Raw genomic sequence first — 57536 nt, 5'->3', positions numbered from 1 at the left:
CGGCCTGTGGCTGCAGATCGGCCCCTTCATGCGGGTGGTGTTCGGGCGAGTGGGGTCCGACAACCTGGTCGCCGACCATCACGCCGAGGCCGTGGCCGCCCTCAAGGCGCGGGACGCCGAGGCCGCCCGCCGCGCCATCGCCGCTGACCTGTCCGAAGGCATGGAGAAGATGCGCGCCGCCGTCGAGGCCCGCCCGTGATGCGGAAGCTTGACAGACGGCCGGCGGCGCAAAACTGTGATCACAATCTAAGGACCCAGCCCGCGTGACCCTGTCGGCCCAGCCTCTGGCGGATCCCCAGTCCAAGACCCTGGCGGGCCTGTGGGCGGCCGAGGTCGCGCGGTTTGCGGCGACTCATCCGCGCTCTGTCGCCCTGGCCGGCCAGGCGGCGGCGGTCTGGCGCGGCGGCGCGCCGATGCACTGGATGGGCGACTGGGCGAGCCCGGTCCCGATCTTCGCCGCCCAGGGCCATGGCGCGCAGGTCACCGACGTCGACGCCGGCCTCTATGACGACTTCTGCCTGGGCGACACGCCCTCGATGTTCGGCCACGCCCAGCCCGAGGTCGCCGCCGCGGTGGCCGACCAGCTCAAGCGCGGGGCGGGCTTCATGCTGCCGACCGCCGAGGCGGTGGTCGTGGGCCGCCTGCTCGCCGAGCGCTTCGGCCTGCCGCTTTGGCAGACGGCGACCACCGCCAGCGACGCCAACCGCGCGGCGATCCGCTGGGCCCGCGCGGTCACCGAGCGGCCGGTGATCCTGATCTTCGACGGCTGCTATCACGGCATGGTCGAGGACGCCTTCGTGGTCTTGAAGGACGGGGTTCCGGTCATGAAGCCGGGCCTGCTGGGCCAGGTGAGCGACATGACCATCACGACCCGGGTGGTCCCGTTTAACGACCTCGCTGCCATGGAGGCGGCCCTGGCCCCCGGCGACGTGGCCGCGGTGCTGGCCGAACCGGTGATGACCAATTGCGGCATGATCCTGCCGGAGCCGGGCTTCCGTCAGCGACTGCGCGATCTCACCCGCGACGCCGGAACCCTGCTGATCCTCGACGAGACCCATACGCTGTCCGCCGGACCCGGCGGCTATGGCGTCCTCCACGGCCTCGAGCCGGACATGCTGGTGATCGGCAAGGCCATCGCCGGCGGGGTTCCCGCCGCGGTGTGGGGCGTGACGGCCGAGCTGTCGGCGCGGATGGACGCGGCCCAGGCGCGGATCGGGCCCGGCCAGTCGGGGATCGGCACGACCCTGTCCGGCAACGCGCTCGCCATGGCCGCCATGCGGGCCATGCTGACCCATGTGATGACGCCCGCGGCCTACGGCCGGATGCTGGCTGGATCGGAACGCCTGGTGCAGGGCCTTCGGCAGGTGATCGCCGACCACGACCTGCCTTGGTCGGCCGTTCAGGCGGGGGCGCGGGTGGAGCTGGTCTTCGCCGATCCGCCGCCGAAAAACGCCGCCGAGATGCGCAAGGCCCTGGACCCCGACCTGATGTCCGCCTTTCATCTGTGGCTGATCAACCGGGGGGTGCTGATCGCGCCCTTCCACAACATGATGTTGGTGTCGCCGGTCACGGAAGACGCCGCGATCGACCGGCTTGTCGCCGCGGTCGCGGGCTTCGCCGACGCGCTCAAGGACCTTGCCGCATGACGTCCCCCATGGTCGCCGATCCCCAGGAATGCCGCGATTTCCTCGCCGCCCATCCGGAGGTGAAGTTCGTCGAGGTGTTCTTCACCTCCATGACGGGGGTGCCGCGCGGCAAGCGCCTGCGGATCCACGAGCTGCAGGCCATCTATGACTATGGCCGCTTCCTGCCCGGCTCGGTGCTGGTGGTCGACACCCAGGGCGCGGACTGCGAGGACACGGGGCTGGTCTGGGAGGACGGCGACGCCGACCGTCGCGCCCGGCCCGTGCCCGGGACCCTGAAGCTGGCCCCCTGGCTCGGCCCCGACATGGCCCAGGTGATGCTGTCGCTCTATGAGCTGGACGGGACGCCCAACGATCTCGATCCGCGCCATGTCCTGCGCCGGGTGCTCGACCGGTTCGCCGCCGACGGCCTGACCCCGGTCGTGGCCTGCGAGCTGGAATACTACCTCGTCGACCTGGAGCGGACCGCCAGCGGCGACCTGCAGCCGCCGAAGTCGCCCCTGACCGGCCACCGCCCCGACGGCATCCAGGTCTACGGCCTGCCGGAACTGGAGGCCATCGCCCCGTTCCTGCGCGAGCTGTGGGCGACGGCCGACGTGCTGGACGTGCCGCTGGAAGGCGCGATCTCGGAATTCGCCCCCAGCCAGGTCGAGCTGACCCTCAAGCACAAGCCCGACGCCCTGGCCGCCGCCGACGACGCCCTGATCTACAAGCGCGCCGCCAAGGGCGTGGCCCTGCGTCACGGCTGCGAGGCCACCTTCATGGCCAAGCCCTGGTCGGACCGCGCCGGCAACGGCTTCCACGTCCATGTCAGCGTCAATGACGCGGCGGGCAATAATCTCTGCGCCAGCGAGGAGCTGGAGGGCTCGGACCTGCTGAAGCACGCCATCGGCGGCATGAAGGCCCTGATGGGCGACTGCATGGCGATCCTGGCGCCCAACGCCAACAGCTATCGCCGGTTCAAGGCCAATTCCTATGCGCCGGTGGCGCCGACCTGGGGCGTCAACAACCGCACGGTCTCGCTGCGCGTGCCGGCCGGGCCGCCGCCGACCCGGCATGTGGAGCACCGCGTCGCGGGCGCCGACGGCAATCCGTACCTGGTGCTGGCCGCTCTTCTGGCCTGCGCCCACTACGGCATCACGAACAAGATCGATCCCGGCCCTGCCGTGGTCGGCGACGGCTATGCGGCGGCGGCCAAGGAGAACGTGCGGCTCCCCTCCAACTGGTTCGCCGCCGTCGACCTGTTCGAGGCCAGCGAGGTGCTGGCCGACTATCTGGGCGAGCGCTTCGTGGAGATGTTCGTGAAGGTGAAACGCACCGAGCAGGCGCGGTTCTTCGAGGTGGTCACCGCGCTCGATTTTGACTGGTATCTGCGCAACGCCTGAGGGCGCCGCGCGGGATGAGAGGCTTGGGTTGAACTGAACGGCGGGCCGTGTCCGCCATGCTGTCGGACGACATAGCGAGGGAGCTTCGAAGGGCCATGAGCCAGACCAATTCGCATCGCGGCGGGGCGTCCCGGCGCTCGATCCTGACGGCGCTGGGCGCCGCGGCCGTCGGCTTCAGCCTGACGGACTGCAGTCCCAAGGCGGCCACCAAGGGTGGGGGCGAGGAGCCCAAGCTCAACTTCTACAACTGGGACACCTATATCGGCGCCACGACGCTCGCCGACTTCAAGAAGGCCTCGGGCGTCGAAGTGAGCATGAGCCTGTTCGCCACCAATGACGAACTGTTCGCCAAGCTGAAGGCGGGCAATCCGGGCTTCGACGTGATCGTGCCGTCGAACGAGTTCGTCACCCGCATGAGCCAGGCCGGCATGCTGGAGGCGCTGGATCATTCCAAGATCCCCAACATGAAGAACATCGATCCGGCGTTCCTGAACCCGGACTATGACCCGGGGCGTAAGTTCTCCATGCCCTACACCTGGCTGGTGCTCGGCATCGGCTATCGCAAGAGCAAGGTGAAGGGGGTTCCCGACAGCTGGAAGTACCTGTTCGACAGCGACCAGTACAAAGGCAAGATCGCGCTCCTGTCCGAGAGCGCCGACCTGATCCGGCTGGCGGCCAAGTACAAGGGCCATTCGGTCAACAACATCCCGCCCGAGCTCGTCGCCGAGATCGAGAAGATGCTGATCAAGCAGAAGCCCTTCGTGAAGGCGTTCCACGATGACAATGGCCAGGACATGCTGGCCGCCGGCGATGTGGACCTGGTGTTGGAATACAACGGCGACATCGCCCAGGTGATGCGCGAGGACCCGGACCTCGACTTCGTGGTGCCGAAGGAGGGCAGCCTGCTCAACTCCGACACCCTGTGCATCCCCAAGGGGGCGCCGCGGCCGAACAATGCGCACGCCTTCATCAACTACATCCTGGACGGGACGGCTGGCGCGGAGATCACCAAGACCATCCTCTACCCGACGCCCAATGCGGCGGCGAAGGCCCTGATGCCGGACAGCTACAAGAACAATCCGGTCATCTTCCCGCCCGCCGACATCATGGCCAAGTGCGAGTACGGCGCTTCGAAAGCGCCGAGAAGGCCAGCCTCTACGAAGAGGTCATCACCCGGGTCCGGGCGGCCTAGGCGATGAGCTCAGCCATTGGTTCTCCCTCTCCCCTTGCGGGAGAGGGTGGCCCTGCGAAGCAGGGTCGGGTGAGGGGTCTCGCTCCCCTCGCCGCGCTTCTGGCTGGGCCGATCGCGGACAGATCTGAGAGACCCCTCATCCGTCGGCTGCGCCGACACCTTCTCCCGCAAGGGGAGAAGGGGGCGTGATGCCGCCGCCGAACTTCAGGAGACCCTGATGGAGGTCAGTTGGACCAAGGCCAAGGCGGTGTTCGCCGCCGCGCTGGGCCCGCCGCTGTTCTGGCTGGTGCTGTTCTTCCTCGTGCCGCTCGGCATCGTCTGGGCCTACAGCTTCGGCCGCAATGTCGGCCTGACCGAGATCTCGTTCACCGGCACCTTCGCCAACTACGCGCGGGCGATCGAACCCCTCTATCTGAAGATCTTCATCAAGTCGGCCTGGGTGGCGGGCCTCACCACCGGCCTCTGTCTGGTGGTGGGCTTCCCCGTCGCGCTGGCCATCACCTTCGCGTCCGAGAAGGCCAAGGCCTGGCTGCTGCTGCTGATCATGCTGCCGTTCTGGACCAACCTCCTGATCCGCACCTACGCCCTGATCGCGGTCTTGAGGACCGAGGGCTACATCAACATGTCGCTGGGCTGGCTGTGGCATGGGGGCGGAATGGTCGCGGCCCTGCTGGGCCTCAAGCCCATCGGCGACTTCCAGCCGCTGGAGCTGCTGCACAACAATTTCGCGGTGATCCTGGGCCTGGTCTATGTCCACCTGCCCTTCATGGTGCTGCCGCTCTATTCAGCGCTGGACCGGCTGGACCGTTCGCTGCTGGAGGCCAGCCTCGACCTGGGCGCGGGCCAGATGCGCACCCTGTTCCGGATTGTCGTGCCGCTCGCCCTGCCGGGCATTGCATCGGGCGTGCTGATCACCTTCATCCCGGCGCTCGGCGCCTATCTGACCCCGGACCTGCTGGGCGGGCCCGACAGCCAGATGATCGCCAATGTCATCGAGCGCCAGTTCAAGCGCGCCAATGACTGGCCGTTCGGGGCGGCCCTGTCCTTCGTGCTGATGTACCTGACCTTCATCGCCATAGCGATCCAGGCCCTGATGTCGCGCAAGTCGCCGGAGGCCCGCTGATGGCCAAGGCGCGGAAATATCCCGTCGGCCCGCTGGAATATCTGCGGCGCTGGCAGATGCAGGCCTGGCTCGCCGCCGTCGGCCTGTTCCTCTATGTGCCGCTGATCGCTCTGATGGCGTTCAGCTTCAACGACAGCCGCCGCAACATCGTGTGGAAGGGCTTCACCCTCAAATATTACGACAAGGCCTTCCACGACGCCTCGCTGATCGAGGCCTTCGGCAATTCGCTGACCATCGCGGCGGTCTCGACCGTGGTCAGCCTGGCGCTGGGGGCCATGGTCGCCCTGGTGCTGTGGCGGTTCCGCTTTCCCGGCAAGACCGTTCTGGACGGAGCGCTCGCCCTGCCGATCGTGGTGCCGGAGATCTGCATGGGCGTGGCCATGCTGGTGTTCTTCGCCCGCGTGATGCCCTGGCCCCAGGGCCTGATCTGGCCGCTGAACCTGGGCGCCATCATCATCGCCCACATCTCGTTCTCCTTCCCCTTCGTGGCGGTGGTGGTCCGGGCCCGGATGGCCAGCTTCAATCGCGAGATGGAGGAGGCGGCCCGGGATCTCGGGGCCGGTGAGTGGCGGACCATCGTCGACGTGATCCTGCCGCACATGGCGCCCTCGCTGGTGGCCGGGGCGCTCCTGGCCTTTACGCTCAGCCTGGACGACTTCGTCATCACCTTCTTCACGGCGGGCCCCGACACCGTGACCTTCCCGGTGAAGGTCTATTCCATGGTCCGCTTCTCGGTGACGCCCGAGGTCAATGCGGCCTCGACCATCCTCATCGTGCTGACCGTGATCCTGACGGCGGTGGCCCTGCGGCTGCAGGGCGATCCGGCCGTGACCGCCGGCCACGCGCCCGCCGACAAGTCCTGAGAACGCCCATGTCCGACAAGCCGCCCATCATCACCTTCGAGAACATCACCAAGCGCTTCGGCAAGATGGTCGCCGTCGACAATGTCTCGCTGTCCGTCCAGGAGGGCGAGTTCTTCTCGCTGCTGGGTCCCTCGGGCTGCGGCAAGACCACCCTGCTGCGCATGCTGGCCGGGTTCGAGACCCCGACAGAGGGGCGCATCCTGATCGACGGGCAGGACATCTCCGCCGTCCCGCCGAACAAGCGGCCGGTGAACATGGTCTTCCAGTCCTACGCCGTGTTCCCGCACATGACCGTCGCCGACAATGTGGCCTATGGGCTGAAGGTCGACCGCGTGCCCGCGGCCGAGCGCAAGCGCCGGGTCGAGGAGGCGCTGGAGCTGGTGCAGCTGGGCGGGCTGGGCGCGCGCAAGCCGGACCAGCTGTCGGGCGGTCAGCGCCAGCGCGTGGCGCTCGCCCGCGCCCTGGTCAAGCGGCCGCGGGTTCTGCTGCTCGACGAACCCCTGTCGGCGCTCGACGCCAAGCTGCGCGAGCAGATGCGCACGGAACTCTCGACCCTGCAGGAGAAGGTCGGCATCACCTTCATCATGGTCACCCACGACCAGGACGAGGCGCTGGCGCTTGCCTCGCGCTGCGCGGTGATGAACCGCGGCCTGCTGCAGCAGGTGGCCAGCCCCAACGACCTCTATGAGTTCCCCAACAGCCGGTTCGTGGCGGATTTCATCGGCACCGTGAACCTGTTCGAGGGCGTGCTGGCGGTGGACGAGCCGGACCATGCGGTCATCAAATCGCCGGACGTAGCGACCGACATCTTCCTCGATCACGGGGTCACGGGCGCCAGCGGCGGGGTGATCTGGGCGGCGCTGCGGCCGGAGAAGATCGAACTGCGCAAGCGGCCCGACGGGTCGGTCGCCCCCAACCTGGGCGACGCGCCGCAGGGCGCCAACGCCCTGGCCGGCGTGATCCGCCACGAGGCCTATCTGGGTGGCGAGAGCATCTATGAGGTCGAGATCGAGGGCGGTCGCCGCATCAAGGTCAAGCGCACCAACCTGACCCGCTGGGACCAGGAGGACTTCGCGCTGGGCGAAGCGGTCTGGCTCTGTTGGCACGCCTGTTCGCCGGCCGTGCTGTTATCATGACCCGGCCGGTCGCAGGCGTCATCTGCTGCACCCGGACGGTCGGGATCGAACCGGCCCAGGCGGTGATGAACCGCTATGTGGCCCACGCCATGCGCTATGCCGACGCCGCGGCCCTGCTGGTCCCGTCCATGCCCGAGCTGATGAAGGCCTCGGAGGTCGCGCCGCGCCTGGACGGGCTGCTGCTCACCGGCAGCCCCTCGAACCTCGATCCGGCCGCCTATGGCCAGGCGATGGATGATGCGCCCGGGCCCTTCGACGCTGCCCGCGACGCCATGACCCGCGACCTGATCGCCGCCATGCTCGACCTGGGCCGGCCGGTGTTCGGCATCTGCCGCGGGTTCCAGGAGATCAATGTCGCCTTCGGCGGCTCCCTGCGCCGCGACATGGCCGAGGCCGAGGAGCTGATCGCCCACCACGCCCCGGACGAGGCGGGGTTCAACGAGATGTTCGACCACCTCCACCCGGTCGAGCTGACCCCCGGCGGGGTGCTGGCGCGGGCCTTCGGGTGCGATCGCACAACCGTCAACTCCGTCCACTATCAAGGCGTCGATCGCCTGGGTGCTGGGCTCAGTGTCGAGGCTCGTGCGCCGGACGGAGTGGTGGAGGCTGTGTCGGCCCAGATCAATGGCGCGCCCCTGCTTGCCGTCCAGTGGCATCCGGAGTGGCGCACCGACGCCCACCCCCAGAGCCAGACCTTCTTCCAAGTTTTCGGACGCGCCCTGAGAGGCGCGCCGCTCGTCGACGAAACGCCAGGAGTCCCCCAGTGACCGTTCCCATCCGCAACCACGACATCGCTGAACTGAAGCGCCTGGACCTCGCCCACCACCTGCCGGCCCAGGCCGATCACAAGGTCATCGCCGAGCTGGGCGGCAGCCGCATCATTACCCGCGCCGACGGCTGCTACATCCATGACGGGGACGGGCACACCCTGCTCGACGGCATGGCCGGCCTGTGGTGCGTGAACGTGGGCTATGGCCGCGAAGAGCTCGCCAAGGCCGCCTATGAGCAGATGCTGGAGCTGCCCTACTACAACACCTTCTTCAAGACGGCGACGCCGCCGGCGGTGCGGCTGGCCGCCAAGATCGCCGAGAAGATGGGCGGGAACCTGACCCACGTCTTCTACAATTCGTCGGGATCGGAGGCCAATGACACGGTGTTCCGCCTGGCGCGCCACTACTGGAAACTGAAGGGCGAACCGCAGCGCAAGATCTTCATCAGCCGCTGGAACGCCTATCACGGCTCGACCGTCGCCGGGGTGTCGCTGGGCGGCATGAAGCACATGCACGAGCAGGGCGACCTGCCGATCCCGGGCGTCGAGCACGTCATGCAGCCCTACCATTTCGGCGAGGGCTTCGGCGAGGATCCCGAGGCCTTCGCGGCCCGGGCGGCCCAGGCGATCGAGGACAAGATCCTGGAGGTCGGCCCGCAGAACGTCGCCGCCTTCATCGGCGAGCCGGTTCAGGGCGCGGGCGGGGTGATCATCCCGCCGGACAGCTACTGGCCCAAGGTCGAGGCCATCTGCCGCAAGTACGGCATCCTGCTGGTCTGCGACGAGGTGATCTGCGGCTTCGGGCGGCTGGGCCACTGGTTCGGCCACCATCACTACGGGATCAAGCCGGACATGATCGCCATGGCCAAGGGGCTGTCCTCCGGCTACCTGCCGATTAGCGCCGTCGGCGTGGCCGACCACATCGTCGCCGAGCTGAAGGAGAAGGGCGGGGACTTCATCCACGGCTTCACCTATTCCGGCCATCCGACCGCCTGCGCCGTCGCCATCGCCAATCTCGAGATCATGGAGCGCGAGAACCTGATCGAGCGCACCCGCCTCGACACCGGACCCTATCTGGCCAAGGCGCTCGCCACTCTGAACGACCACCCGCTGGTCGGCGAGACCCGCTCTCTCGGCCTGATCGGCGCGGTGGAGATCGTGCGCGAGAAGGGGACCAATCACCGCTTCCTCGACAAGGAAGGCGAGGCGGGCCCGATCGTCCGTGACCGCTGCATCGCCAATGGCCTGATGGTGCGGGGCATCCGCGACACTATCGTCTGCTGCCCGCCCCTGATCATCACCCACGCCCAGATCGACGACCTGGTCGCCATCATCCGCAAGTCGCTGGACGAGGCCGAGCCCCTGCTCCGCGCCTTGAAACCGGAGGCCGCCGCATGAAGGCGCCCAAGTCCAAGAAGTCCAAGAAGCGGGAAGGGGTCACCCGCGGCGTCGCCAATATCGAGGAGGCCGCCGCCTGGTTCGCGCGCCAGAACATCGAGGAGATCGAGTGCATGGCGCCCGATCTGGCCGGGGTGGCGCGCGGCAAGATCATGCCGGTGCGCAAGTTCCTGGGCGCGCCCCAGATGAACCTGCCGCTGGCGGTGTTCTACCAGACCATCACCGGCGACTTTCCAGAGTTCGAGGGGGTGGTGACCTCGGTGCAGTCGGACACCGACATCTTCCTGGCCCCGGACTTCGCGACCCTGGCCGTGGTGCCCTGGGCGCATGATCCGACCGCCCAGGTGATCCACGACGCCTTCCATCCGGACGGCCGGCCGGTGGAGGAGAGCCCGCGCCAGGTGCTGCGCCGGGTGCTGGCCCTCTATCGCGAGCGCGGCTGGTCGCCAGTGGTCGCGCCGGAGATGGAGTTCTATCTGGTCGAGAAGAACACCGACCCGGACTATCCGCTTCGCCCGCCCATCGGCCGGTCCGGCCGGCCCGAGACCGGGCGCCAGGGCTATTCGATCAGCGCGGTCAACGAGTTCGATGCGCTGTTCGAGGACATGTACGAGTATTCCGAGGCGCAAGGGCTCGAGATCGACACCCTGATCCACGAAAGCGGCGTGGCCCAGATGGAGATCAACCTGCGCCACGGCGATCCGCTGGAACTCGCCGACCAGGTGTTCATGTTCAAGCGCACCATCCGCGAGGCGGCGCTGGAGCACGAGATCTACGCCACCTTCATGGCCAAGCCGATGGCCGCCGAGCCCGGCTCGGCCATGCACATTCACCAGTCGATCGTCAGCCCGGAGGACGGATCGAACCTGTTCTCCGATCCCAAGACCGGGGAGGCGACGCCGCTGTTCTACGCCTTCATCGCCGGCCAGCAGAAATACCTGCCGGCGATCATGGCCATCCTGGCGCCCTATGTGAATTCCTACCGCCGCATCGCCCGCGGCAGCGGGGCGCCGGTCAACACCCAGTGGGGCTATGACAACCGCACCTGCGGCCTGCGCGTGCCGCCCTCCGATCCGGAGAACCGGCGGCTGGAGAACCGCATCCCGTCCTCGGACGCCAATCCCTATCTGGCGATCGCCGCGACCCTGGCGGCCGGCTATCTGGGCATGGTCCACAATCTGTCGCCCACGGCGCCGGTGGACACCGACGCCAGCGCGCGAGGCATCGAGCTGCCGCGCAGCTTGACGGAATCCCTGCGGCTGTTCGCCGAGGCCAAGCCCCTGGTCGAGATCCTGGGGGAGACCTTCTGCCAGGCCTATGACCGGGTGAAGCAGGCCGAGTACGAGGTGTTCATGCAGACCATCAGCCCCTGGGAGCGGGAGTTCCTGCTGCTGAACGTCTGATGCGTAACACCGGCCATCCGCCGGGGTCCTGGTACGCCGACACCGCTGCGCCCTTCGCGCCCCTGCCGCCGCTGGCGGGGGCGGCGCGGGCCGATGTCTGCGTGGTGGGGGCGGGCTATACGGGCCTGGGCGCGGCCCTCGAACTGGCGCAGCGCGGCGCTCGGGTCCTGGTGCTGGAGGCGGCAGAGGTCGGGTCCGGCGCCTCCGGGCGCAACGGCGGCCAGGTCCATACCGGCCAGCGCCGGGACCAGGCCTGGCTGGAAAAGGCCGTCGGCCGCGACGACGCCTTGGCCCTGTGGCGGCTGGCGGGGCAGGCGCGGTCCCACCTGATGGCCCTGATCGCCGACCACGCCATCGCCTGTGACTGGCGGCCGGGCATGATCCATGCGCGGCACCGGCCGGGCGGGGCTGACGAGGACGCCCGCCACATCGACTTCATGGCCACCCGTTATGGCGACGACCAGCTGGCCCTGATCGGCAAGGCGGAGCTGGCGGCCGAGCTGGGGACCGAGGTCTATTTCGGCGGCATGATCGACCGCTCCGGCGGCCACCTGCATCCGCTGAACCTGGCGCTGGGCCTGGCTCAAGCGGCGATCGGCGCCGGGGCGGTGATCCATGAACGCAGCGCCGCGCGGGCCGGGCGGCGCGAGGGCGGCAAGATCCTGGTCGAGACCGGCGGCGGGCGGGTGGTCTGCGACCAGCTGATCCTGACGGGCGACGGCTATCTGGACGACTTGGCGGGGCCGGCGGCCAACGCCCGGGTCATGCCGATCAACAATTTCATCCTGGCGACCGAGCCCCTGGGCGCGCGTGCGGAGACGATCCTCCGCTCGGACGCCGCGGTCGCCGACACCCGCTTCGTGGTCAACTACTACCGCAAGAGCCCAGACGGCCGGCTGCTGTTCGGCGGGGGCGAGAACTATTCGCCGGGCTTCCCGCGCGACCTGGCCGGCTTCGTGCGGCGGCACATGCTGAAGGTCTATCCGCAGCTGGCCGATGTGAAGATCACCCACGCCTGGGGCGGGACGCTGGGCATCACCACTCACCGCGTTCCCTATGTGCGGACGCTCGCGCCCGGCGTGACGATCGCCGCCGGCTATTCGGGCCAGGGGGTGATGCTGGCGCCCTATTTCGGCAAGCTGCTGGCCGACGCGACGCTGGGCGAGACCGCCGGGGTGGAGCTCCTGGCGCGCCTGCCGGTCCCGCCGTTCCCGGGCGGGCGCTGGCTGCGCTGGCCGCTCACCGTGGCGGGCCTGAGCTGGTACGCCCTGCGCGACCGGCTCTAGACCTCCAGGCGGTCATCCGGTCGGGCGACCAGCATGTAGAGCGCCGGCATCAGGAAGATGCTGATCAGGAGGCGCGAGAACAGGCCGCTGACGATCACCAGGGCGAAGGGTCGCTGGGAGTCCGTGCCCACCCCTGTGGCGAGGGCCGCGGGCAACAGGCCGAGCGCTGCGACCAGGGCGGTCATCATGATCGGCCTAAGCCGCAGGATCGCGCCCTCCCGCACCGCCTGGTCGAGCGGCATGCCGTCCCGGCGCAGCTCGTTGACATAGGAGATGAACACCACCGCGGTCTGCACCGACACCCCGAACAGGGCCAGGAAGCCCACGCCCGACGAGACCGAGAACGGCGTGCCGGTCAGCCACAGGGCGATCAGTCCGCCCACCGGCGCCGACAGCAAGACCCCCGCCACCGTGATGAAGGGGAACTTGAAGTTGGCGTAGAGCATGAACAGCAGGAAGAAGATGATGAAGATCGTCAGCGGCAGGATCACGCCCAGCTGCGCCCGAGAGGCGGTGTATTCGGAATATTCCCCGCCCCAGTCGAGCCGGTAGCCGCGGGGCATATCGACCTTGGCGTTCACCTGCTTGATCGCCTCGCCGACGGCGCTGGCCAGGTCGCGGCCCTCGACCGAGAACTGGACGCCGATGTATCGGGAATTGTCCTGGCGGTAGACGAAGGCCGCGCCATCGACGACGCCGATGTCGGCGAAGGTCTTCAAGGGCAGCTGCTGGCCATCCGGCGTGGCGACCAGGATGTTCCCGATCTCCTCGGGATTGTCGCGATACTTCTGATCGAGCCGGACGATCAGGTCGAACTCCTTCTCCTGCTGCACCACCTGGGTGGCGACATCGCCGCCGATGGCGGTCTGGATCAGGCCGTTGATGTCGGAGACGTTCAGGCCATAACGGGCGATGGCGTCGCGGTTGATCTTGATGGCCAGGCTGGGCTGGCCCAGCTCCTGGACCAGGGTCACGTTGCGGATGCCGGGCACACGCTGCAGCACCTGCTTGATCGCCTTGCCCTTGGTCTCAAGCGTCTTGAGGTCCGAGCCGAAAACCTTCACGGCCAAGGCGCTCTTCAGGCCGGTCTCGGCCTCGTCGACCGCGTCCTCGGCGGGTTGGGTGTAGTTGAAGGTCACGCCCGGGAAGGCGGTCAGCTTGTCGTTGATCGCCTTGATCAGGCCGGCCTTGGTCCGATAGGCGCCCGTCCATTGGGAATAGGGCTTCAGCCCGACAAAGAACTCGACATTGAAGAAGCCGGTGGCGTCGGTGCCGTCGTCCGGCCGGCCGAGCTCGGAGGAGACCAGGGTCACTTCCGGGAAGCTGCGCAGGATCTCGCGGATCTTGGGCGCGAGCTTGGCCGATTCATCGAAGGAGATGGTGTAGGGCATGGTCGCCCGGACCCACAAAGTGCCTTCGTCCAGCTGCGGCATGAACTCGCCGCCGATGAAGGGCAGCAGCAAGAGGGAGGCGGCCAGCACCGCCCCGGTGATCCCGGTGGTCCGCCAGGGATGGGCGAGGCAGGCGTCGAGGCCCTTGGCGTAGGCGTCCTTGATGGCCTCGAAGATGCGGTTGCGGCGCTCCTTCACGCCCTGGCGCATGAACCAGGCGCAGAGCACCGGCAGCAGGGCCAGGGTGATGACCAGGGAGCCGACCAGGGCGAAGACCATGGTGTCGGCCATCGGCTTGAACAGGATCCCCGAGGGCCCCGACAGCACATAGATCGGCAGGAAACTGACCACGATCACGGCGACGGCGAAGAACAGCGGCCGGTCAACCTCGGCGGCGGCGTCGCGGACCACGCCGCGGATATCCAGCGGCGCGCCCTCACGCAGCGCGATCTGGCGGAAGATGTTCTCGACCATCACCACCGCGCCGTCGACCAGTATGCCGAAGTCGACGGCGCCGATGGAGAGCAGGTTCGCCGAGGCGCCCTGCACGTCCAGGCAGACGAAGGCGAACAGCAGGGCCAGCGGGATGGTGGTGGCGACGATGATCCCGGCGCGGACGTCGTAGAGGAAAAAGATCAGCACCACGACGACCAGCAGCATGCCGCGCACCAGGTTCTCCATGACGATGTGGGTCGTCAGGTGGATCAGGTCGGTGCGGTCGTAGAAGGGGACGATCTTCACGTCCTTGGGCAGGACCAGATCATTCAGCTCCTGGGTCTTGGCCTGCACGGCCCTGAGCACGTCCTGGGTCTTCTCGCCGGTGCGCAGCATGATCACGCCCTCGACGGCGTCATCCTGCTTTTCGTAGCCGAACTGGCCGAGCCGGGGGGCGATGCCGATCTGGACCTTGGCGACGTCCTTGAGCAGCACCGGCACGCCGCCATGGACGGCCAGCACGACCTTGCCGATGTCCTCGACGGTGGTGAGGCGGCCCTCGCCGCGCACGTAATAGAACTGGCCGCCTTGCGAATAGAAGCCGCCGCCGGCGTTGCCGTTGTTGGCGGCGAGCGCCGATTCCACCTGCTGGGCCGACAGGCCGACGCCCGCCAGCTTCGCCTGGTCCAGCACCACCTGGTACTGCATGGTCCCGCCGCCGAAGCCGGAATCGTCGGCCACCCCGGGCACCGCGCGGAAGGCCGGCTCGACCGTCCATTCCTCCAGGGTCTTGAGCTCCATGGGGGAGCGATCCGGGCTCTGCAGCACGTAGCGATAGATCAGGCCGGAGGGCGAGGTCAGGGGCGAGACCGAGGGCGCGACCCCGTCGGGCAGTTCCAGGTCGCCCATCCGGTTGAAGACTTCCTGGCGGGCGAAGTTGTTGTCCGTCCCGTCCTTGAAGTTCAGCACCACGTCGCTGAGGCCATAGAGCGAGACCGAGCGCGTCGTGGTCGTCTTGGGCACGCCGTTCATACCGCGCTCGATCGGCACGGTGATCAGGCGCTCGACCTCCTCGGCCGCGTGGCCCGGCCACTGGGTGATCAGCTCGACGCTGGGCGGGGAGAGGTCGGGATAGGCGTCGACCGGCAGGCGGGTGAGGGAGCGCACGCCGACCCCCACCAGCATCAGGGTGATCACCAGGATCAACAGCGGCTGGGCGAGCGCAAAGCCCACGATGCGGTTCATGACCGACGCCGGACGCGGCGCGGGCTCGCTCCCCGACGACGGCTCGCTCATTGGCTTTCCATGAACTGGAGGAACAGCGCCCCGTCGACCACCACCTGGTCGCCGGCCTTGAGGCCCTCGGCGATGGCGTACTGGTCACCTGTGCGGTCGCCGAGCGTCACGTGGCGGCGCGCGAAGCTGCCGTCGGGCAGGGCGACATAGACGAAGGAGAGGTTCTCATCGTCCCGCAGCATTGCGGAGGTGGGGGCGAGCAGGCCGGTGGTCGGGCGGGCCGAATGGATGCGGACCCGGACATACATCTGCTTCTTCAGGAGGTCGCCCGGATTGGAGACCACGACCCGGGCCACCACCGAACGGGTGTCGGGGTTCACCAGCGCCGAGACATTGTCGACCACGCCGGTGAAGTCGCGGGCGGTGGCGCTGGACAGCACCTCCGCGGCGTCGCCCACATGCACGGCCTCGAGGTCCGCATCAGAGACCTGGGCCATGACCCAGACCCGGGAGAGATCTGCGACGGTGAAGGCGGGCGTCGTCCCCGCCTGGAGCAGTTGGCCGGGGGTGATCAGCTTTTCGGCCACGGTGCCGGCGATGGGGGCGCGGATGACGCCGGCGATGCGCGGGACCGGCCGGCCCTGCTGGATGTCGCGCACGGTCTGGGGATCGACGTCGAGGGAGACCAGGGCTTGCAGCGCCGCATCACGGTCGGCGGCGGCGTTGGCGGCGTCGGTCTCGGCCTGCAGGGCCTCCCGCTGGGAGATGCCGTTGTGGGCGGCGATGTCCTTGTCGGCGTCGGCGATGCGGCGGGTCGTGGCCGCGGTGGCGAGCGCCTTCTGATAGGCGGTGACGGCGGCGGCGAAGTCGGGCGAGGCGACCAGGGCGAGCTGCTGGCCCTTGGCGACATGCTGGCCGGGCTGGACCAGGACCTGGGACACCGGGCCGGAGAAGGGGGCGAGCACGCTGGTGGCCTGGTCGTTGTCGAAGTCGACCACGCCGGTCGCCTCGACGGCCCTGCTGAAGGCGCCCGCCGCGACGGTGTAGAGGCGGATGTGCTGGCGCTGGGCGGCGGTCAGGGTGACGTTCTTCGCCACGGGCGGCGGGGGCGGCGGTTTGGGCGAGCACCCGGCCAGCAGCGCGCCGGCCGCGGTCGCCACCACCAGGGCGCGCCAGGCGCCGCGCCGCGCGCGATTGGGCGGATCAGTGAGCATCTTTGTCCCCGGAATAGTCCGCCCGTCGCCACCAGCCGCCGCCGAGGGCCAGATAGAGGGCTGTGGTGTCGGCGAAGCGGCTGGCCTCAGCCTGGATCAGGCTGATCCGCGCCTGCTGATAGGTCTGCTGCGCGCCGAGCAGGGCGAGATAGCTGGCATAGCCGTCGCGCCACTGGCGCTCCGACAGGTCCAGGCTGACCTTGGCCGCCTCGGCGGCGGCGGACGCGGCCTTCAGGCCGTCGGCGTCATGCTGCAAGGCCGACAGGGTGTCGGCCACATTCTCGAAGGCGGTCAGCACGGTTCCGCGATACTGCTCGGCGGCCTGGACATAGGCCGCCTTGGCCGCGCGCTCCTGGTGCATCAGGGCGCCGCCCTGGAAGACCGGCGCGGTCACCGCCGCGCCCAGGTTCCAGAACCCGCCTCCGGACCCGAAGGCGCGCGCGAACGCCAGGCTGGAGCGGCCGGCGTCGGCGGTGAGGTCGAGATTGGGCAGGCGGTTGGCGATGGCGATCCCGATCCCGGCGCTGGCCGCGTGCATATTGGCCTCGGCCGCCAGCACGTCGGGACGGCGGCGGATGATGTCGGCGGGCAGGCTCAGCGGCAGGTCTGGCGGCAGGGTCAGGCCGGCGAGATCCACCGCCTGATCCGGCGCCTGGTTGGGGAAGCGGCCGGTCAGGGCGGCCAGCAGATTGCGCTGCTGGTCCAGCTGGGTGAGCAGGGGCGGCAGGCCGGCCTGGGCCTGGGCCAAGAGGGCGCGCTGGGCGGCCACCTCGGCCTGACTCGCATAGCCCTTGTCGGCCTGGTAGCTGACCGTCTCCAGGATCTTGGCGTTGATGGCGATGACCTCGCGGGTCGCCTCGACCTGCGCCCTGAGCGAGGCCTCCTGGATCGCGGCGTTGGCGACGTTGGAGGTGAGCGTCAGATAGGTCGCCAGCATCTGGTCGCGGGCGGCCTCTTCCTGGGCCTTGAGGGACTCGTGGGTGCGACGGTTCAGGCCGAAGACGTCGGGCGCGTAGCCGACGCTGACCTGGGGCGTGAACAGGTTGGCGGTGGCGGCGCTGTCCGCCGAGGCCGGCGCCGGGTCGGAGGTGCGGGCGCGGTTGGCCGTATAGCTGGCGCTGACGCTGGGCAGGAAGGCGCCGCGCTGGGCGCGGGTGTTCTCACGCGCCACCTTCAGGGCGGCCTGAGCGGCCTTGAGGTCGGGGCTGGCCTTCAGCGACTGGTCGATCAGGGCGTTGAGGGCCGTGGAGTGGAACAGGGTCCACCAGTCGCCGCTGAGCTCGCCGCCCGGCGTGAAGGTCTGGGAGGTCCCGCCCAGGACCCCTGGCGCGTCCGCCGTGGCCTGAGCCGGCACGGTCGCATAGCCGGCCCCTGGCGGAAGCGTCGGGCGCTTGAAGTCGGGACCGACCGCGCAGCCGGCCACCGCCGCACAGGCCAGGATCGCAAGCCAGGATCCCTTGGGCGATGGGGTCGTGAACGGCAACAGGGCGGCTCGCTTTGCTCAACAGGAGCCGCGCGGCCGCCTTCGTCCAAACTCATACTGTATAACATAGCAGTCCGCGGCCGTCGGAAAGCCCGGCGTCGCGAAAACCTCGCTGAAGGTCGAAAGCGCCGCCCTTGTGGCGAAAGCGTGGCCGTCCGGACGGGCGGGAACTTCGCTCAGCGCGTTGTCGTGCGCGAGGCGCCCGACGCCCTGAGTGCGGCCGCGCCGGCCCTCCCATAGCCGCAGGGCATAGGGCGCCGACACCTGCGTGCGTCGCCAGGCCGCCCGGTCTTGGCTAGCCCTGCGGCCCGACACTTGGGCAACGGACGGATAGCGCATGGACGGCGGCGAGGAGGGGGTTTGCGACATTATCGTCGCCGGGGCCGGCGTGGTGGGGGTGGCGACGGCCTACGCCCTGGCGCGGCGGGGACTGTCCGTGGTCCTGGTCGACCGCAACGCCGGGCCGGCCCAGGGCGCGTCCTTCGCCAACGGGGCGCAGCTCAGCTACGCCTATACGGATGCGCTCGGCAGCCCTTCGCTGGTCGCGCGGCTGCCGAGCCTGCTGCTGGGCGCCGATCCCCTGTTCAAGGTCACGGCCAACTTCGATCCCGCCCTGATCGCCTGGGGCTTGAGGTTCCTCGCGGCCTCCACCGAGGCGGGCTTTCGGACCAACACCCTGGCGACCCTCAAGCTGGCCCTGGAGTCCCAGGCTGCGCTTCACGCCCTCCTGCAGCGCCACCCGATCGCGTTCGGCCACGCTGCGCCGGGCAAGATGCATATGTATTTCGACGCCCAATCCCTCGCGGCCGCCGAACAGATGGTCCGGCTCAAGGCCGACCACGGCGCCGTGCAGCAGGTGCTCAGCCCTGGCGAGGCGCGCGCCCTTGAGCCCGCGCTCGCGGGCGCTCGCGGCCTGTACGGCGTGGTCCATTCGCCGGGGGATGAGGTGGGCGATCCGCGTCGCTTCTGCGAAGGACTGCTCGACCACCTCAAGCGGACCTATGGCGTGCGCACAGTCTTCGGGCTGGACATCGCCAAGGCGCGACTGTCCGGCGACCGCGCGGTTGTGACGGGCCGGTGCGGCCGCCGGGTGTCGGGTCGCACCCTGGTGGTCGCCACAGGCGTCGGGACCGGGCCGTTGCTCGCTAGCCTGGGCGTCAGGGCGCCGATCCTTCCGATGCGCGGCTACTCCTTCACGGCGCCCCGCGGTCCCGCGCCGCCCCGGGTCAGCGTCACCGACGCCAAGCGCAAGATCGTGTTCTGCGCCCTGTCCGGACAGATCCGGGTCGCCGGCGGCGCCGAGCTGGGCGCGCACCGCGCCGAGGCGCCGCAACGCCGGATGGCCGCCCTGACGGCCGCCGCCCGCGCATCGCTTCCGGACGCCGCCGCCTATGATCAGGCGGGCGCCGGCTGGGGCGGCCTGCGACCCATGACGCCCACCTCCACCCCGATCATCGCCAAGGCGCGCGAGCGGCTGGTGCTGAACATCGGCCATGGCGCCCTGGGCTGGACCCTGGCCATGGGCTCGGCCGAGCGCGCCGCCGCTTTGGTCGTCGGCGACCCGCCGAACTGACCGTCAGAAGGACCTCTCCATGCCCACCGCCCCATCCGCCCCGCCGCTCAGCCGCTTCCGCCGGGCGGGCGATCTGATCTTCGTCTCCGGTCAGCTGCCGCGCGACGCCGCCGGGGCGCTGATCGGGGGCGATAGCGTCGCCCAGTCGCGCCAGGCCCTCGCCAACCTGGTCGCGGTCCTTGCGGAGGCCGGCGCCCGGCCCGCCGATGTGGTCAAGGTCACCGCCTGGCTCACCGAGCCCGGTCATGCGGCGGGCTTCAATCTGGCCTACCAGGAGATATTTCAGGCCCCCTATCCAGCGCGGTCCGTGGTGATCAGCGGTTTGGTGGCCGACGCCGCCGTTGAGGTCGAGGCGGTCGCCTTTGCGCCCTTGGCGAGCCAGCCTTAGCTCGTCATCCGCCGACCGACGGAGCCGCCGCCTTGCCGATGAGCCTGCGGCATATCGAGGTGTTTCACGCGGTCTATACGGCCGGATCGGTCATTGGGGCGGCCCAGAGCCTCCACGTCTCCCAGCCGTCGGTCAGCAAGGTGCTGCGGCATGCCGAGAGCCGCCTGGGCTACGCCCTGTTCCGGCGGGTGAAGGGCCGCCTTGCGCCGACCGACGAGGCCCACGCCCTGTTCCGCGAGGTGGACGAGCTCTATGGCCGCATCGGCTCGCTGCAGATCACGGCCCGGAACCTGAAGCGCGGCGGGGAAGGCCATATCCGGCTCGCGGTGGTTCCGTCGCTGGGGCTGGGGATCGCGCCGCAGGCCATCGCGCGGTTCCGCCGGAGATACCCCCAGGTCAGTTTCGACGTTCGGACCGTCCATCACTCGGAGATCCTCAAGGTCCTCTATGAGCGGGAAAGCGATATCGTCGTGGCCTTCGAGGCGCCGCCCCATCCGAGGCTGACCCTGGTCGACATGGCTATTGGTCGGGTGGGCCTGCTCTATCGGGAGGCCGATTTGCCCGAGGCGCCCGAGGCGCTCGATCTCGCCGTCCTTGAGGGGCGGGACGTGATCGGCATTGTCGGGAGCGGCCCGGTCGGGGCGCTCGTCTCCGCCGAGATGGAAACCCACGGCCTCGGGCTCGCCGAGGTGATCTCGGTGCACACCTACTATGTCGCCGCGGCGCTGGTGCGGCATGGCGCGGGCATGGCGGTGGTCGATGAGTATACGGCCCGCTCGGCGATCGATGATCAGATCCGATTTCGGCCGCTGGCGCCGGCCGTCCGCTTCAGGGTCCAATGCGTCCATCTGGACGACCGAGCGCCGTCCGGGGCGACCGCGGCGTTCGTCGAGACCCTTGTCCAGGTCTTCGCCGAGCAGGGTCAGGCCTGACCGGTCTCGCTGATCCCGGCGACGTCCTCCGGACCCGGCGCGCCGCGCTCCCATTTGGCCACAACGGACGCGGCGATGGCGTTGCCCATGGTGTTGGTCGCCGTGCGGCCCATGTCCAGGAAGTGATCGACGGCCAGAATAAGGGCCACGCCGGCCTCGGGCAGATGCACGAGGGGCAGGGTGGCGGCCACGACCACCAGGGAGCCGCGGGGCACGCTGGCTATGCCCTTACCGGTGATGAACAGGAGCAGCAGGAGCTGGACGATCTCGGCGGGCGAAAGCCGCACCCCATAGGCCTGGGCGATGAACATGGACGCGAAGACCGCGTAGCACATGGCCCCGTCGAGATTGAACGAATAGCCGAGGGGCAGGACGAAGCTGGCGATACGGTTCGGCACGCCCTGACCCTCCAGCCGCGCCAGCAGGCTCGGAAAGGCGGCTTCGGAACTGGTGGTCGAGAAGGCGATGAGCATGGGTTCGCGAATGGCCTTCAGCAGCCGCCATTGCGACCTCGCCCCCAGGACCACGGCGCCTGCGCCCAGCAAGAGCGACCACAGCAGGGCCAGGGCGACATAGTAGCCGCCGACATAGGCCGCATAGGTCCCGACAATGGCGATCCCGTGCACGGTGAGGCTTTGGGCCAGGGCCGCGAAGACCGCGACGGGGGCGAGCGCCATCACATAGCGGGTCATCCGCAGCATCAGGGCGCTGACCGCCTCGGCGATGCGCAGCAGCTCCGCGCCGGCCTGGCCCAGATGGGCCAGCGCCACCCCGGCGACGAGGGCGAAGACCACGATCTGCAACACCGCGTTATTGGCCATGGCGTCGATGATCGAGCTCGGCGCCATGTGGATGATGAGATTGGCGACGCTCATGGGCGGCGCCTTCAAGCCGGCCGCCCCGGCGGCGGCGGCCAGATCCAGCCCGGCGCCTGGCTTGAGCGTCTGGACCACCGCCAGGCCGACGCCCATGGAGGCCACGGAGGCGAGGATGAACCAAAGCATCGCCTTGGCGGCGATCCGTCCGATGGCGGCGCCATCGCCCATCTTGGCCACCCCGACCAGCAGGGTCGACAACACCAGAGGGGCGATCAGCATCTTGATGCCGCGCATGAACAGGGTCGTGACGACCGCAAAGCCGCCGGCGATCGCCTCGCGGCCCTCGGGGGCGCCGACGGCGTGATGACAGGCCAGGCCCACCGCCACGCCTAGCACCATGCCGAGGAGCACCCAGTTGGTCAGTCCTGGCCTCATGCGCGCCGCCCCTTTTGATACGCCCCGTGCGTCGGGGGAGACCTCATCCACGACGCGTCAGGCGCCGCCGTCCCCACCATAGACTTAATCCCAGAGCCGCCATCCCCAGCACCCAGGCGCCGAACGCCGCCGACAGAAGACGCCCGACCGGCCCGAGGGCCTCGGCCGTGTGGATCGGATAAAAGGCGTCGAACAGGGCGCGCGGCTGCGGCGCGCGGAGGCCGTCATAATTGGCGAGGACCTTTCCGGTGCGGGCGTCCACGAACAGCTCGGTGGCGCCATAGAAATGTTGCAGCTCCCCGGCCTGTCTGAGGCGCATGCGGTACCAGGCGCGGTCCGGGTTCGGCAGGTTGATCACGGATATGCGGGCCCCGGGATAGATCGCCTGTGCGGTCCTGATCGCCTGGGGCAGCGTCTCCACAGGCGCCTCGCGGGCCGGCGGCGTCTGAGGCCGGGGGCGGCCGGCTCCCAACTGGTCCGACAAGGGGTCTCCCAGGGCCATGGCGACGCCGGCGAGGGCGAGGATCAGAGCGGGGGCGGCGAACCAGAGGCCCAGGGCCCGGTGGCGCGCGAAGGTCCGCGCCGGGCCGCCGCCGCCGGCCTTGGGGAGGAGGGCGCGCCTCAGCCCGCCCAGGCCTGGCCAGGCCATGGTCAGGCCCAGGACGATATTGCTGACCAGCAGAATTCCGCTCAACCCGATCAGGGCGGTTCCCGCGTCGCCGAGCCAGAGGGACTCGTGCAGGCTCTTCAGCGCGTCGAGCCGCGCGGCGGCGCGCAGACCGGGTTCCAGGGCCAGGACCTCGCCGCGGCCGGTCAGGCGGGCGATGCGTCGATCCTCGGCGTCGAAGGCGTCGAACCGGCCCCCGGACCGGTCGGCCACCGTCAAGGAGTCCACGGGATGGGGAAGCGTCTTCGACAGGCCGACTATGGCCTGGTCCAGGGCCACAGGGTCCAGCCTGGCCGTGGCGCCGGGGGTGAGGGCGTTATCGATCTCTACACGGAACACCAGGACGAGGCCGGTGAGCGCCTGCAAGACCCAAAGCGCCGCGACGATCAGGCTGACCAGCCGGTGAGCCCGCAAGAGAGGGCGCGCCGTCACGACCTGGGATCCTGCGCCCGCGCGGCGTCACGGCCTGCGGGCCCGCCTCCCGCCATGGCGTCCTCCGCCCCAGAACCCGCGCCGATCATGCTCGCCTCGTCCACCGCCAGAGGATTGAGCCTAGACCTTTGGAGGCATGAGGCCCGCGGCCTGACGGGCCAAGTTGCTCGCGGGTCGGGTCAGGGTGCGGCGTCCGGGGGCGCGAGGACCAGGACCTGGAACGTGCCTGGCCGGGGAACGGGGTCGTCGCCTTCCCGCGCCGGCGGGTCGAAGTCGGCGCTCGGCAGGTAGACCCGTCCGGTGCCGGGGTCGAGGGCGGCGGTCGCGGACCCCACCCGGGTCGGCACGGCGGCGACGCGGGCCAGGCCCTGTGGGCCGCCCGGCCGAAGCACTTCAAGCACGCCGGCCTCGCCGGACGGAATCAGCACGAGCCCGCGGGCCGCGTCGTACAGGGCGCCGTCGGCGTCGCCGCCGATCGTGACCCGGCCCAGCTCGCGACCGTCGCGCGCCGACAGGGCGATCGCCAGACCGTTGCGACAGACCGACACCAGGGAGTCGTTCCGCGAGACATAGGTCAGGCCCGAGGCGCTTCGGCATCCGGTCAGCGGGTATCGGGCCGTGACCTTGCGCGATCGGGTGTCGATCACCAGGACCGCATGGACCTCGCCCGAGCCGGTGTTGACGAAGAGCCGTCCGTGTCCGTCCGCGACGGGGGACTCCGGGTGCGGGCCGACCTGGGCGATCCGGTCCGTCGCGCGGCCGGTCCGCGCGTCCAGCACGGTCATGTCGCCGCCCAGATAGTCGGCGACCCAGGCGGAGCCGGTGGCCGGATCATAGGCCGCCGCGTCCGGGTGATCGCCGGTCGCGGCCCGCGCCAGGACCGCGCCGGTCGCGCCGTCGAAGAGCACCGCTTCATCGGCGCCGCCCAGGGTGCTGAGCACGCGGCCGCCGGGCAGGACCAGGCTGGCGTGGACAGTGTCCCCCGCCAGGAGGCGGTCGACAGAGCGCCTTGGCGCCAGGTCGATGGCGCTGACCCTGTCGTCGCGGCCGATGAACAGGCGGCCCCTCGCCGCGTCGAGACTGATGTAGTCGAAACTCCCGTCGCCGGCGGGGATGCGGTCCACGAGGCGGTAGTCGCCGGCCGAAGGCGCGGCGCCCGCCAGGCTCACGCCCGCGGCCGAGGCCCAGAGCCCCGCGGCGAGGAGCGTTGCGCGGGCGGCGGCGCGAAGCCGGCTCATGGGCGCCGTCCGGGATTGTGGTCGACCATCCAGGTGTGGATGGGGTGGCCCTCCAAGGCCGTCAGGCTTTGGCGGAAGACGTCGTCGCGATCGCTCTGGCCCAGTTTCATGCGGGCGTCCGTGGTCGTGGGGTGGGCCTCGAAGGCGATCACAGCCTGCGCCAGGCTTTGGAAGCGCGGCCCCATCGCCGCTTCCGACCAGGGCTGGAGGCCGGACGCCTCGTACCGACGGATCTGATCCCGCAGCACGGCCTCTGTCTCCGCGGCGTCCGTCAGCAGGCGCACGGTGGCGTCGATCTTCAAGGCGGCATAGTTCCAGGTCGGCGCCTGGGTGAGGTCCTCCAGCCAGGACGGCGAGACATAGGCGTTGGGGCCAAGCGCCAGGATCGTCGCCTCGGGCTGGCGCGCCAGGATCTCCACATGGGGATGGCGGCGCGGCAGGTGCCCCCGCAGGACGTATCCCGACGGCGTGCTCTCGGCGACGACGGGGGTCAGGGTCGCCTGCGGGGCGGCCCCGGGCGACACGAGCCAGACCAGGGGATAGTCGGCCAGCAGGTTCAGCGGACCGAGGCTCATTGGGCCCCCGCCGCGGAACGGTCGAAGCGAATGCCGCGCAGCCCGAAGACCTGGAGCGTCACCTGGTCGGCCGGTCCCTCGGCGGGGACGTCCACAGCGCCGCGACCATAGATGAATTCTCCGGGCCGCCCGGGCGACAGCGGAACGGAGCGGCCGGCGATCTGGCTCACCAGGACGCCGTCGCGCAGTTCGATCTTGAGATGAGCCTGGGCCTCATTGCTCCAATAGGTCCCGACGAAGCGGGACAGATCCCCCGGCGCCCAGTCGGGAACGTGGTCGAAACGGTCGAGCTCGCCCCCATAGGCCATGTTCAGGCTGTCCGCCTTGAAGCCGATATAGATCTGGAATCCGGGGAAGGCCGCGAGCTCGTCCGCGCGATAGACGCCGGGCGCCGCCTCCTGGAGCTTGCGTGTCTCGCCCCGGTAGCTGAGTACCCCGCCGGGCAGGATCCGGAGGTATTCGCCATAGCGCCGGTCGCGATAGAAGCCGGTGGGCGCCTGGGCGACCGCCACATTGTCCGGCGCGCGCAGCTCCTGGATCTCGGTGGTCAGCGCCTTCGGCGTCCGGGCCGCGGCGCCGAGATAGACGTCCGAGACGGCGTCGATCCTGGGCGTGGTCGCCGCGTCCGCGCGATTGCAAAGCACCACGGCGGCGAAACGCTGCGCCGGATAGACCGCCATCTTGTGCCGGAACCCATCCACGGAACCGCCGTGCTCCAGTCGGGCCAGGCCGCGATAGTCGGCCGCGGTGAGGCCGGCGGCGTAGTCGCTCGGCTCGCCGTTCGACAGGGCCGGGACGGTCGCCATTTCCGCCATCAGGTCTTTGCCGCCCGCCCGGCCGGTCCAGAAGTTCTCCATCCAGAGGGCGAAGTCGTGGGCGGTGGTCCTGACCCCGCCCGCGCCGATCCACAGCGGGGTGGTGAAGGCGATGGGGTCGAACCCGGTCTTGGTCTTGCGATAGCTGATGGCGGCCCGATCCCGCGCGGACGCGGGCGGCTCGCCGATCGCCGTCGAGGTCATGCCGAGCGGTTCGAACACGGCTTCCGACAGGATCGATTGCAGGGAACGGCCGCTCGCCCGCTGGATCGCAATGGCCAGCAGCCGGTAACCGGAGTTGCTGTACATCTGCTCCGACCCGGGCGGCGTCTCGCCGCCCTGCTGGCGGGCCAGGAGGGCGATCATCTCGTCGTCCGTGAGATTCAGTCCATGGCCGCCCTGCCGCTCCGAGATGAGGGCGATGGACATCGCGTCCCTCAATCCGCTGGTGTGGTGGATCAGGTCGCCGATCGTGACCTTCTGGGCGTAGGGGCCCAACTCCGGCACATATTTGCGGACCGAATCCTTGCGGGAGATCTGGCCCTTCTTCTCGAGCCACAGGGCGGCGAAGGCGGTGAACTGCTTCGACAGCGAGGCCGCGTCGAAGACGGTGTCCGCGTCAATCGGCTTGCCCTGCTTGAGGTCCGCCAGGCCGTAGCCGCCGGAGAAATCGATCCGCCCGTGGCGCACCGTGGCGACGGCGCAGCCGGGCTCGCGCGCGCCGATATCGGAGAAGACCGCCTTCATCCCGTCGCGGGGCGCAGCCAGGGCCGGCCCTGCCGCCAGGCTCAATACAAGCGCCGATGTCGCCAGTCGTCGTCCCACCCCATGCCCTTTCCGATCTGTTGCGCCCGTCCTTCTTAAAGCGTCCCGCCGCAAGGCGTGGTCGAGATCGGGCCAGAATGGTTAGCCGGTGGGCGCCTGCTTTGGCCCGGTCACCAAGAATCTTGACCCGCGACAGGTCGGTGACGTTTCAAGCCTTGGCGTAATGTCCTCCGCGTCGGGATGAATGCCGGGCGTCCCCGGGGACCGACAAGGGGGTGATGACCATGCGACAAACTTCGATGCGACAAATCCTTTTGGCGGGCGCCGCCTTGGCGCCGGCGATCCTCGGCTGGACCGCGGCCCAAGCTCAGACCCAGGAGGCGGTGAAGCTTGAGGAGGTCGTGGTCACGGGCAACAGGACCCCGACCCCCATCACCGAGGTGCCGCAGACGGTCTCGGTCGTCACCCGCGCCGAGATGGACCTGCGCGGGGTGCAGGACCTGAACCAGGCGCTCAGCTACAGCGCCGGCATCCGGTTCCGTGACTATCCCGGGCAGCAAGGCATGCAGGAGTTCTTCATGCGGGGCTTCCGCGTGAACAACACCGCCGGCAGCGTCTTCCGCGACGGCCTCCGCGCCCAGTTCAACGGGCTCGACGGCGATATCGAGACCTTCGGCGTCGAGCGGGTCGAGCTGCTCAAGGGTCCGGCCTCGGTGCTCTACGGCCAGGCCGCCCCGGGCGGTCTCGTCAACGTCTTCACGAAGCGTCCGACCTCGGACTTCACCGGCGAGCTCCAGGCCCAGCTCGGGTCGTTCGATCGTCGCCAGGTGGCGGCCGATGTCGGAGGGCCGATCGACGGCGACGGCAAGTATCTCTATCGCCTGACGGGCCTCTACCGGGATTCCGGCACCCAGTTCGACCACGTCGATGACGACCGCGAATACCTGGCCCCGGCCTTCACCTGGCGGCCGACCGACTCCACGGATCTGACCCTCCTGGCGCAGTATCAGATCTCGCGCGGCAGCGGCTCGGACCAGAGCTTCCCCACCTCCGGCACGATCTACGCCAACCCGAACGGCCAGATCTCCTCGAGCCGGTTCCTGGGCGACCCGGCCGCCAATCGCTATCGGGTCGAGACCCACAACATCGGCTACGAGCTCAAGCAGGACCTGAGCCATGGGCTGACCTTCGGCCAGACCCTGCGCTACACCGAATCCGACCTCAGCTATCTGGGGGTGAACGTCGCCTCGAGCGCCGCCCTGGTGGCCAACCGCTCGGTGAACCGACTGGCGCTGGATCGGAAGGCCAAGTCGCAAAGCTGGCTGACCGACGCGCACATGGCCTGGAAGACCGAAATCGGCGACGCCGAAACCACCCTGCTGGCGGGCGTGGACTATAGCTGGTGGCGCCGCGGCAATGTTCAGCGCAACGGCTCGATCGGGACGCTCGACGTCTTCGCCCCCGTCTATGGCCAGAAGATCACCTGGGCGGCGACCCTGGCCAGCAACCTCTATCAGGGGCTGGAACAGACCGGGGTCTATATGCAGGACCAGCTGAAGTGGCGGGGGCTCTCGGTGACCGGGGGGCTGCGGCAGGACTGGGTCGAGACCCAGACCCTCAACCGGCTGAACAATGCGAGCGCGCCGCTCAAGGTGGCCAAGGTGACCGGCCGCCTCGGGGCGATCTATGAGTTCGACAACGGCCTGGCGCCCTATGCCAGCTATTCGACCTCGTTCCAGCCCCTGGCCGGATCGACCTTCGCGGGCACGCCGTTCAAGCCGACCCAGGGCCGCCAATATGAGGCGGGGGTCAAGTATGCGCCCAAACCTGGCGTCCTGGTCAGCATGTCGGTCTATGACATCGTCCAGCAGAACATCAACACGCCCGACCCGGCCCATGCGGGCTTCTTCGTCCAGCAGGGCGAGGTCGAATCGAAGGGGCTGGAGCTCCAGGGCGACGCCACGGTCCTGGGGACCAATGTGAACCTGGCCTATGCCTATACCGACGCCAAGGTGACCAAGGCGAACCCCAACGCGGCGGGCGTGACCCAGCTCGGCCTGAAGCAGCTCGCCGTGCCGGCCAACACCGTGTCCCTGTTCCTGAACCGGGAATTCCCGGTTGGGCCTGGAACGCTCAATGTCGGCGGCGGCGCGCGAAACGTGGCGGGCAGCTTCAACTCGGACAACTCGGTCAAGACCTCGGGCTATACGTTGGTTGACGGCCTTCTTGAGTATAAGATCGCGAAATGGGACGTAGCGCTGAACGTCAACAACCTGTTCGACAAGAAGTACTTCACGCCCGGCTTCTACGCCCAGAGCGTCTTCTTCGGCTATCGGCGCAATGTGATGGCCACCCTGCGGTACCGGTGGTGACGCGCGCGAACTCCGGGCGGGGCCGGGTCTGGTTGGGGGTCGCCCTATGGGCGGCCCTCGGCGCGGCCCAGGCCGCGGCCGCGGAAGATCCGACGGCCAAGGCGGTGGACGCCATACTGGCGACCTATGATCGCAAGGACGCGCCGGCCGTTTCCGTCAGCGTCTATCGCGACGGGGCCATGATCTATTCCCGCGCCCTGGGCATGGCGAACCTCGAATACGGCCAGCCGGCGACGGCCCAGACCGTGTTCGACGTGGCCAGCGTGTCGAAGGAGTTCACGGCCTATGCGATCGCCTTGCTGGAACGTGACGGCAAGGTGGATGCGGGGGCGGACATCCACCGCTACCTGCCGGAACTGCCGGACTATGGCCACCCGCTCACCGTGGCCGACCTGATCCACCACACCGGCGGACTGCGCGACACCAACATCCTGCTGGACCTGGCCCAGCGCGACAGCTCGGCGCGACTGACCCAGGCCCAGATGGTGCGCCTCATCGCGCGCCAGACCAGCCTGCGCTATGTTCCCGGCGCGGAGTTCTCCTACAGCAACACCGACTATATCCTGCTCGCCGAGATCGTGCGCCGCGTCAGCGGCCAGTCCCTGCGCGCCTTCACCGAGGCGCGGATCTTCCGCCCCCTCGGGATGACCCACACCTATTTCCGCGATGACGTCACGGCGGTCGTTCCCGGCGCGGCCAGTCCCTATGCGCCGACGATCGGCGCGGGGTGGCGCAGGTGGATCTACAATGTCGAGTATCTGGGCTCGACCGGGCTCGAGACCACCTCGGAAGATCTGCTGAAATGGATCGGCTATCTGGACCGTCCGCCGCAGGGCGATGAGAGCCTGGTGGCCAAGATCACCGCGCCGGCGAAGCTGAGCACCGGCGCGCCGGTCAATTACGGCTATGGCCTTTGGCGACAACGCTATGCGGGGCGCGACGCGATCAGCCACACGGGCGCGATCGCCGGATATCGGGCCCTGATCGTGTGGCTGCCGAAGGAGCATTTCGGTCTGGCCGTGACCAGCAACATGCCGATTGATGTCGGCACCCCGGCCGAGCGGATCATCGACGCCTATCTGGGCAAGCCGCCGGCCGACCCGGCCGATGCGGCGGCCAAGCACAAGGAAGACGCCGCCCCGATCACGCCTGACGCCGAGGTCCTGAAAGGCCTGGCGGGTCGCTATGTGCCGGAGGGGATCTGGTCGGTCGATCTCGTGGCCGCCGATGGCAAGCTCTATTGGGCCTCGTCCACCCAGCCGAAGACGCCGGTCACCCTGCGGGAGCGCGACTTGTTCACGCGCGGACAGGGCGACGGGATGCGCTGGTTCCGGTTCGTGCGCGACCCCAAGGGCGCGGTGATCGGCTTCGAGGCCCTGACCGATGTTGGGGGGCAATCCCTCGGCGGGCTGTTTCGGCGGGCCCCGGTCTATGCCGCGCCCCCGCAGGCGCTCACGGAACTGGAAGGTGACTACTATTCGCGCGAGGTGGATGCGACCTACACCTTCACGGTCAAGGACGGCCGGCTCGTCGCGCGGTCCCTGTGGTCGAACAACGAGGCCCACCTCTATCCGGTGATGCGTGACCGCTTCGACACCGACGTGATCGGGCTGGGCGTGTTGCAGGTCGAGCGCGACAGGGCCCACCGGGTGATCGGCCTCCGCATCGTGGGCGGCGGCCTTTCCGGGATGAGACTGGTCCGGACCGCGGGGGCGGGGCGCTAGGGGCCGGCCTCAGGGCGCGGCCTTGCGGGCGGTGTTCTTCACCACGCGGCCGGGCGTCGCGCCCGTGTGCTGGCCGTCCGCCAGGACCTGCACCCCGTTCACGAAGACGTCGCGCACCCCCACCGCATATTGGCGCGGACTTTCATAGGTGGCCGTGTCGGCCACGGTGCGGGGATCGAACACCACGACATCGGCGAAATAGCCGACCTTGAGCAGGCCCCGGTCCGTCAGGCCGAGATTGGCCGCCGGCAGCCCGCTCATCCGGCGCACCGCCTCGGCCAGGGGCAGGACCTTTTCGTCGCGGACATAATGACCCAGGACCCTGGCGAAGGTTCCGAATTCGCGGGGATGGGCCGCCGGTCCCGTCGGGCCGTCCACGGTCACGGATCCGCCGTCCGAGCCGAAGCTGACCCAGGGCAGGGTGAGCGCGCGGCGCACGCCGGCCTCCGGGATCATGAAATAGGCGACCTGGAGCCGGCTGGCGTCCTGCAGGACGAGGTCGATGATGGTGTCTTCCGGCGACGTGCCCCGCTCGCGCGCGATCTGGCCCAGGGTCTTGCCGACAATCGGCTTCAGGGCGTCGGTCTTCACGGCCAGGATGAGGATGTTGTCGGGCGATCCGACCGCAGCCAGCCGGCTGCTGGTCCCGGCGGGCGGGTGGCGCATCTCCTCAACGACCCGCGCCCGGATCGCCGGATCACGCAACCGGTCGAACCAGGCCTGCTGACCGCCGGCTTGAACCCAGAGCGGCATGGCGACGTCCAGTCCCGTGGCCGAGGCCGTATAGGGATACATGTCCGCGCCCACCCGGACGCCGGCCTTGCGGGCCGCTCGAGGGCGGCGATCGCCTGATTGAGCTTGGGAAGACCTGAGAGGCCGGCGACCTTGAAGTGATAGATCTCGCCCTTGACCTTGGCGTCCCGGGCGATGGCGATCAGCTCGTCCACGGAGTCCGTCAGGTGCTCGCCCTCGTCGCGCAGGTGCGAGATGTAGAGGCCGTTCCAGGGCGCCGAGGCCGCCGCCAGGGCCGTCAGCTCGGCCTTGTCCGCGAAGGCGGCCGGGGCATAGCCCAGGGCGGAGCTCACCCCGAACGCGCCGTCGGCCATCGCCTGGCGGACCAGATCCTGCATCTTGGCGAGCTCGTCGGGCGTCGCCTTCCGATTGTCCGCGCCGACGACATAGAGCCGGGCGTTGGTGGCTCCGACGAAGGCCGCGACGTTGGGCGAAACCCCCCGGCGCTGCAGCAGGTCCAGGTATTCGGCCTCGGTGGACCAGTCCGCGTCACGAACCCCCAGCCTCGCCAGGCGCCCCTTGAACAGCATCTTCATGGCCGGGTTCAGCGGCCCGGCCGTCAGGCCCTCGCCGATCATCTCCAGCGTCACGCCCTGGCGGATGTCGGACTGGCTGCGGCCATCGACCAGCAGATCGTCGCCCGCCTGGCTGAGCATGTTGATGAACCCCGGCGCCACCGCGAGCCCCGTCGCGTCGATGCGGGTCGTCGCCGTCCGACCGCGCAGGCGGCCGATGGCGGTGATGCGGTCGCCGCGAATGCCGATGTCCGCCGCCCGCCCGGGGCGCCCAGCGCCGTCATAGACCCTGCCGCCGAGGATCAGGACATCGAAGTCCGCGGCGTGGGCGGGCAGGGCGGTCGCGAGCGCGGTGGTCGCGATCAGGGCGATAAGCCGGCGAGAATACCTCATGCGTCTCCATGCCACCGTCGGGCCGGTTCTCGCCTCGCGATAACGGCCAATCGTGATCGTGATCGGGTCAGGGCGTCGCGCCCCGTTCCTGGGGCGCGGGAACGCCGCCCAATCTGTCGTGCGCGCGCCGCCGCCACCTCAGGACAAGCGGCAGGAGCAGAGCGCAGGCCGCCAGGGACAGGCCCGCGTCGGCCAGGAACATGCCGGTCAGGCCGCCCGCCCCATAGGCGTGGCCATCGACCGCCTGCATGTAGATGATCGGCGCGCAGGTCATGGCCTGCAGCAGGCCGAACTGGGTTGCGGCCAGCGGGTTACCCTCGCCGATGGTGCGGAAGACGATGGTGCTTTCCACTGCGAAGGCGGCCGACTGGAAGACATTCTGACCTACGACCGCGAGGGCGAAGACCGCCGGCGTGGCCGGCAGCACGATCAGGGCCAGGGTGAACAGGGCCCCCATGCCGCCGATGGCGAGATAGAGCGACAGGGGCTGGGCCTTGCGCAACAGGATCGGGGTCAGGCTGGCGCCGGCGATCCCGGCGACGGTCACGCCGATCCCGGCCACGATCGCCACGAAGGACTCCGACGCCCGGAAGGCATGGCCCAGGCCGCCCAGGGTGTTGGTCAGGGCGAACGAGGCGGCGGGCAGCAGGAACAGCAGGGCCGTGCGAAGCACCAGCGGCTGGCGGACCAGGACCGCCAGGTCGCGGAACAGGGCGCCGAAACTTTCCTGCGCCGTCCGCCGCTCGCGACTCGCCGGCGGCATGGCGAGGATCAGCAGCAGCGGCAGGGCGATAATCGCGCCGACCGCCAGGGCGCCGACCTGGGGCGGGAGGCTGCGCAGCAGGCTGATGAAGGCGATGGCGCCCAGTCCGAAGCCGGCGATGTTGCCGATGGTGAAGCTTGAGGCGAGGCGACCTTCATCGCCCGGATCCACCAGATTGCTCAGCCAGCCGCCCAGGGCGTTGTAGAAGAGATTGGCCGAGAGAAAGCCGGCGATCATCAGGGGCGCCAGCCGGACGGGCGCCGCGATCTGGGTGATGGCCAGGACGGCGAGGGCGGCGGTGAGCAGGCCGAAGATCACCGCATAGGTGCGGCGGCTCAGGCCGACATCCAGGATCGGCGCGACCAGGAAGCCGCAGAAGGTGGGAATCATCGCCGCGGCGGTGATCGAGGCGATCAGGGGCTCCGGCACGCCGCGCGCCGCCAGCAGCTGCGGAATGGTCACCAGGGTGAGCCCGCCCCACAGACCGAAGGGCAGATTGGCCAGCCCCATGAGCGGCGCGGGTATCCCTGCGGGTCTAGGTCCCATCGGGGATCGCTCCGGTGTCGAGATTGACGATGAGGCCCCGCCCGGACGCCCGCGCGCGATCGACGGCAAGGGCGGCGACGGCGATATCCTGCATGGCGACGCCGGAGCTGTCGAACGCGGTGATGTCCTCTGGCCCGCCCCGACCAGGGGCCGCGCCGACGATGACGTCGCCGATGGCGCGAATGGCGTCGGGGGCCAGGCGGCCGGCGAGGACCGCGTGCTGGAACTCCCCGATCACGGCGGACTGCTCCGGGAGGTCGGCGAAGGCGCTGACGCTGGCGGCCAGTTCGATCTCCAGCTCCTGCTTGCCCCGCCCGTCCGCGCCCATGGCGGAGATGTGGGCGCCGGGCTGGATCCAGGCGCGACGAACCAGGGGCTCCCGCGAGGCGGTCGCCGTGACCACGATATCGGCGCTGCGCACCGCCTCCTCCAGCGAGGTCGCGCGCACATCCAGACCCTCGGCCGCGGCGTCCCGGGCGAGGCGTTCGGCCTTTGACGGGTCGCGACTCCAGACCCGGACCTGATCGATGGTCCGCACGCGGCGGATCGCGGCCAGGTCGTAGGCGGCCTGATGGCCGGCGCCGACAAGGGCCACCGCATGAGCGTCCGGCCGCGCGAGCCACCGCACGGCGACCGCGTCGGCGGCGGCGGTCCGCAGGGCGTTGAGATAGCCCGCGGACACGATCGCCGCGGGCCGGCCGGTCTCATCATCCAACAGGACGGTGGTGGAGGCGTGCGCGGCCAGGCCCCGCTCGGGATTTTTCCCCCAGTATGATCCGATCTTGATCCCCGGGCGGCGCGCGGCGCGATCCACACCGGCCTTGGCTCCGAAGCGGTTGGCGGGGTCCGAACCGTGCCCCACCAGGGGTGGGAACATGATCGCCTCGCCACGCGACAGCGCCGCGAATCCGGCCTCGACCACCGCAATGGCGTCACCGAGGGTGACCAGGTCGCGGGCGTCCGCCTCCGAGATCAGCAGCATGGCGCGGCCCCTACCACTGGCCGAACCGGGGCCAGATCGCGCTGACATCCCGACCGTCCAGCACCAGGTATCGGCCGTGCTGGGCCGCCGTCGCGCAGGCGTGGTTCGGGAAGACCCGCAGCCGCGCGCCCACGGGAAAGCGTGCGGGATCCAAGGCCTCGCCCGATCGCCGCGCCACCACCCCATGTTCCTGGTTGGTCGCCGAGACGATCAGGTCGTCGATCGGGCGGCCATCTGCGTCCGCGACCAGGCCATAGCCCTGGTCGACCGGCTGGCTCGCCGTGCCGCGGTCGCGGGACAGGGCCATCCAGCCCGCGTCGATGATGAGCCGCCCGCGATCGAGCTGATGGCCGATCACCGTGGTCAGCACCGACAGAGCGATGTCGTCGATGGCGCAGACGCCGATCCCCGCCATCACCAGGTCCTGGAACATGAACACGCCGGCCCGGACCTCGGTGACCCCGCTCAGGTCGCGGGTGAACAGCACGGTCGGCGTTGAGCCGATGCTGACGGTGGGACAGGGCAGGCCGAGGGCGCGCAGGGTCTCGGCCGCCGCCACGGCGCCGGATCGTTCCTGCTCGGCGAAGGCGATCAGCTCCGCCTCGGATCGCGCGCCATAGGAGCCGCCGGCATGGGTGAGGACGCCCGCCAGCACGCCGGCCCGATCCAGGATGCGGCCGATGCGGCCCACCGCCGCGTCATCTGGCCGGACGCCGCCCCGATGGCCGTCCGTGTCGAGCTCGATCAGGGTCGGGATCGCGACCCCGGCCTCGCCGACGAACCTCGCCACGGCCTCGGCCATGTCCTCGCTGTCTAGAATGACGCTGACGCGGGCGCCCTGGCGGTTGAGCTGGGCCGCCCGGGGCAGCTTGTCGGGCGAGACGCCGACCGCATAGGTGATGTCGGAAAAGCCCTGGCCGGCGAACACCTCGGCTTCCCGGAGGGTGGAGACCGTGATCGGTCCCTGGTCAGGGCTGGCCAGGGCGGCGACCGCCAGAGACTTCGAGGTCTTCAGGTGAGGCCTCAGGGTCACTTGCGGCCAATGGGCCAGGTGAGCCCGCATCCGGGCCAGGTTTCGGGTCAAGCGATCGCGGTCGAGGACCAGGGCGGGCGTCGGCGCCGATTGGGTGTTGAGGCCGGGCAGGTCGAGGGCGGCCATCGGATCAATCGACATCAAGAACCTTTCCCGGGCCGACGGAATGCGGCGGCCATCTGTCGGCCCAGGGCTGAGCCTCTTCCAGCTGATAGGCCAGCTGCAGCAGCATCTCATCCCGGCCCCGGGCGGCGGCGAACATGCAGCCGATCGGCGCGCCGTCGCTGGACCAGTGGAGCGGAACCGACATCGCGGCGCCCCGATGAGATTGTGCAGCTGAGTATAGGCCACATAGCCGAACATGGCGGGCTTGAGATCCTCGAAGGGGCGCAAGGGCCCCAGCACGCCCAAGGCGGGGGGCGGATCGGTGACGACCGGCGAGAGCACGACGTCGAAGCGATGGGTGAATTCGGCGAACCGGACCCCCTCCCAGGCGGCGGCCTCCAGCGCGGCCTCCAGATCCCGCGGCTCCAACCGCCTGGCCCAGTCGGCCAGGTCCAGGGTCCAGGGCTCCAGAAGATGTTCGCCGCCGCGGGCGCGGTCGACGACCTCGGCGGTCAGATAGCCCCAAAGCACCTCGAACGCCCGGGCGATTCCCGGACCGTCGATGGGGACGGGAACCACCTCCACCCGGTGGCCCAGGGTCTCGCAGAGCCTTGCCGCCTGCTGCACCGCCTGAGCGACCTCCGGATGAGGCGGAGCGCCAAGCAGGTTGGTGAGGCTGAGGGCGATCCGGAGGCGGCCGGGGTCGCGACGGCCGGCGGGAAGGCCGTCCCCGTCGCGGGTGACGACGGTCGCCCAGTGGGCGTCCCGAACGCTGCGGGTGAGCAGGGTGTCCGAGACCAGCAGATCCTCGACCACATGGTGTCCCCGGGCGCGGACATGGGCGTGGCGGCTCGGCTTCAGGCCGAAGACCCCGCAGCAGGCGGCGGGGATGCGGATCGATCCGCCGCCGTCCGAGGCGTGGGCCACCGGGACCATGCCCGCCGCGACCGCCGCCGCCGCGCCGCCGCTGGAGCCGCCCGCAGACCGGTCGAGGTTCCAGGGGTTGCGGGTCGGTCCATAGAGGACCGGCTCGGTGGTCGGGAGAAGGGCGAACTCGGGCGCGGCGCTCTTGCCGACGGCGACCAGGCCGGCGGCGTCCAGGCGCTGGGAGAATGGGAACGCGGTCCGGGCCGGCGGCGCGTCGGCGTGAAGCCGGCTGCCGAAACGGGTGGGCATGCCCGGATAGTCCAACCCTTCCTTCACCAGATAGGGAACCCCGGCCATCGCCGGGCCCCCCGGTGTCCGCCCATACGCCTTGGCCGCGGCGCGGGCCTGGTCGAAGGCGCGGTGGCTGACGGCGTTGATCTGGCCGTCCAAAGCCTTGATCCGAGTGATCGCGGCGGCGGCCAGGTCGACGGGCCTCAGAACGCCGGACCGGACCAGGGCCGCCTGGTCATGGGCGTCCAGCCGCCCGAGCTCAAAGGCGTCGGCGCGGGTCATGGATGGGGGCGCTTGAGCGGCTGACCGGCGAGGGCGCCGGTCGCCTGGCCGGCGGACACCTCGGCCACCCCGTTCACGAAGACATAGTCCACGCCGGTCGAGAACTGATGGGGGTTGGTGAAGTCGGCGCGGTCGCGGATCTCGCGGTCATTGAAGACGACAATATCGGCCGCCGCCCCGACCCGCAGGACGCCGCGGTCCTGGAGCCCGAGGATCTGGGCGGGCAGGGAGGTCGAGCTGCGCACCGCCTGGGCCAGGCTCAGGGCGTGGCGGTCATTCACATAGCGCGCGAACTTGCGTGGAAAGGTGCCGTAATAGCGGGCGTGGGTGGCGGGACCGTCCACCGGCAGCTTGACGCCGCCGTCCGACGAGGTGGCGGTCCACTCCTGGCGCATGAAGGCGTCGATGTCGTTCTCGTCGAGGGAGAAGGAGCGCAGGCGCGCCCCGCCAGGCGCGTCCGTGCCCTCCAGCTGCAGGGCGACCGCCATGTCCTCGGCGGAGATGCCGCGCTTGCGGGCGAGGTCGGCCAGGGACTGGCCGATCAGGCTCCGATCCGGCGCGTCGAACACGGTGATATGCTCCGCCCCGCCCCTGAACCGTATGGCGAAGGCGATGTCGCGATAGAGCGCGGCCTTGGCGGCGGGATCGGCCAGGGTGGTCCTCAGGGCCGCCTTGCGGTCGACAGGCTTCCGCTTGGGCCGCATCTGGGAGAAATAGTCCGCGATTGGATCAACGCTGTCGAGATCGTCGGGCGCGCCCATCGCCCAGCCTGGGATCAGCACGATCTTACCGTCGCTGCCGCTGGTATCGTAGGTGTACTGGTCGGCATAGACCTGCACGCCCCGCGCCCGCGCGGCGTCGATCATGGCGATGATCTCGCGGCTGCGGCCCCAGCCATAGACGCCGCGCGCCTTGATATGGGTGATGACGCCGACCGAGTGGGATCGCTCGGCGATGGCGATGTTCTCCGCCACGGCGTCCAGCACGGTGGTGGGGGATCCGGGGTCGCGGCTGGGAATGTACCACATGGGCGCCTCGGCGTCGGAGCGCATGTGCGAGCTGTGAACGCCGTGGAAGGGCGCGACCTCCTGCATCAGGGCGACCAACTCGTCGGTGTCGGCCCACCGGCCGGGCATGTATTCGAGGCCGGTGCTGAGTCCGAAGGCGCCGGCCTCCATGTCCTTGCGGACCAGGGCGCGCATGGCGGTGATCTCGGTCGCGGTCGCCTTGCGCCTATAGTCGTCGCCCAGGACCGCCAGCCGGATGGTGTTGTGCGGGGACAGCACGGCCGCGTTTGGCCCGATGCCCGCCGCAGCCAGCTCCGCCTGCTGCGCGGCCACCGTCAGCCCCGGGTCGCCCATGCCGTCGGGATTGACCACGACCGTGGTCACGCCCTGGGTGACGATGTTGCGCGCCTCGCGCCGCTGTCGGTCCGGCGATCTCAGGCCGATCAGCCGACCGGCGAGACCGTCGGCGTGGCTGTGCATGTCGATGAAGCCGGGCGCCACGATCTCCTGGCGCGCGTCGATCCGGGTCTTGGCATTGGCCGCATGCAGGTCGCCGATCGAGGCGATGCGCCCCTCGCGCACGCCGATGTCGGCCTGGAACCAGGGATTGCCGGTTCCGTCCATCACGCGGCCGTTCTCGATGATCAGGTCATAGGCCGGCGCGGCCGCCGCGGCGCGAGGCTTCGCGGCGGCGGGGGAACCTAAGGCCAGGATCGCGGCGAGCGCGGTGCAGCAGGTGCGGAGAAGCGGAGGCATGGACAGGTCTTCAAGTGGGGTTTGAGCGGACGGGGCGAAGTGGCTAGCCCCAGAGGGCCGAGGGCGGCGGCTGGACCTGGTCGCCCTGGTAGGGGATTGGCGGATCCCGGTCGCCGCGCAGCATCAGCGGCGCGTCGAGGTCGACGAAGCGACAGTGCTGGGCCACGATCACGCCCGGCGCGATCCCGAGCGAGGTCGCCATCATGCAGCCCACCATGACGTCGAGACCCAGCGCCTTGGCGCCGTCGATCATCCGCATCGCCTCGGTCAGGCCGCCGCACTTGTCGAGCTTGATGTTGATGACGTCGTAGAGCCGGGCGACCCGGTCGAGATCGGCGGTCGTGAAGCAGGACTCGTCGGCCCCGATCGGCACGAGATGCTCGATCTCGGCCAGGGCGTCGTCCTCGCCGGCGCGCAGGGGCTGTTCGATCATCTCGACCCCGCAGGCGCGCAGGGTCGGCAGGGCGTCGACGAGCTGGTCGATGGTCCAGGCCTCATTGACGTCTGCGATCAGCCGCACGCCTGGCGCCGCGGCCCGGATGGCTTCGATCCGCGCACGATCCTTGGCGGCGTCGCCCAGCTTGATCTTCAGCAGCGAGTGACGCCCGGCGGCCAGACGGGCGCTCTCGCCCATGGCGTCGGGCTCATCGATGCCGAGGGTGAAGGCGGTGACCACCGGCCGCAGGGGCGGCTGTCCCAGCAGCTCGGCCACCGTGCGGCCGGCCGCCTTGGCCCGCAGATCCCAGACCGCGCAGTCCACGGCGTTGCGGGCCGCGCCGGCCGGCAGTCGATCATGCAGGGTCGCCCAGTCCTCACCGCGCGCGAGACCCGCCAGCATGTCCTGGACCTTCTCCAGTTCGCCGTCCGGGGTCATGCCGAAATAGGGCACGGGACAGGCCTCGCCCCGCCCGGTCGCGAGGCCGTCGGACAGCTCGACCACCAGCAACTGGGCGTCGGTCAGAACCCCGCGCGAGATCACGAAAGGCTTGGCGTAGCTCCACGTCTCAAGATGGGCGCGACCGGTCGTCGGCATGCCGTTCTCCCCTGGTCCGATGCGACGTCCGGCTTAGACCAAGGCCGGGGCGCCGGCTTTCGGCGCCGGGCCAGCGGGGTGTTGCGCAGGGCCTATCTGTCCGCGCCGGCCTCGGGGTCATGGGCGGCGAGGGCGCCGAAGCGACGGTTAAGGACAAACAGGGCCGCGCCCGCACTGGCGGCGACCGCGGCCATCAGGCTGAAGAAGGGCGCCGGGCCCAGGTCGGTGAGCAAGGCGCCGATGACGCCGGCCAGGATGTTTCCCGCGAAGCCCGCCAGATACCAGGCCGCGATCATGGTCGCCGCCATGCCGGCGGGCGCGAGGCGGCCGAAGAGTCCCAGTCCGACCGGCAGGATCCAGAGCTCGCCCAGGGTCACGATGGCGATGAACAGGACGAGCCACGCCCAGGAGGCGCTCCCCGCGGGGGACAGGGCGGCCACCGCGCTCAGGATGAGATAGGCCGCCGCCACGATCCCGCCGCCGATCGCCATGCGAAACAGGGGCGGCATCTCCGACCGACGCGCGGTGTGTCTACGCCAATAGGCCAGGACCAGCGGCGTCAGCAGCACGATGAACAGCGGATTCATGGCCTGAAACCAGGTCATGGGAATGGCGTGGCCCAGGACGCCGCGGTCCACGCCGGTGGCGGCCCAGACGGCGATGGTGTTGCCCATCTGCTCGTAGGCGCCTCGGAACAGCACGACGGCGAAGCCGGTCGCCGCGAGCAGACGCCAACGTCCCGGCGCCGGATCGACGGCGGCCGCCCTGTCGCGCCTGGGCCCGGTCTTCGGCTCTTCAGGCAGCCAACGTCCGCCCAGCAGGTAGATCGCCAGGCCCACCGCCATGCCGACCCCGGCGGCGCCGAACCCCCAATGCCATCCGAAGGTCTCGCCGAGCGCGCCGCAGATCAGGGGCGCCAGGAACCCCCCTGTGTTCACCCCGACATAATAGACGTTGTAGGACCCCAGACGCCGCGGATCCTCCGGGGCGTAGAGCTCTCGGATCTGGCTGGGCAGGCTGGGGGTGAACAGCCCGGAGCCCAGGGCGATGGTGATCAGCGCCGGATAGAACAGGGGTTGCGACGCCATCATGAAATGGCCGAGGGCCATGATCGTGGCGCCCAGGGTGACGGCCTTGCGACGCCCGAGCCAGCGGTCCGAAAGCGCGCCCCCGGCCATCGGGGTCAGGAAGATCAGGGCCGTGTAGGCGCCATAGATCAGCGACGCCTTCTGCTGGGTGAAGCCCAGTTCGCGGATCATGTAATAGACCAGAAGCGCCCGCATTCCGAAGAACGAGAAGCACTCCCACATCTGGGTCAGGAACAGGATCGTCAGGCCACGCGGGTGGCCGAACCAGTCGCGCGCCGCGCGGTCCGGCCCTGTGGCCGACGCCGAAATGGTCATGGGGTCTGTCCAGGGAGCCAAGCGTCCGAACGGCCAGACTAGGGCCGTCGCGCCGCCGGGCGCCCGCCGGATCGGGCCAATTCGATCTCCGGGCGGGACTCCGCGCGCGCCGTCGCGCCAAAGGCCCGCTGAGCGCAAGATGGGCGTGGCGCGGGCACACAACTTGTTGGCCCTATGGCCCAAGCTTGGTCCGGGGGGCGGGCTATGATCGACCTATGCGGGAGTCGAAGGTGACAGACAGATTGCGAGACGAGCCGTTCCCCATCGGGACCACGGCGCTGCTGCTCGTCGATATGCAGAGGATTTGGTTGGAGCCGGGCGCGGATCCGCACGGTTCGGGCGTGGGAGAGCGCGCCTATTTCTACGGTGAGGTCGCCGCCAACACGATCCCGCGCCAGGCGCGGCTGTTGGCGGCCGCGCGCGCGGCGGGCGTCGAGGTCGTGCACACGATCATCCAGAGCCTGACCCCGGACGGCCGCGACCGCTCGCTGGACCACAAGCTCTCGTACATCCACGTGTCGCCCGACGACCCGCTGGGACAGCCGGTTCCGGCCCTGGCGCCGCGCCGGGGCGAGGTGGTGCTGCCCAAGACCTCGTCCGGCGTCTTCAACTCGACCGCGATCGACTATGTGCTGCGCAATCTCGGGATCACCCATCTGGTGGTGGCAGGCATCATGACCGACCAGTGCGTCGACATGGCCGTGCGCGACGGCGCGGACCGCGGCTACATGGTCACCTGCGTCGGCGACGCCTGCGCGGCGCGGACCGCGGAGCGGCACGCCAACGCCCTGGGCGCCTTCGGCGGCTATTGCTGGGTCAGCGACACCGCGACCGTCGAGGCCCGGTTCCTTGAGATGGTCGCGCCATGAGCGCGCCTCAGTCCGTGTCGCTCTCGACCATCGTCACCACCGACTTCGCGGCGATCACCCGGGGGCGGGCCATCGCGGCGGACCGGCTTGAGGCCGCCGCCGGGAGCGGCGTCGGCTGGCTGCCCGCCAACCTCGCCCTGACCCCCTTCGACTCGATCGCCTCGCCCAATCCCTGGGGATCCTTCGGGGACCTGCGGCTCGCGCCAGACCTGTCCGCCCGGTTCCGCACCACGGCGACGGGGGCGTCCTCGCCCTTCGATCTCGTGGTGGGCGACGTCGTCGAGCTCGACGGCGCGCCCTGGCGGGGCTGTCCGCGAGGCCTGCTGCGGACGGCCGCCGACGAGCTGGCCGAGCGCCACGGCCTGATCCTGCGCATGAGCTTCGAACAGGAGTTTCAGGCGGTCGATGTCGATCTGCCGCCAGCCCACGCCCTGTCGTTCGGCGCGCTCCGGCGCGTCGACCCCTTCGGTCCGACGCTGTTCGCCGCCCTGGCGGAGGCCGGGGTGGAGCCGGAGGTCGTCCTGCCGGAATTCGGTCGTCAGCAGTTCGAGGTGACCTGCGCGCCGGCCGAGCCGGTCCGGGCCGCCGATCGCGCCGTGGCGATCCGCGAGATCGTTCGCGAGCTCGGCCGCAACTGCGGCCTGCGCGCCAGCTTCGCCCCAAAGGTCGCGGTCGACGGGGTCGGCAATGGCGTCCACATCCATCTGAGCCTTTGGGACAAGGCCGGTCGGCCCGTGACCCGCGACGCCGCGGCGGCGAATGGCCTGTCGGCGGCGGCGGGCGCCTTCTTCTCCGGCGTGCTGCGCCATATGCCCGCCCTGGTGGCCTTCACCGCGCCCAGCCCGCCATCCTACCTGCGCCTGCGGCCGCAGAGCTGGAGCGCGGCCTACACCTGGCTGGCGGATCGAGACCGCGAGGCGGCGCTGAGGGTTTGCCCGACCTGGACCGCCGGCGGCGGGGACCCCGACCGCCAGTTCAATGTCGAATACCGGGCGGCTGACGCCACGGCCAATCCCTATCTCGCCGCCTGGGCCCTGGTCCGGGCGGGCCTGGCCGGATTGGACGCCGGCCTCGCGCCGCCGCCGATCGCCCCGCGCCATCCCGATGGCCTCTCGGCGGCGGAAAGAACCGCCCTGGGCGTCGTTCGCTTGCCGGAGTCCCTGGAGGACGCGCTGGCGGCCCTGGACGCCGACCCGATCGTTCGTGGCTGGCTCGCCGGGGATGTGTTGGAGACCTATGTCGGCGTCCGTCGCGCGGAGCTTGCGCGGGTCGCCGGCCTGTCCCCGGCCCAGGTCTGCGACCTCTACCAGGGACTCTACTGATGGACGCCCGGATGGCACACGATTCCGCCCAATGGCCTGATCCGATCGAAGTGCTCAACGAGGGCGGACCTTCGCCGATCGTGCTGGTCTGCGAGCACGCTTCAAACCACGTGCCCGACCAGTATGGCGGCCTGGGCTTGAGGCCGGCCGATCTCGTGGATCACATCGCCTGGGATCCGGGCGCGGCGGCCCTGACCCGCGCGCTCTCCGACCGGTTGTCGGCGCCGGCCTTCCTGGGCACCTACTCGCGGCTGCTGATCGATCTCAACCGGCCGATCCATGTGCCCTCGGCGATGCCCAAGCAGTCCGAAGCGACGGACATTCCCGGCAACCAGACGATCGCCCTGGACGAGGCCCTGCATCGGGTCCGACGCATCTTCACCCCGTTTCACGCGCGGATTCAGGCCCATCTCGACGAGCGCCAGCTGGCCGGCCGGCGACGACGGTGATCTCGATCCACAGCTTCTCGCCCAGCTATCTGGGGGCGACCCGGCCCTGGCATGCGGGGGTGCTCTATAATCGCTGCACGGGTCTTGGCGAGGGCATAGCCGACGCCCTCGCGGCGGACTCCGCGCTCAATATCGGCCGCAACGCGCCCTACCGGATCGAGGCTGAGTCCGACTATTGCGTCCTGGTGCACGGCGAGGCGCGTGCCCTGCCGGCGGTGCTCATTGAGGTCCGGAACGACCAGCTCGCGACGCCCGAGGGCGTGGGGGCGTGGACCGCGCGCCTGGCCGACGCCTTCGTCTCGGTCGCGGTCTGATTTCAAGGGACTTCAGTCAAACGCCAAGGCCGACGCGGGTCGCGTCGGCGCAAGGACGGTCATCCGATGGTTCTCGGCCCGCATCAGATCGGGCCCGATCTTGCCGCCCTCAGGGGGCGACATACCGCGATGGCGGCGCCCCGAAGGTCTGACGGAAAACCGTGCTGAACGAGGTCGGGCATTCATAGCCCACGTCCAGGGCGATGGTGGTGATCGGCTGGCCCATCTCCAGGCGCACCAGGGCTTCCTGCAGTCGCACCTGCTGGCGCCACATCGAGAAGCTCATGCCGATCTCCTCGCGAAACCGTCGGGTGAGGGTGCGTCGGCTCATCGCCATCTTGGCGGCCCAATAGTCGATCGGCCGGTTGTCCGACGGATCGCTGATGATCGCCTCGCAAATGCGGGCGAGCCGCGAGTCCGTGGGCGCGCGGATCCGGCTCGGCTGTTCGGGCGCGGCGCCGATCCTGGAGCTCAGCAGATGGTTGATCCAGGTGACCTCCGCCGAGGGGGCCGGGAGCTTGGCCATGCGCGCGGCCTCCAGGATCAGCTCGCGCAGCAGCGGCGTCATCTCCACCAGTCGCGGCGAGTCCGGCAGGTCGGCGGCGTCGCGGATGGTCAGGGCTCCTGGGGTCACACCGCGCCGGAAGTGCAAGGTCAGGGTCACCCCCCGGGGAACCCACAGGCCGCGATGGGGCGCCAGGGCCCAGAGGCTGTCGCCCGTCGCCGCCGACAACATGCCCGTCGAGGCGAAGATCACCATACCCTGGCGCATGACCATCGGCTGGCCGGACACGGGCGCGAAGTCGTCGTCCTCCCGGCATTCTGGCCGGTGAAGCGGGTCAACGCTCTTAAGCAGGATGGAACTCGGCATCAGACACCCGTCGAGAGGGGGAGTTGGAATGTATTGAAACAAACATATTCATCCACAAATGGCAAGAATGTTTGATTTCTTACATTGCGGGGCGGGCGCCGCGAGAAGGCCCGGGCCTGGCCCGCCCTCACAGGCGAATGGCCTGCGGCGGCGGGCGGCCCGTGGCTGTCGCGCCCATTCTGCGAGACTCAAGCTCCGGGCTTCACGTCCGGTCGACCCATTGGAAGTGGAGGGCGCTGGCCTTGAACCTGATCCAGACTGGAGCCCTCGCGGCCTGGGTCGCGATCGCCGCGCCCGCCGCCGGCCTCGCGGCCCAGCCCGTGCGCGACCCTGTCCACGCAGTGGAGACAGGCCTGAGGCCGGCGGTGGAGATCGTCGGCCAGCCGCCCGTGCGTTGGACGATGCAGGAGCGCATGGCCTTCTATCATGTGCCCGCGGTCAGCATCGCCGTCATCCGCGACGGCAAGGTCGCCTGGGCCAAGGCCTGGGGCGTGCTGCAAGCCGGGTCCCCCGAACGGGCGGACCCTGAGACCATGTTCTCGGTCGGGTCGGTCAGCAAGGTGGGCGCCGCCACCGTGACCTTGCGTCTTGTCGATGCGGGCAAGCTCGATCTTGACCGGGACGTCCGTGAAGATCTGGTTCGGTGGCGACTGCCGGAGACCGCCCTTAGCCAGGGTCGTCCGGTGACCCTTCGCCAGATCCTGTCCCACACCGCCGGCTTCACCGTCAGCGGCTTCCCCGACTTCCAGCCTGGCCAGCCGCTGCCGTCCGAGATCGACACCCTGGAGGGCCGCGCCCCCTCGGTGGTCGGACCGGTCACCTTCGCCTGGTCGCCCGGCGCCAGCGCCCACTATTCGGGGGGCGGCGTCACCGTGGAGCAGGTCATTGTCGAGGATCGAACCGGCATGACCTTCGCCCAGGCCGCCAAGACCTGGCTGCTGGATCCCCTGAGGCTGACCCGCAGCACCTATGAACAACCGCTCCCCGAAACCTGGCGCAATGTCGCCAAGGCCCATGGGCCGGACGGCCGGCCGCGCGCCTTGCCGCGCGGTTGGGAGTCGATGCCGGAGACCGCCGCCTCCGGCCTTTGGAGCACGCCGACCGAATACGCCCGCCTGGTCATCGCCCTGATCCAATCCTACCAGGGCAAGTCCGGCGCCTTGTTGAGCCAGGGGCTCGCGCGGCAGATGATGACTCCCGTGGGGCCGAGCCAGGTGGGGCTGGGGCCCTTCCTGGACGGGCATGGCCTGACCCGCCGCTTCTCGCACACCGGCTCGAACGACTCCTACAAGGCCTATTTCGAAGGCGATCTGGCGACCGGCGACGGCGTCGTGATCTTCACCAACAGCGCCTCGGCGGGGCCGATCCGCGAGGAGGTGCGCCGCGCCGTCGCCGCGGCCGAGGGGTGGGACGTCACCGGCGTGGCCAAGGTCCCGCCGTTCCGCCTGTCCGCCGCGGAGATGGACGAACTGGCCGGGTCCTACCGCGTGACGGGGGACCGCGGGGTGCTCGGCGGGCGCATGTCGATCGAAGGCCCCCCCGAGGCGTTCGGCGTCATGGTGGAGAATGGCCGGCTATGGGCCCAGACCGTCGGGCGCGGGACCAAGGAGGAACTGGTCCCGGAGGGGCCGACGCAGTTTGTCAGCACGGCGGATTCCGCCCGTCGGTTCGAGTTCGTGCGCGGCGTCGACGGCCGGATCGACAGCCTCATTCTGCGGGTCGACGACGCGGCCTTGTCTTTGGCGCGCGCCCGATGAGCGAACCGCCCGGCGCGCCCGCGCGGAACGCCCTTGTGCGATGCGTGGCCGCGGGCCTGATACGCCCCGGCAGGCGCGTCCTTGCGGCGCGCGGCGAGACTTACCAGGAGACTTTCGTGACCGCCGAGCATGAGGCCGCCGAGCGCCTGACGATCCGCGAAAAGCTGACCGCCGGTTCGCTGTCCCTGACCCCCGCCGAGGCCAAGATCGCCCAGGTGCTGCTCAGCGACTATCCCCTGTCCGGACTGGGGTCGCAGGCCAATCTGGCCAAGCGGGCGCATGTCAGCGACCCGACGGTCCTGCGCTTCGCGGCGAAGCTCGGCTTCACGGGATTCGCGGCGTTCCAGGCGAGTCTGCTGGAGGAGGTGGAAGCCCGGCTGCGGTCGCCCCTGATGATGGTCGAGGCCAAGCTGAACAAGGGCTCCGAGCAGAGCATCGTCAAATCCTACCTCGAATCGGTCGCGGAGCTGACGGCCAGCGCCGCCGAATCCGCCGTGAGCTCGACCTATGAACGGGCCGTGGAGCTGATCATGGAGGCCCGCCATGTCGGCGTGCTGGGCGGCCGTTTCAGCCGCCACGTCGCCGGCATGCTCACCGGCTATCTCGTGCAGTTCAGGGGCGGTGTCTCCGGCCTGGGGGCGCTGTCGGCCGAGTCCTTCGATCTGCTGATCGACTTCTCCCGGCGCGATGTGCTGGTCGTCTTCGACTATCGCCGCTACCAGGCGAACGTCGTCGAGTTCGCGCGCCAGGCCTCCGAGCGCGGGGTGCGGGTCATCCTGTTCACCGACGGCTGGCTGTCGCCCATCGCCGAGTTTGCGGACTTCACCCTGACCTGCCCGGTCGAGGTCGATTCTCCCTATGACAGTCTCGTCGGCGCCGTGGCGCAGATGGAGGCCCTGGTGGCGCAGGTGGTCGCGCGCGAGAGCGGGGCCATGGGCCGCATGGAGGACCTTGAGCGGGTGAGGACCCGAAACAGGGTGTCGCTTACCGGCCGCGAAGACCCCAATCCGGACGCCTGACGGGCTGTCCGGCGGCGGCCTCTGCGCGGAGGGCCGGGCCCGCGTTCAGCCCAGCGATGTCCCCATCCCGAGGGCATTTTCGCTGGATCGCCCACGCGCGAACTTCGGGTCTTGGGAAACTTGCCGCCGGCTTGAGTCTGCTTGCCAGACTGAATGGCGGTGAGAGAGGGATTCGAACCCTCGTTAGGCTTTCACCTAAACACGCTTTCCAAGCGTGCGCGATCGACCACTCCGCCACCTCACCCCGTTCCATCGAGGGGGCGCACCCCGTCGCGGAAGGCGCGCAATATACTCAGGACGCCTGCCGGGGCAAGCGGACTTGCAAGGTCGCGGCGAGATGGGGCGGATCGAACAGCGAGCGGCCGGACTGGCGGGTCAGATCGGCCTCCAGGCGGAGGCTGTCGCGTCGCCATGCGGCGAGGGCTGTGAGGGGCGGCGGGGCGTTGCCGCGCAAGGTCTCGGCGATGGTGGCGAGCCTGCGGTCGGCGGCCATAAGGGCGCGGCGTTGGCGCGCCAGGTCCGGCGCCGCGAACCGCTCGTCGATCAGGCCCAGCCGGGCGCGGGCGCCGGCGATCATCACCAGGGCGGCCGGGCGATCGCCTGCGTCGGCCAAGGCTTGCGCGGCGGTGGCGGCGCGGCGGGCGTCCTCCATCAGCCCCGCGACGTCGACGGGACGATCCGCCTGGGCGGGGCAGGCCTCCGGCGACAGGGCGCGTACGTAGTCGGCGAGCCCCTGCAGGACGGCCGGCGGCGGTTGAGGCCCGTCGAACTCCTGGGTCACCAGGCCCTGGATGAAGGCCGCCAAGGCCGGATCGCCCGGCGCCTGGCTGATCTTGAGCCGGGCCTTGGGGCCGCTGAGATCGGGGATCGGCCTGGGATCGAAGACCCCGTTGTCGCGATGGGTGCTGAACAGCGAGGAGGTGACGTCGGCCGTGCCGGGCGGGCCGGACACGCCGGGGAAATGGAACTCGGGATTGGTGCGGCCGGACTGGTGGCAGGTCTCGCAGGCCACGCCGGAGCGCGCCGCCTGACCCCCGAGCACCACGGGGGTGCGGAAGGCGGCCCGGCCGATCTCCACCGACAGCCGCGCGGCGGGCGCGGCGGGCAGGGTGAGGCACTCGGTGGGCGCGCGGGTCAGGCGCGCCACCGGGTCCGCGCCGGGCGCCAGCCAGCGCAGGCCCTTAAGCGGTGGGCCGATCTGCGGCGCGGCGGCGACCGCAAGACCGGCCGCCAGGGCGAGGCCCAGCCCTAGGACCGCGGTTCGTGACCGACGTCGATCCAACGGCGCAGCTCCTCGGCCTCGGCGCAGCCATAGGCGCAGATGTGGTCCAGCCTCGCCAGCATCGCCCGGGCGCCGGCCATGTCGCCGCGCTCGACCTTCAGCTCGCCATAATATTCGGTGGCGCCGCGATGCTCCGGGGCGATCGCCAGGGCCTGGCGGTAGTAGGTCTCCGCCCGATCGAAGGCGCCCTTCTTGCGCCAGGCATAGCCCTGATAGGTCAGGATGTCCGGATGCGGCCCGAAGGCCTGGCGGGCCTGGCCCAGGGCGGCCAGGGCGTCGTCATAGCGGTGCTGATTGATCAGGCTGACCGCCTGGACATAGGCGGCGTCCCCTGCGGCGGGTCCGGCGAACAGCATCGGGCCGCCGGTCAGGGCGGCCGCGGGCGCCGGCGCTGGGGCCATGGCCGACTGGACCGCGTCGATCGCGGCCTTGAGCGCGGCGGCGTCGACGCAGGTTCCACAGGCTGTGGCTCGGGCCTTGAGCCAGTCCAGCTCGCCCTGGGCCTTTGGGTCTTTCAGCCCGGCCAGGGCCTGGCCCAGGCCCTGGTGGCTGGCGATATCATCGGGAGACAGCTTCACGGCGCGCTCATAGGCCCGTCGGGCGCGCTTCTGGTCGCCGCTCGCGGCATAGGCCGCCCCCAGCAGGCGCCACGCCTCCAGGCTGGTCGGCGCGACCTGGGTGACGTGATCGAAGGCGCGGGCCGCGGCCTTGTAGTCCTGGGCGTTCATCGCGGCGACGCCCTTGGCGTATTCCGCGGCCGGATCATAGGTCGGGGCGGACATGGACGGCATCTCGCCGCCGCCGCCTCCGCCGCCGCCCGCGCTCAAGGCCTGACCCGTCAGGCCAAGGCTCAGGATCGCGCCTGCCATGACCATCGTCCGCCACGATCGTCCCATCGTCGCCTCCCCGGCTGTTTGGGAGAACAGTGTCATGAAAACTCCGGCGCGTCAGCCGTGCGGGCGGACGGTGCAATCAACAGCCTGTGCGTCTATATTGAGGCTCAATCGAACCCCTGAACCGAAAGGCGATCTCCCCATGTTCTTCGCCAAGAAGTCCCTCGAGCTGCCGACCGCCGACACCGCCCTCAAGGGCCGGCCCACGGCCCTGCCGACCGCCGAGACCCACTTCATCAATGGCCGCCCGCTGAAGGGGCCCTATCCAGAGGGCCTGGAACTCGCCCAGTTCGCCATGGGCTGCTTCTGGGGCGTGGAGCGGAAGTTCTGGGACGCGCCGGGCGTCTGGGTGACGGCGGTGGGCTATGTGAACGGGATCACGCCCAACCCGACCTATGAGGAAGTCTGCTCGGGCCGCACCGGCCACACCGAGGCGGTGCTGGTGGTCTATGACCCCAAGCTCACCAGCTATGACGCGCTGCTGAAGCTGTTCTGGGAGAACCACGACCCCACCCAGGGCATGCGCCAGGGCAATGACATCGGCACCCAGTATCGCTCGGGGATCTACACCTACACCCCCGAACAGGCCGCGGCGGCGGAAGCTTCGCGCGAGGCCTATCAGGCGGCGCTGAAGACCCGTGGGTTCGGTCCGATCACCACCGAGATTGCGCCCGCCCCGGAATTCTATTTCGCCGAGGACTATCACCAGCAGTACCTGGCCAAGAACCCCGCCGGCTATTGCGGCATCGGCGGCACCGGCGTCACCTGCCCCATCGGAGTGGGCGTTCAGGCTTGACGCCGGAGGCCTTCAAGACCGCGGCCCTCGCCCTGCCCGCCGCCACCCATGTGGTGCAGTGGGGCGGGGCGGACGTGTTCAAGGTCGGCGGCAAGATCTTCGCCGTCATGGACCTGGGCGGCGCCTTCTCCATCAAGGTCAGCGACATCGCCTATGAGGCCCTGACCGAGAGCGGGGCGGCGCGGCCCGCCCCCTATCTGGCGCGGGCCAAGTGGGTGGCCTTTGATGATCTTGCCGGTCTCGACGCCGCGGAGGTGGAGGGCTGGCTCGTCAACGCCCACGCCCTGGTGGCGGCCAAGCTGACCCGGGCCGTGAAGCGGGAGCTGGGGCTCTAGCTCAGTCGGCCTGCCGGCTTTCCAGCAGGCGGCGGATGTCGCGAATGGCCCCGGCCGATTGCGAGCGGCGCTGGCGGCCGATGAGCAGCAGGGTCGCCCCGGCGGTGGCCGCGATGAAGGCCGGCGCGCCGAACAGCCAGGCCGCGGCAGCCAGCGCGAAATAATAGCCGCGCACCCCCGCATTGAACGACGACAGGGCGGGGTTGATCAGCCGGGAGGCGGCTTCGCCATAGGCCTCCTCGAAAACCGGATCATGGGTGTCGGGCGCGGCGCCGACAGCGGCGATGCAGTAGTTCATCTGGCGGATCGCCCAGATGAAATCGAGCAGGCCGCGGGCGAGCGTCACCAGCACCAGCGCGATCTGGCCCTCAAAGAGGAGCCGCGAGGAGGTCTTGAGCACCAAGAGGCTGGAGGCCGAACGGAAGGTGGTCTCGCCGCCGAACAGGGCGCCGGCCGCCGCCGCGATCAGGATCAGGTTGGACGAGGCGAAGAAGGAGGCCGAGTTCAGGGCGTGGCCCAGGAGCTGGCCGTCCATGAACCGGTTCTCGCGCACCGCCATGTTGCGCATCCAGGCGGCCCGGATGACGGTCATGTTGGTGTTGATCACCCCATGCCCCCCGGCCGAGGCCTTGAGCAACGGCTGATAGGCCAGCCATACCACCAGGAAGAAGGCCAGGGCCGCGAGGTCGAGCGGCGACAGGGGAAGCGAGGGGAGGGCGTGCATCAGTCCTCGACGATCAGGCTGTCTTTGTTGGTGTTCTTCAGAGTGAGGGTGATGAGGAAGGCGCAGGCCATCACCACCGCGACATAGACGTAGAACTCGCTCTCATGGCCTGCCTGCTTGAACCACAGGGCCGCATATTCCGCCGAGCCGCCGAACACCGAATTGGCGAGCGCATAGGGCAGGGCGACGCCGAGCGCGCGGATATGGGCGGGGAACAGCTCGGCCTTGAGCACCGCATTGACCGCCGTATAGCCCGACAGGATCGCCAGCAGCAGGACGACCAGCAGGATCGCGGCCATCGGATCGTGGGTGACGGCGATCTGGCTCATCACCGGGAAGGTGGCCGCGGCGCCGGCGGCGAAGGCGAACATCAGGGTGGTCTTGCGGCCGATGCGGTCCGACAGCGCGCCATAGAGCGGCTGGATCAGCATATAGGCCACCAGTGAGGCGGCGCTGATCCCGGTTGCGGCGTCCTTGGAGAAGCCCGAGGTGTTGACCAGGAACTTCTGCATGTAGGTCGTGTAGGCGTAGAAGGCCAAGGAGCCGGCCGAGGTGAGGCCGAAGATGGTCCAGGTCTCGCGCGGATAGGTCAGGAACAGGGCGAGCGTCGGCGGGTGCTTCTCGGTCTTGGCGCCCTGCGCCTGGACGGCGATGAACGAGGCGCTCTCCTGCAGGCCCATGCGGATGAAGAACACCACGATGGCGAGGCCCGCGCCGATCACGAAGGGGATGCGCCAGCCCCAGGCCTCCAGGTCCGCCTTGGGCAGCAGGTTCTGCAGCAGGATCAGGACGGCGAGTGCGGTGAGCTGACCCATGATCAGGGTCATGAATTGGAAGCTGGACCAGAAGCCGCGGTTCTTCTTGCCGGCGACCTCCGACATGTAGGTCGCGCTGGCGCCGTATTCGCCGCCGAGCGACAGGCCCTGGACCAGGCGGGCGGCCAAGAGGGCGAAGGGCGCCGCGGCGCCGATCATCCCATAGTCGGGCATGATGGCGATGGCGAAGGAGCCGGCGCACATCATGGCCACCGACAGGGTGAGCGCCTCGCGGCGGCCGGCCTTGTCGGCGTAGAGCCCCATGATCCAGGCGCCCAGCGGGCGGGCCAGGAAGCCGGCCCAGAACACCCCTGCGGTGCCCAGCAGTTGCGCGGTGGTGTCGCCCTTGGGGAAGAAGTGCTTGGCGAAATAGAGGGCGAAGGAGGAATAGGCGAACCAGTCGTACCACTCGACCAGATTGCCGGCCGAGCCGCCCAGGATGGCGCGGCCGCGCCAGCGGCGTCAGGCCCGGCGCCTGGGCCTCGATGGGCAATTCGCCGCCGGCTTCCGTCGCAGTCATGAAGTCCCCCCGAACCAGTTTCGAGGGGACCCTAGAACGGCTGAGGCGTCAGGCGAAGGGCGCGCGGCCTATATCCGGCCCATAAGCACCAGGATCACCACGATCAGCAGCACAAGGCCGAGGCCGCCGGACGGGAAATAGCCCCAGGAGCGCGAGTGGCTCCAGGTCGGCAGGGCGCCGACCAGGGCCAGCACCAGGATGATGAGAAGGATGGTCCCCAGCATTGAAGTCTCTCCGCGTCGCCACACCCTGAACGGTCTGGCTTGTCGGAGGGGAACGGGCGCCGGGCCGCGGCGGTTCCGGCCGGGTTTATTCGGCGGCGTCGGCGGTGTGCAGCCGCTGGTCGGCGTCCTTGACCCCATTGGCGTAGAGCACGCCGATGAAGCCGCCCTTGATGCGCGGCAGCAGGATCAGGGTCAGCAGGCCCAGCGGGATCAGGGCGCCGGGCACCACCAGCAGGGGCGGCGCCTGCCAGATCACCGGAAACAGCAGCAGGGGCGCCACGAACAGGTGGGCGACGATCAGGATGGTGAAATAGGCCGGGCCGTCGTCGGCCGGATACTGCGACAGGCTGTGGCCGCAGGAGGGGCAGTTCGGCTCCACCTTCAGATAGCGCCAGTACATCTTGCCCTCGCCGCAGTGGGGGCATCGCCCCTTGAGGCCTCGCTGGAGGGCGCGCAGGACGGTGGGGCGTTCGGTACTCGACATGGCGGCTATATGCTCACTTGAGGCCGGCGGCGGAAGTATGACCCGCCGTCGCATGCGCGAAAGATGCGGGCCCTCCGCCCGCGACCCCAGGTGCGATCCTGTCCCAGGATGTCCGAACCGGAGTTGATCAGGAACTCGCCCGGTCGTCACCCGTTTTGGGGCAAGACCTCGGAGGACCCGTCATGGCGCCGGAAAACACGCCGCTCCCGCCGGCCAAGGGCGCGCCGGGCGGCCGCATGGCCATACCGGACCGACCACGCCGGCCGAGCAGAGCGCCCGCGAGGCGCCTCCCGAAGTCGTGCCGGCCGAGGACCGGACCCGGATCGCGGAAGAGGCCTCGCGCCAGGAAGACGCCTAGTGTTTGACCTTGTCGGCCGTGTGGCTGACCGCCTTGCCGGCCGCGGAAATGTCCTGTCCCACCCCGGCGACCGTGTTGCAGGCGGCGGTCAGAAGGGCGGCCGCGACGGCGGCCAGGATCACGACTTTACGCATTCATCAGCTCCTCAAGGGATCGGCGGGCCCAACCCTTGCGGTCAAGCTTCGGCGATTTTTAGGCGCTGACGGCCGGCCCCGGCAATCCTCAAGCGGCCTGTTTGCGCCGCGCCGGGTTGGAGAACTTCATGACCCCGTCCTCCACGGTGGAGAATTTGAGGTTCATCAGATCCTTGGCGTAGTTCTGGTCCAGCTTCCAGGGGGCCTTGGAGCCCTGCTTGGGGAAGCTCGCCATGGCGCGCTGGACATAGCCCGAGGAGAAGTCGAGCCAGGGCTCTTCGCCGATGTTGGGGTCGGTGTTGCGCGGGGTCGCCTGGCGCATGCCGGTCCGGTCCATGTGGTTCAGGAGCCGGCAGACATAGCCGCAGGTCAGGTCGCACTTCAGGGTCCAGGAGGCGTTGGTGTAGCCGAAGGACGAGGCCAGGTTCGGCACGTCGGAATACATCATGCCCTTGTAGGAGAGGGTCTTGGCCGGCTCGACCTTGCGGCCGTCGACCGTCAGCTCCAGCCCGTTCAGCGCCTTGAGCACCAGGCCCGTGGCGGTGACGATCACGTCGGCCTCCAGCTCCTGGCCCGACTTCAGCTTGATGCCGGTCGGGGTGAAGCTGTCGATATGATCGGTGACGACGGAGGCGGAGCCCGCCTTGATGGCCGCGAACATGTCGGCGTCCGGCACCAGGCACAGGCGCTGGTCCCAGGGGTTGTAGGAGGGGGTGAAGTGGGTGTCGACGTCGTAGTCGGGGCCCAGCTGCTCGCGCACCATGCCGATGATGCGGGTCTTCACCTTGTCGGGGTTCTTGCGGGCGAAGTTGTAGAAATACATGCCGAACAGCACGTTGCGCCACCGGATGATCGCATAGGCGAGCTTGGCGGGCAGGCGGGCGCGCAGCCAGTTGGCGAAGGCGTCCTCGGCCGGGCGCGACACCACATAGGTGGGCGAGCGCTGCAGCATGGTGACGTGGGCGGCGGTCTTGGCCATTTCCGGGACCAGGGTCACGGCGGTCGCGCCGGAGCCGATCACCACCACCTTCTTGCCGGCGTAGTCGAGGTCCTGCGGCCATTGCTGGGGATGGACGATGCGGCCCTTGAAGCTGTCCGCGCCCGGGAAGTCGGGGGTGTAGCCGCCGTCGTAGCTGTAGTAGCCGCCGCACAGGAAGATGAAGTTGCAGCTGAAGGTGCGGGTCTCGCCGCCCTGTTCGGCGGTGATGGTCCAGGCCGCGTCCTCGGTGGACCAGGCGGCGGAGACGACCTTGTGGCCGAAGCGGATGTGCTGGTCGACGCCATGGTCGCGGGCGGTGTCGCGCACATAGCGCAGGATGGACGGGCCATCGGCGATCGCCTTGGCCTCGGTCCACGGCTTGAACACATAGCCCAGGGTGTACATGTCGCTGTCGGAGCGGATGCCAGGATAGCGGAACAGGTCCCAGGTGCCGCCGATGGCGTCGCGGCCCTCGAGGATCGCATAGGTCTTGCCCGGGCAATCGGTCTGCAGGTGGACGGCCGCGCCGATCCCCGACAGGCCCGCGCCCACGATCACCACATCGAAATGTTCCATGGTCGTCCGTCCCCCTGATATCCCCGGCTCTAGGCCGGCGTATGGCGTGCGCCTTGGCGGCGCGCCCGCGTCCTCCGGGCCTTCCCATCCTCCATGACGTAAGGGAGCCTGCCGCGCAAGGCCTAGGTTATCGCCGATAATATGGACGGATCGTCGCGCGGGAGCCGCTCTTAGGAGAATGTGGAGGACTCCAAACTACAGCATGGCGCCCATGAGCCCGCGCGCCCAACCCCTGAGCCCCAAGGCCGTCACGGTGGAGGCCGCAGATTTCGAGGCCATGGTCCGCCTGCACGAGGCCTATCTGGCCGGTCGGCCCGGGGCCATGCGCGCCCTGCCGCGTTATGTGGTGGCCCATCGGATGCGCTGTGACGGGCGGGTGCTGCGGGAGGCGGACTTCACCGGCGCTGACCTTACCGGCTCGATCTTCATCGGCGGCGACCTGACCCGCACCGCCTTCTATTGCGCGACCTTGGCCAAGTGCGACTTCCGCAACGCCCACCTGGTGCGGGCCGACCTGCGTGGGGCGAGCTTCGCCGGCGCCCGGCTGGGCGGCGCGGTGCTGGACGAGGCGGACCTGCGGGCCGCGACCCTGTGCATTGTCGACGAGAGCGGCGGTCTGCGCCGGCTGGGCGCGGGCGCAAGCTTCACCGGGGCCAGCCTGAACGGCGCCCGGCTGGACGACGCCACCGCCTTCGCGGTCGATTTCTCCAACTGCTCGCTCAAGGGCGCGCGGCTGCGGAACGCCAATCTGAAGAACGCCAATTTCCTGGACGCCAATCTGGCCGGCGCCGATTTCGCCGGGGCCAAGCTGCAGGGCGCGACCCTGACCGGGGCGATCCTGACCGGCGTCGATGTCTCGCGGCTGGGGCTCAGCCGGGCCGAGCTGGCCGCCTGTGTTCTCGACCCGACGCCGGAGGCGGTCGCCCGGCTGGGCGAGATCCGCGCCGAGCTGGACCAGGCCGAGCTCTGGGCCAAGACCGACGGGGCCGAGGGGCGACCTGCCCAGCTCGACGGTGCGGACCTGCGGCCCGCCCAGGGCAGCTTCCGCGAACGCGTCCTGGCCGGATTCACCGCCAAGGCGCTGATGGCCGTCGGCGTGGACTTCTCGCTCAGCCAGCTGCAGGGCGCGAACTTCGACGGAGCCGACCTGCGCGGCGCGGACTTCACCGGCGCCGACCTGCGGGGCGCGAGTTTCCGCGGCGCCAAGCTGTCCCACGCCCGCTTCGTCAACGCCGACCTGGCGGCCCTGCCCCTGTCCGGCGGGGGCGCCCGGCCGATCTCGTTCGAGGGCGCCAGTCTCGATGGCACCGGCCTGATGCGCAAAGCCGCCCCGTCCCAGCCGGAGCCGCGCGCCCA

General features: G+C 69.6%; 48 protein-coding genes, 1 tRNA gene and 2 pseudogenes (2 of these 51 only partly in view). 25 read left to right on the top strand and 26 right to left on the bottom strand.

Features of this window, described 5'->3' with window-relative positions; translation table 11 throughout:
* The 11 genes and pseudogenes from MQH10_RS02355 to MQH10_RS02305 form a co-directional block, all read left to right on the top strand.
* Nucleotides 1-199: pseudogene (locus MQH10_RS02355) on the top strand (GntR family transcriptional regulator); it begins 483 nt to the left of the window's first position.
* Between the two features lie 64 nt (nucleotides 200-263).
* Nucleotides 264-1646, top strand: a complete 1383-nt coding sequence (locus MQH10_RS02350) for an aspartate aminotransferase family protein (RefSeq protein ID WP_242562466.1) — start codon at nucleotides 264-266, stop codon at nucleotides 1644-1646.
* 8 nt (nucleotides 1647-1654) lie between these two features.
* A complete protein-coding gene (locus MQH10_RS02345; protein ID WP_242562598.1) occupies nucleotides 1655-3028 on the top strand; it encodes a glutamine synthetase family protein in 1374 nt (457 codons plus the stop codon).
* 95 nt (nucleotides 3029-3123) lie between these two features.
* Nucleotides 3124-4220 (top strand): annotated as a pseudogene (locus MQH10_RS02340) (ABC transporter substrate-binding protein).
* A 217-nt stretch (nucleotides 4221-4437) separates the two neighbouring features.
* On the top strand, nucleotides 4438-5343 hold the full coding sequence (locus MQH10_RS02335; protein ID WP_242562465.1) for an ABC transporter permease: 906 nt from the start codon (nucleotides 4438-4440) through the stop codon (nucleotides 5341-5343).
* Nucleotides 5343-6206 (top strand): ABC transporter permease, encoded by an 864-nt coding sequence (locus tag MQH10_RS02330; protein WP_242562464.1) that lies wholly within the window; start codon nucleotides 5343-5345, stop codon nucleotides 6204-6206. Before MQH10_RS02335 ends, MQH10_RS02330 begins: the two co-directional genes overlap by 1 nt.
* 8 nt (nucleotides 6207-6214) lie before the next feature.
* Entirely contained in the window at nucleotides 6215-7342 is a 1128-nt protein-coding gene (locus MQH10_RS02325) for an ABC transporter ATP-binding protein (protein WP_242562463.1), read from the top strand.
* Nucleotides 7339-8109, top strand: a complete 771-nt coding sequence (locus MQH10_RS02320; protein WP_242562462.1) for a gamma-glutamyl-gamma-aminobutyrate hydrolase family protein — start codon at nucleotides 7339-7341, stop codon at nucleotides 8107-8109. Before MQH10_RS02325 ends, MQH10_RS02320 begins: the two co-directional genes overlap by 4 nt.
* Complete coding sequence (locus MQH10_RS02315; RefSeq protein ID WP_242562461.1) at nucleotides 8106-9509, top strand: aspartate aminotransferase family protein; 1404 nt, start codon at nucleotides 8106-8108, stop codon at nucleotides 9507-9509. The genes MQH10_RS02320 and MQH10_RS02315 overlap by 4 nt, the downstream gene beginning before the upstream one ends.
* Nucleotides 9506-10912, top strand: coding sequence for a glutamine synthetase family protein (locus MQH10_RS02310; protein WP_242562460.1), 1407 nt, complete (start codon nucleotides 9506-9508; stop codon nucleotides 10910-10912). Before MQH10_RS02315 ends, MQH10_RS02310 begins: the two co-directional genes overlap by 4 nt.
* Complete coding sequence (locus MQH10_RS02305; RefSeq protein WP_242562459.1) at nucleotides 10912-12198, top strand: NAD(P)/FAD-dependent oxidoreductase; 1287 nt, start codon at nucleotides 10912-10914, stop codon at nucleotides 12196-12198. The genes MQH10_RS02310 and MQH10_RS02305 overlap by 1 nt, the downstream gene beginning before the upstream one ends.
* Here MQH10_RS02305 and MQH10_RS02300 read toward each other — a convergent pair.
* From MQH10_RS02300 to MQH10_RS02290, 3 genes are read right to left on the bottom strand one after another with little or no spacing between them, the layout of a single operon-like run.
* A complete protein-coding gene (locus tag MQH10_RS02300; protein ID WP_242562458.1) occupies nucleotides 12195-15269 on the bottom strand; it encodes an efflux RND transporter permease subunit in 3075 nt (1024 codons plus the stop codon). The genes MQH10_RS02305 and MQH10_RS02300 overlap by 4 nt on opposite strands.
* A 47-nt stretch (nucleotides 15270-15316) precedes the next feature.
* Nucleotides 15317-16474: an efflux RND transporter periplasmic adaptor subunit gene (locus tag MQH10_RS02295; RefSeq protein WP_242562457.1), complete on the bottom strand. Its 1158-nt coding sequence runs from the start codon at nucleotides 16472-16474 to the stop codon at nucleotides 15317-15319.
* Nucleotides 16464-17957 (bottom strand): efflux transporter outer membrane subunit, encoded by a 1494-nt coding sequence (locus tag MQH10_RS02290; RefSeq protein ID WP_242562456.1) that lies wholly within the window; start codon nucleotides 17955-17957, stop codon nucleotides 16464-16466. Before MQH10_RS02290 ends, MQH10_RS02295 begins: the two co-directional genes overlap by 11 nt.
* Before the next feature lie 337 nt (nucleotides 17958-18294).
* Here MQH10_RS02290 and MQH10_RS02285 point away from each other — a divergent pair, with 337 nt between their 5' ends.
* From MQH10_RS02285 to MQH10_RS02275, 3 genes are read left to right on the top strand one after another with little or no spacing between them, the layout of a single operon-like run.
* Nucleotides 18295-19530, top strand: coding sequence for an FAD-dependent oxidoreductase (locus tag MQH10_RS02285; RefSeq protein WP_242562455.1), 1236 nt, complete (start codon nucleotides 18295-18297; stop codon nucleotides 19528-19530).
* A 19-nt stretch (nucleotides 19531-19549) separates the two neighbouring features.
* Entirely contained in the window at nucleotides 19550-19918 is a 369-nt protein-coding gene (locus tag MQH10_RS02280) for a RidA family protein (protein ID WP_242562454.1), read from the top strand.
* 38 nt (nucleotides 19919-19956) lie between these two features.
* The gene (locus MQH10_RS02275; RefSeq protein ID WP_242562453.1) at nucleotides 19957-20850 is read left to right on the top strand and encodes a LysR family transcriptional regulator; all 894 of its coding nucleotides are present in this window, start codon (nucleotides 19957-19959) and stop codon (nucleotides 20848-20850) included.
* Here MQH10_RS02275 and MQH10_RS02270 read toward each other — a convergent pair.
* The 5 genes from MQH10_RS02270 to MQH10_RS02250 form a co-directional block, all read right to left on the bottom strand.
* Nucleotides 20841-22103: a dicarboxylate/amino acid:cation symporter gene (locus MQH10_RS02270; protein ID WP_242562452.1), complete on the bottom strand. Its 1263-nt coding sequence runs from the start codon at nucleotides 22101-22103 to the stop codon at nucleotides 20841-20843. The genes MQH10_RS02275 and MQH10_RS02270 overlap by 10 nt on opposite strands.
* 43 nt (nucleotides 22104-22146) lie before the next feature.
* Nucleotides 22147-23202 carry a PepSY-associated TM helix domain-containing protein gene (locus MQH10_RS02265; protein ID WP_242562451.1) on the bottom strand — a complete coding sequence of 352 codons (1056 nt, stop codon included), beginning with the start codon at nucleotides 23200-23202 and terminating at the stop codon, nucleotides 22147-22149.
* 179 nt (nucleotides 23203-23381) lie between these two features.
* A complete protein-coding gene (locus tag MQH10_RS02260) occupies nucleotides 23382-24440 on the bottom strand; it encodes a YncE family protein (protein ID WP_242562450.1) in 1059 nt (352 codons plus the stop codon).
* Entirely contained in the window at nucleotides 24437-25015 is a 579-nt protein-coding gene (locus tag MQH10_RS02255; RefSeq protein WP_242562449.1) for an FMN-binding negative transcriptional regulator, read from the bottom strand. The genes MQH10_RS02260 and MQH10_RS02255 overlap by 4 nt, the downstream gene beginning before the upstream one ends.
* Nucleotides 25012-26622 (bottom strand): serine hydrolase domain-containing protein, encoded by a 1611-nt coding sequence (locus MQH10_RS02250; protein ID WP_242562448.1) that lies wholly within the window; start codon nucleotides 26620-26622, stop codon nucleotides 25012-25014. Before MQH10_RS02250 ends, MQH10_RS02255 begins: the two co-directional genes overlap by 4 nt.
* A gap of 272 nt (nucleotides 26623-26894) precedes the next feature.
* Here MQH10_RS02250 and MQH10_RS02245 point away from each other — a divergent pair, with 272 nt between their 5' ends.
* Both MQH10_RS02245 and MQH10_RS02240 read left to right on the top strand, forming a co-directional pair.
* A complete protein-coding gene (locus tag MQH10_RS02245; protein ID WP_242562447.1) occupies nucleotides 26895-28967 on the top strand; it encodes a TonB-dependent siderophore receptor in 2073 nt (690 codons plus the stop codon).
* Nucleotides 28964-30691 carry a serine hydrolase domain-containing protein gene (locus MQH10_RS02240; RefSeq protein ID WP_242562446.1) on the top strand — a complete coding sequence of 576 codons (1728 nt, stop codon included), beginning with the start codon at nucleotides 28964-28966 and terminating at the stop codon, nucleotides 30689-30691. Before MQH10_RS02245 ends, MQH10_RS02240 begins: the two co-directional genes overlap by 4 nt.
* Nucleotides 30692-30700: 9 nt before the next feature.
* On the opposite strand, the gene MQH10_RS02235 is transcribed toward MQH10_RS02240, so the two are convergent.
* The 8 genes from MQH10_RS02235 to MQH10_RS02200 form a co-directional block, all read right to left on the bottom strand.
* A complete protein-coding gene (locus MQH10_RS02235; protein WP_242562445.1) occupies nucleotides 30701-31357 on the bottom strand; it encodes an amidohydrolase family protein in 657 nt (218 codons plus the stop codon).
* Complete coding sequence (locus tag MQH10_RS02230; RefSeq protein ID WP_242562444.1) at nucleotides 31279-32391, bottom strand: N-acyl-D-amino-acid deacylase family protein; 1113 nt, start codon at nucleotides 32389-32391, stop codon at nucleotides 31279-31281. The genes MQH10_RS02235 and MQH10_RS02230 overlap by 79 nt, the downstream gene beginning before the upstream one ends.
* A gap of 67 nt (nucleotides 32392-32458) precedes the next feature.
* A complete protein-coding gene (locus MQH10_RS02225; RefSeq protein ID WP_242562443.1) occupies nucleotides 32459-33664 on the bottom strand; it encodes an MFS transporter in 1206 nt (401 codons plus the stop codon).
* A 25-nt stretch (nucleotides 33665-33689) separates the two neighbouring features.
* The gene (locus MQH10_RS02220; protein WP_242562442.1) at nucleotides 33690-34682 is read right to left on the bottom strand and encodes an ornithine cyclodeaminase family protein; all 993 of its coding nucleotides are present in this window, start codon (nucleotides 34680-34682) and stop codon (nucleotides 33690-33692) included.
* A 10-nt stretch (nucleotides 34683-34692) separates the two neighbouring features.
* A complete protein-coding gene (locus MQH10_RS02215) occupies nucleotides 34693-37260 on the bottom strand; it encodes an amidase family protein (protein ID WP_242562441.1) in 2568 nt (855 codons plus the stop codon).
* A complete protein-coding gene (locus MQH10_RS02210; protein WP_242562440.1) occupies nucleotides 37257-39023 on the bottom strand; it encodes an N-acyl-D-amino-acid deacylase family protein in 1767 nt (588 codons plus the stop codon). The genes MQH10_RS02215 and MQH10_RS02210 overlap by 4 nt, the downstream gene beginning before the upstream one ends.
* Before the next feature lie 43 nt (nucleotides 39024-39066).
* A complete protein-coding gene (locus tag MQH10_RS02205; protein ID WP_242562439.1) occupies nucleotides 39067-40056 on the bottom strand; it encodes a dipeptide epimerase in 990 nt (329 codons plus the stop codon).
* 92 nt (nucleotides 40057-40148) lie between these two features.
* Nucleotides 40149-41459, bottom strand: a complete 1311-nt coding sequence (locus MQH10_RS02200) for a peptide MFS transporter (RefSeq protein WP_242562438.1) — start codon at nucleotides 41457-41459, stop codon at nucleotides 40149-40151.
* A 230-nt stretch (nucleotides 41460-41689) separates the two neighbouring features.
* Here MQH10_RS02200 and MQH10_RS02195 point away from each other — a divergent pair, with 230 nt between their 5' ends.
* Genes MQH10_RS02195 through MQH10_RS27230 form a run of 4 tightly spaced genes read left to right on the top strand, consistent with a single transcriptional unit; the run spans nucleotide 41690 to nucleotide 44413 of the window.
* Nucleotides 41690-42328: a cysteine hydrolase family protein gene (locus MQH10_RS02195; protein ID WP_242562437.1), complete on the top strand. Its 639-nt coding sequence runs from the start codon at nucleotides 41690-41692 to the stop codon at nucleotides 42326-42328.
* The gene (locus tag MQH10_RS02190; protein WP_242562436.1) at nucleotides 42325-43650 is read left to right on the top strand and encodes a type I glutamate--ammonia ligase; all 1326 of its coding nucleotides are present in this window, start codon (nucleotides 42325-42327) and stop codon (nucleotides 43648-43650) included. Before MQH10_RS02195 ends, MQH10_RS02190 begins: the two co-directional genes overlap by 4 nt.
* 11 nt (nucleotides 43651-43661) lie before the next feature.
* Complete coding sequence (locus tag MQH10_RS27235; RefSeq protein WP_242562435.1) at nucleotides 43662-44099, top strand: N-formylglutamate amidohydrolase; 438 nt, start codon at nucleotides 43662-43664, stop codon at nucleotides 44097-44099.
* Complete coding sequence (locus tag MQH10_RS27230) at nucleotides 44096-44413, top strand: N-formylglutamate amidohydrolase (protein WP_242562434.1); 318 nt, start codon at nucleotides 44096-44098, stop codon at nucleotides 44411-44413. The genes MQH10_RS27235 and MQH10_RS27230 overlap by 4 nt, the downstream gene beginning before the upstream one ends.
* A 109-nt stretch (nucleotides 44414-44522) precedes the next feature.
* Here the strand turns inward: MQH10_RS27230 and MQH10_RS02175 are convergent, their stop codons facing one another.
* Complete coding sequence (locus tag MQH10_RS02175) at nucleotides 44523-45284, bottom strand: AraC family transcriptional regulator (RefSeq protein ID WP_242562433.1); 762 nt, start codon at nucleotides 45282-45284, stop codon at nucleotides 44523-44525.
* 242 nt (nucleotides 45285-45526) lie between these two features.
* On the opposite strand from MQH10_RS02175, the gene MQH10_RS02170 reads away from it, so the two are divergent.
* Both MQH10_RS02170 and MQH10_RS02165 read left to right on the top strand, forming a co-directional pair.
* Nucleotides 45527-47041, top strand: coding sequence for a serine hydrolase domain-containing protein (locus tag MQH10_RS02170; protein ID WP_242562432.1), 1515 nt, complete (start codon nucleotides 45527-45529; stop codon nucleotides 47039-47041).
* Between the two features lie 116 nt (nucleotides 47042-47157).
* The gene (locus MQH10_RS02165; protein ID WP_242562431.1) at nucleotides 47158-48060 is read left to right on the top strand and encodes a MurR/RpiR family transcriptional regulator; all 903 of its coding nucleotides are present in this window, start codon (nucleotides 47158-47160) and stop codon (nucleotides 48058-48060) included.
* A 154-nt stretch (nucleotides 48061-48214) separates the two neighbouring features.
* On the opposite strand, the gene MQH10_RS02160 is transcribed toward MQH10_RS02165, so the two are convergent.
* From MQH10_RS02160 to MQH10_RS02150, 3 genes are all read right to left on the bottom strand, one after another.
* Nucleotides 48215-48304: transfer RNA gene (locus tag MQH10_RS02160), tRNA-Ser, on the bottom strand.
* A 48-nt stretch (nucleotides 48305-48352) separates the two neighbouring features.
* Entirely contained in the window at nucleotides 48353-49342 is a 990-nt protein-coding gene (locus MQH10_RS02155; RefSeq protein ID WP_242562430.1) for a hypothetical protein, read from the bottom strand.
* The gene (locus tag MQH10_RS02150; protein WP_242562429.1) at nucleotides 49309-50211 is read right to left on the bottom strand and encodes a tetratricopeptide repeat protein; all 903 of its coding nucleotides are present in this window, start codon (nucleotides 50209-50211) and stop codon (nucleotides 49309-49311) included. Before MQH10_RS02150 ends, MQH10_RS02155 begins: the two co-directional genes overlap by 34 nt.
* A gap of 166 nt (nucleotides 50212-50377) precedes the next feature.
* On the opposite strand from MQH10_RS02150, the gene msrA reads away from it, so the two are divergent.
* Both msrA and MQH10_RS02140 read left to right on the top strand, forming a co-directional pair.
* Complete coding sequence (msrA, locus tag MQH10_RS02145; protein WP_242562428.1) at nucleotides 50378-51031, top strand: peptide-methionine (S)-S-oxide reductase MsrA; 654 nt, start codon at nucleotides 50378-50380, stop codon at nucleotides 51029-51031.
* Nucleotides 51028-51366 (top strand): MmcQ/YjbR family DNA-binding protein, encoded by a 339-nt coding sequence (locus MQH10_RS02140; protein ID WP_242562427.1) that lies wholly within the window; start codon nucleotides 51028-51030, stop codon nucleotides 51364-51366. Before msrA ends, MQH10_RS02140 begins: the two co-directional genes overlap by 4 nt.
* 1 nt (nucleotide 51367) lies before the next feature.
* On the opposite strand, the gene MQH10_RS02135 is transcribed toward MQH10_RS02140, so the two are convergent.
* The 6 genes from MQH10_RS02135 to MQH10_RS02110 form a co-directional block, all read right to left on the bottom strand.
* Nucleotides 51368-52090, bottom strand: a complete 723-nt coding sequence (locus MQH10_RS02135; protein WP_242562426.1) for a DUF599 domain-containing protein — start codon at nucleotides 52088-52090, stop codon at nucleotides 51368-51370.
* Complete coding sequence (locus tag MQH10_RS02130; RefSeq protein WP_242562597.1) at nucleotides 52090-53343, bottom strand: MFS transporter; 1254 nt, start codon at nucleotides 53341-53343, stop codon at nucleotides 52090-52092. The genes MQH10_RS02135 and MQH10_RS02130 overlap by 1 nt, the downstream gene beginning before the upstream one ends.
* Nucleotides 53344-53493: 150 nt before the next feature.
* Nucleotides 53494-53649 carry a DUF3309 family protein gene (locus MQH10_RS02125; protein WP_242562425.1) on the bottom strand — a complete coding sequence of 52 codons (156 nt, stop codon included), beginning with the start codon at nucleotides 53647-53649 and terminating at the stop codon, nucleotides 53494-53496.
* A gap of 85 nt (nucleotides 53650-53734) precedes the next feature.
* The gene (locus tag MQH10_RS02120; protein ID WP_242562424.1) at nucleotides 53735-54133 is read right to left on the bottom strand and encodes a DUF983 domain-containing protein; all 399 of its coding nucleotides are present in this window, start codon (nucleotides 54131-54133) and stop codon (nucleotides 53735-53737) included.
* A 354-nt stretch (nucleotides 54134-54487) separates the two neighbouring features.
* The gene (locus tag MQH10_RS02115) at nucleotides 54488-54625 is read right to left on the bottom strand and encodes an entericidin A/B family lipoprotein (protein WP_242562423.1); all 138 of its coding nucleotides are present in this window, start codon (nucleotides 54623-54625) and stop codon (nucleotides 54488-54490) included.
* An 88-nt stretch (nucleotides 54626-54713) separates the two neighbouring features.
* Nucleotides 54714-56180, bottom strand: coding sequence for a flavin-containing monooxygenase (locus MQH10_RS02110; protein ID WP_242562422.1), 1467 nt, complete (start codon nucleotides 56178-56180; stop codon nucleotides 54714-54716).
* 211 nt (nucleotides 56181-56391) lie between these two features.
* On the opposite strand from MQH10_RS02110, the gene MQH10_RS02105 reads away from it, so the two are divergent.
* Nucleotides 56392-57536, top strand: partial view of a pentapeptide repeat-containing protein gene (locus MQH10_RS02105; protein WP_242562421.1) — the 5' portion only. Its footprint extends 19 nt past the window's final position; 1145 of the gene's 1164 nt are visible here — the first part of the coding sequence; it begins with the start codon at nucleotides 56392-56394; its stop codon lies beyond the right edge, outside the window.

Origin of the sequence: Phenylobacterium aquaticum (genome assembly GCF_022695515.1) — a bacterium.
GTDB classification, from domain to species: Bacteria; Pseudomonadota; Alphaproteobacteria; order Caulobacterales; family Caulobacteraceae; genus Phenylobacterium; species Phenylobacterium aquaticum.
Note: the sequence above shows the minus strand (reverse complement) of the source record. Positions and strands in the feature narration are given on the sequence as shown.

Coding starts and splice junctions, on each gene's coding strand:
- MQH10_RS02345 (WP_242562598.1), top strand. CDS start 1,655: ATGGTCGCCGATCCCCAGGAATGCCGCGATTTCCTCGCCGCCCATCCG.
- MQH10_RS02335 (WP_242562465.1), top strand. CDS start 4,438: ATGGAGGTCAGTTGGACCAAGGCCAAGGCGGTGTTCGCCGCCGCGCTG.
- MQH10_RS02330 (WP_242562464.1), top strand. CDS start 5,343: ATGGCCAAGGCGCGGAAATATCCCGTCGGCCCGCTGGAATATCTGCGG.
- MQH10_RS02325 (WP_242562463.1), top strand. CDS start 6,215: ATGTCCGACAAGCCGCCCATCATCACCTTCGAGAACATCACCAAGCGC.
- MQH10_RS02320 (WP_242562462.1), top strand. CDS start 7,339: ATGACCCGGCCGGTCGCAGGCGTCATCTGCTGCACCCGGACGGTCGGG.
- MQH10_RS02310 (WP_242562460.1), top strand. CDS start 9,506: ATGAAGGCGCCCAAGTCCAAGAAGTCCAAGAAGCGGGAAGGGGTCACC.
- MQH10_RS02305 (WP_242562459.1), top strand. CDS start 10,912: ATGCGTAACACCGGCCATCCGCCGGGGTCCTGGTACGCCGACACCGCT.
- MQH10_RS02300 (WP_242562458.1), bottom strand. CDS start 15,269: ATGAACCGCATCGTGGGCTTTGCGCTCGCCCAGCCGCTGTTGATCCTG.
- MQH10_RS02295 (WP_242562457.1), bottom strand. CDS start 16,474: ATGCTCACTGATCCGCCCAATCGCGCGCGGCGCGGCGCCTGGCGCGCC.
- MQH10_RS02285 (WP_242562455.1), top strand. CDS start 18,295: ATGGACGGCGGCGAGGAGGGGGTTTGCGACATTATCGTCGCCGGGGCC.
- MQH10_RS02280 (WP_242562454.1), top strand. CDS start 19,550: ATGCCCACCGCCCCATCCGCCCCGCCGCTCAGCCGCTTCCGCCGGGCG.
- MQH10_RS02275 (WP_242562453.1), top strand. CDS start 19,957: ATGAGCCTGCGGCATATCGAGGTGTTTCACGCGGTCTATACGGCCGGA.
- MQH10_RS02270 (WP_242562452.1), bottom strand. CDS start 22,103: ATGAGGCCAGGACTGACCAACTGGGTGCTCCTCGGCATGGTGCTAGGC.
- MQH10_RS02260 (WP_242562450.1), bottom strand. CDS start 24,440: ATGAGCCGGCTTCGCGCCGCCGCCCGCGCAACGCTCCTCGCCGCGGGG.
- MQH10_RS02255 (WP_242562449.1), bottom strand. CDS start 25,015: ATGAGCCTCGGTCCGCTGAACCTGCTGGCCGACTATCCCCTGGTCTGG.
- MQH10_RS02245 (WP_242562447.1), top strand. CDS start 26,895: ATGCGACAAATCCTTTTGGCGGGCGCCGCCTTGGCGCCGGCGATCCTC.
- MQH10_RS02235 (WP_242562445.1), bottom strand. CDS start 31,357: ATGCGCCACCCGCCCGCCGGGACCAGCAGCCGGCTGGCTGCGGTCGGA.
- MQH10_RS02230 (WP_242562444.1), bottom strand. CDS start 32,391: ATGAGGTATTCTCGCCGGCTTATCGCCCTGATCGCGACCACCGCGCTC.
- MQH10_RS02225 (WP_242562443.1), bottom strand. CDS start 33,664: ATGGGGCTGGCCAATCTGCCCTTCGGTCTGTGGGGCGGGCTCACCCTG.
- MQH10_RS02220 (WP_242562442.1), bottom strand. CDS start 34,682: ATGCTGCTGATCTCGGAGGCGGACGCCCGCGACCTGGTCACCCTCGGT.
- MQH10_RS02215 (WP_242562441.1), bottom strand. CDS start 37,260: ATGACCCGCGCCGACGCCTTTGAGCTCGGGCGGCTGGACGCCCATGAC.
- MQH10_RS02210 (WP_242562440.1), bottom strand. CDS start 39,023: ATGCCTCCGCTTCTCCGCACCTGCTGCACCGCGCTCGCCGCGATCCTG.
- MQH10_RS02205 (WP_242562439.1), bottom strand. CDS start 40,056: ATGCCGACGACCGGTCGCGCCCATCTTGAGACGTGGAGCTACGCCAAG.
- MQH10_RS02200 (WP_242562438.1), bottom strand. CDS start 41,459: ATGACCATTTCGGCGTCGGCCACAGGGCCGGACCGCGCGGCGCGCGAC.
- MQH10_RS02190 (WP_242562436.1), top strand. CDS start 42,325: ATGAGCGCGCCTCAGTCCGTGTCGCTCTCGACCATCGTCACCACCGAC.
- MQH10_RS27235 (WP_242562435.1), top strand. CDS start 43,662: ATGGCACACGATTCCGCCCAATGGCCTGATCCGATCGAAGTGCTCAAC.
- MQH10_RS02175 (WP_242562433.1), bottom strand. CDS start 45,284: ATGCCGAGTTCCATCCTGCTTAAGAGCGTTGACCCGCTTCACCGGCCA.
- MQH10_RS02150 (WP_242562429.1), bottom strand. CDS start 50,211: ATGGCAGGCGCGATCCTGAGCCTTGGCCTGACGGGTCAGGCCTTGAGC.
- msrA (WP_242562428.1), top strand. CDS start 50,378: ATGTTCTTCGCCAAGAAGTCCCTCGAGCTGCCGACCGCCGACACCGCC.
- MQH10_RS02135 (WP_242562426.1), bottom strand. CDS start 52,090: ATGCACGCCCTCCCCTCGCTTCCCCTGTCGCCGCTCGACCTCGCGGCC.
- MQH10_RS02125 (WP_242562425.1), bottom strand. CDS start 53,649: ATGCTGGGGACCATCCTTCTCATCATCCTGGTGCTGGCCCTGGTCGGC.
- MQH10_RS02120 (WP_242562424.1), bottom strand. CDS start 54,133: ATGTCGAGTACCGAACGCCCCACCGTCCTGCGCGCCCTCCAGCGAGGC.
- MQH10_RS02115 (WP_242562423.1), bottom strand. CDS start 54,625: ATGCGTAAAGTCGTGATCCTGGCCGCCGTCGCGGCCGCCCTTCTGACC.
- MQH10_RS02110 (WP_242562422.1), bottom strand. CDS start 56,180: ATGGAACATTTCGATGTGGTGATCGTGGGCGCGGGCCTGTCGGGGATC.